We start from the raw sequence: 50,695 nt of genomic DNA, 5'->3' as shown, positions 1-50,695 counted from the left end.
GTGATCAAGAGACAGTCATACGGGAGGCTTTTCTTTGTCTGAAAAAGCGTTTAGAAAAGCGTTCTAGCGACGGATATAGATAGAAGTGGCTTCGTTGGTGTGGCTAGAAGGAATGCGAAAGCCTGCTTTCAGCATGGTGTTATGTAGAACTTTGTTGAACAGCTCCAGCTCGGCAGATTCCACACCTCGATGTGGCTCATACGCTTTGAGCTCTGGAAATCGAGAGAGCGCCTCTACACGAATGTTCGCCAGTTCCTCGGCATTAATGTTCTGTTTACTGCGCAGTTTGGTGCCAATGAAAGCCTCATATGCACGGGCACACTTCATCAGTCGTAAAACAAATTCATTCATTACTGTCGTTCTTTTTAGTCGAAGTGGTGGGAATAGCCAGACGTTATCAACCACAAAAATTGCAGGGGCATAAGATAGCAAACCTTTGCATTCAGACAGGGTCAGAAAAATCTGAATCCTTTAGCAGTAAACGCCGAATTCTGCTCGTTATGCATACAACCCCATAACTCTTCTTTCTTTCCTCCATTGGATTAAATCTTTCAGCCTTTTTGGTCGCCTGTTTTATTTGGGAAATCCCTTTAACCATCAAGGGGAAAGCGGAACCAACAAGGTGGAAAAGTCACTTCCTCCCAACACACAAAATAGACCGTAAGATACTGTTTTATATATGAATAGACATCAGGCACACATCTTGCGATTGAGTATTTATAACTGGCATAGAAAAGCCAAATACAGATGAGAGAGGGAGCTACCTCATGAGTTCGTTAGATCCAATTACCATGGCAACCCAGTTCGCCACGTTAGACGTTCAGCCATTTCAGCAACGTTACCAAATGCAGGCCGATCGATACCAAGCGCAACTTACCGCTCTAGGCAAAGTGGAAAGTGCATTGCGTGACTTCCGAACTGCGGTTAATGAGATGAACAGCAGCACAAGCAGTATCATCAAAAATACCGCTACAACCTCTCAAGACGGCTTTTTCACCGCAAGTGCCGATGCCAACGCATTAGTCGGTAACTACCAGATTTTCGTTGAGCAAGTCGCCACTTCACATCAGATTTCTACGGGTATGCCTGCAGACTTGGAGGCGACTACAGAGGTCCCAACTACCGGTACGTTAGAGTTCACCATCAGTGGTGAAACCATGACGTTAGATATGTCGACGGTGGATACCGACGGCGATGGCAAAGCGACCGTGACAGACCTAGTCAGTGCAATCAACAACGACCCTGATAACCCAGGCGTGAGTGCCACACTTGTTCGCTCAAACGGGCAAACACACTTCATGCTCTCTAGTACCGAGACAGGCGTGGCAAACACCATCAATGTCAGTGCGACGGGAACAGGGCAAGCTTGGTTTGAAAATGCGTTCACCAACACGACAGAAATTAGCAAACCACAAGATGCTGTTATCTGGCTTGGCGCGGAAGGAACTGGTCTTCAACTCACCAACTCAAGCAATACTTTTGAAGGCGTGATTGATGGTGTCGACATTACCGTCACGAAAGCGCAAACCTCAGGTGAAGCACCGATTTCAATGGAAGTAGGAACGGACAGCGAAGGCACGAAAGAACAACTGAACAAGTTTGTCGAAGCCTATAACTCCTTAGTCTCTACACTCGATGAATACACTCAAGTTGGCGGGGAAGATAAAGCCCGTGGCGTTTTGGCCAGCGACCCAACCTTACGCTCTATTGAAAGCCAACTAACTAGCTTAGTTCGTGGCGAACATGGAGGCATGCGTTTAAGCGAAGTCGGTATCACTCTTGATCGAGACGGCAAAATGAAAGTCGATCAGGATAAGTTTGCCGAAGCACAGAAGAACAACAGTGCCGCACTAGAAACCATGTTTAACGGTGATGGCGCCCTGCTCGACTCGCTTGATGACATGGCAGAACCATTCTTGAAGTTCTCTTCAGGCACGTTCAATTCTCGCAAAGATGCGCTGCAAGCCAACTTAGACCGAATTGAAGATAAACAAACCACCTTAGAACGCAAGTACGAAATGTCGTACAACCGCTACCTAAAACAATTCACTCAAATGAACACCTTAATGACGCAAATGAACCAAACCATGTCGATGTTTGGTTAAGGCTTTAGGAGAAGTACTCATGCTAATGGATTCCGGCTACGACTCATACCAACAGGTCGATCTTGATGCTCAAGCAGCATCAGCCAACCCACACCAACTCGTCGTCATGTTGATCGATGGGTTACTCGATGAAATAGAACGTGTTCGTGGCCATCTGGCGGCAAACCGTCTGGCAGAAAAGGGAACGGGTATCAACAAGTGTATGAATATCCTTATTGGCCTGAGCAGCGCGTTAGATGAAGAAAATGGCGGAGAGATCGCGGAAAACTTACGCCAACTCTATGACTTCTGCCAAGTCGAATTGTATTACACCAGCGTACAGAACGATGCGACACGTTTAGACAATGTAGAGCGCGTAATGGGTAACATTCGAGAAGGATGGATGAACTTTGGACAGCAAGCATAAAGTGTCGCCAGAGCGATTTCGCCACTTGTCAAAGCTGATCCAAATCGCGACTAAAACGGCCGATTGGCAAGCACTTAAACGCTACGACTTACAGTTGCGTGAACTGCTGATCAGCCATAAGCCTTTTTTGAAAGATCCGAAACTCGCACCGGAAATCCAGCGAGCAAAAGCGGTGCATGCTACTGCGTTTGCTGCGCTTGAGAAAGCCACCAGCGAACTACAGCAAGAGATGAACATGGTGAACGACCAAAAAGAACGAGCCATGGCATATCAACTTGCGATGACGATGGAGCTAACGCAATGATGGTCACTAACTCAATGCCTGTAAATGCGTCTTCTCAGTCGTCATCGTCGGGCAAAATCTCACAAGCGCGTTCAGAGCAAGGCTTTTCGCAAACCGATACAACCTTGGTAAATCAACAGGGCCAAACGAACGCACCTCAAGTAGTTGCGGGGTTTCGTCTAAATGCGCAAGCCTTACCGGCGGAAGTGATGCGACCTGACGCCAGCTCACCAGAGCTCCACACAGAAGACACCTCTGACGAAACGTTACTAGGTAATGCTTCATCAGAGGTGAATCTGGCCACCCAAGCGCAAGCTCTCATGCAGGGAATCAGTAAGGCGGCCACTAAGCAAGGCGATACCAACCAGCTTGCACAAGTGTCGGCAAATAACACATCGCAAAGTGCAAACATGGGCGCTCAAGCCAACCCTATGCTCACAGCCCCCGCGCAAGAGAACCAACGTGGTGTGCAAGCAAGCGCGGTAAATTCACTTAAAGTTTCTGCTTCTGATTTGCAAACGTTGCTGAATCAACCTGCTCATGGGCAAGTATTCGCAGCCAACACGCAATCGCAGACACCAACAGCGCAACATCCAAATCCAACCTCACCGCTTGCAGCAACTCAAGCTCAAGGTGCAGAGTGGGCGGCGGTTCGCGTGGATACCAACTCTGGTAGATGGGGCGAGCAGATGATGCAAGTGCTGCAAGATCGCGTGACATTACAAGCTCAGCAAAACCTACAAGAAGCCAAAATCCGTCTCGACCCACCAGAGTTAGGCAAGTTGGATTTGTTGGTACGCGTGGAAGGTGACCGTCTGAGCGTGCAGATCAACGCCAATACCGCCGCAACTCGTGAAGCCTTAATGCAGGTATCTGAGCGCCTTCGAACTGAGCTTCAAGAGCAGAACTTCGTTCACGTAGACGTCAACGTCGGCTCAGATCAAGGTCAAGAGCGACATTCTCATGAAGGCTCTCAAGAAGAAGCAACCGTCTTCGCCGCGCGTGAAACCAACGCATTTCAAACACATACAACAACAAACTATTCAGAGCATTGGCTGAACACTCAAGCCTAATGAATCATCGAGGAAAAAGGTTATGACCAAACAACAAATGATCGCCCTGTTTATCACCATGATCATCACCAGTGCCCTCGTTTCCGCTGCCACTGTGGTCGGCGGTATTTGGTACCTCAACAAAAGTTCAGAGTCTTCATCGTCAGAATCCAGCGTTAGCGCCTTCTTGGAGGACTCACCGCTGGCATTCCTAACTTCTGAGCAACCAACAACAAAAGGCCCAAGCTTTCATCCATTAGATAAAGTGGTGCTGACCATCAAAGGCAAGAAGCAAACTCATTTTGTGATGCTGGAACTTGCGGTGGAAACACGCCGCCCAGAGCGCATTAAGGATATTGATGCTTACATGCCGATGGTTCAAAACTCACTGCTAAAACTGTTCAGCGACAAAACCTTTGATGAGCTTCAGCAGGCGGGTGCCATTGATATCCTGCAAAGCGAAGTCAAAGAGACTCTGCTGCTTGCGTTCGCAAAAACCGACATCGTTCGTGATATCGATGATGTTCTGCTAACCAAGTACGTTGTGCAATAACGGAGCACAGCCATGTTGGAGATGAACTTACAGGAAAGTTATACCGCGACGGAGGAAGTGAATACGCCGTCGCGCCTGTTTGATGAAAATGCACTGCTGCAACGTCACCAAGTCATGGTTAAGCGCGTGGTCAACCAACTGCGCGTTCATGCGACCTCGCACTGCAGCATTGAAGACATGCAGCAAATCGGCTTGATTGCACTTGTCGAAGCTGGGCGTCGTTATGGGGATGTGGATGATCCACACTTCCCCGCTTTTGCCGTTTGTCGTGTTCGTGGCGCTATTTTGGACGAGCTTCGTCGTTTGGATTGGCGCTCACGCAAAACCCGCCAACAGGCGCATGAGCTTAACGATGTGACACGAGATCTTACTCGGGCGCTGGGCAGAATGCCCACCGATGCTGAAATCATCAAAGCGCTAGGTACGGATGAGCAAGACTACTATAACCGCCAAAACGCCGCACTCGCGGGCGAAATGCAAAGCCTCGACCAATTGATGGAAACTGGCGGAGACAGCCACTTTGGCGGCCAATATGACGGCATGGAACATGAGCACATTCGCCGCAGCTTAGACACTGCGCTGGGCAAAATGTCGAAACGCGACCAACTGTTGCTCACCTTGTTCTATCAACATGAACTCAACCTCCATGAAATCGCGCTCGTGCTCGATCTGACACCACCTCGCATCTGTCAGTTGCACAAACAAGCGCTTAAACAACTCAACCAATTAATGTCCTCTTAGGAGTCACAAGATGCAAAAGTTTTTTGGAGCCATTACCGTACTGATGTGTGTCTTCGGCGGATACATGTGGGCAGGCGGTAAACTCGGCGCTATCTGGCAGCCAGCCGAGTTCTTGATCATCATCGGTGCGGCAGCAGGTTCACTGATCATTGGCAACCCGCCACAAGTGCTAAAAGAAATGCGCCAACAAGTTCGTGCGACCATCTCTGGCCCACGTGAAGAATATGAGTACTACATGGAGCTGATGGCACTGCTTAATAACCTACTCGAAACCGCACGCAGCCGCGGTTTTAAGTTTCTCGATTCGCACATTGAATCACCAGAGCAGAGCTCTATTTTCCTCGCTTATCCAAAAGTAAGTAACGATCATCGTCTAATTTCTTTCATTACCGACAATTTACGTTTAATGGCAATGGGACAAATGTCGCCTCATGAATTAGAGGGACTGTTAGAACAAGAAATCGAAGCGATTCAAACCGAGATGCTTTTGCCTTCACGCTCCATGCAGCGCACGGCAGAGGCTCTTCCTGGGTTCGGTATTCTTGCGGCAGTCGGTGGCATCATCATTACCATGCAAGCCATTGACGGCTCAATTGCATTGATTGGTTATCACGTTGCCGCCGCCCTCGTTGGTACATTCATTGGTATTTTCGGTTGTTACTGTTGTTTAGATCCACTCAGTAACGCCATGGCTCAACGAGTTAGACGAAACATGACGGCTTTCGAGTGTGTACGCGCCACTTTGGTTGCTTACGTAGCGAAGAAACCAACATTGCTCGCTATCGACGCTGGCCGTAAACACATTCAGTTAGACATCAAACCAACTTTCAACCAAATGGAGAAGTGGCTAGCTGAACAGGAGGGATAATGCAAAAACAAGAGCATGTGGTGTTCAAACGCGCGAAAGCACATAACCATGACGAGTTTCATGGTGGCGCGTGGAAGGTCGCGTTTGCCGACTTCATGATCGCGTTGATGGCGCTGTTTCTTGTCCTTTGGGTCATGCAAGTGGTCGACAAGGAAGAGCGCAAAGCCATTGTGGCGCACCTTCATAGTTCGAGCGTTTTTGATAAGAGCTACGGTAACCCTTTCGATACCTCACAAAGTATCTCTCCTATCGACTTGGCACAGGACTCTTCTGTGCCAAGTAAGCACAACTCTAACCACGTCGTCAGCTCTTTCTTCCAAGGTGACGGCGATGGCCCAGAGATTGACTCGCTTATCCCGGGCAATTTCGACACCCAAGAGCAACTCGCTCTGCTGGCCAAAGTGATTGACGAAGTCGTCGGGCAAATCAGCGCGAAGGGTAACGTTAATGTCACCATTACCCCGCAAGGTCTGCGCATTGTGCTGCAAGATGATTACAAGCAACACATGTTCAGCCGTGGAGGCGCAGAATTAACCCCTTTCTTTGAGGATTTGTTACTTGCGCTTGCCCCCGTGTTCGAACGCATCAGCAATCCATTGATCATCAGTGGCCATACTGACTCGACACCGTTCAAAAAGCGTTTTGGTCGACAATCAAACTGGGCGCTATCCGCCTCCCGTGCCGATGTGGCAAGAAATACCTTAGTGGAAGGCGGCATGCCAGACGATCGCGTCATGCAAGTGACTGGAATGTCAGATCGTGCCTTGCTTAACCCAGAAGAACCCGATTCTAGCGAGAACCGCCGAATTGAGTTATTCATACTGACCACACCAGCAGCACAAGTTTTGGAAACCTTTTTCGGCAATCAAGAGGGCAGTGAGCTACAAAAAGCCAAACAGCAAGCAGAGTTTAACCAGCCAGTGATTAGACAAGAAGTGATTCGTTACTCAGTCGAACCTGACGATACCAAACCTCAGATTCAAGACCTATAACCCCCTAAAAGGTCACCAGTTTCTACCCTCTGCGTGACCTTTTCCCCAACGATAATATTGCTGAAATTTGTGTAGTTGAGTTCGATATGTCCGTACCTGCGCCCAATAAATCAAAAAATGACTCGCTCAAAAAAGCCTTTCTCTGGCTGATCATTTTCGACTACCTGTTACTGACATTTTTTCTCACTCAACTATCAAGTCTCAACCTCAACAGCGGCACCATGATCAGTCTGCTGCTCGTGGTTTATAATATCTTGCTGGTTTCTTTCTGCTACCAGCGCACCAGCAACGATGATTCTTACATCATCTATCCTGTACTTTCAGCGACGCTACTGGCGTTCGTCTGCTTCCTGTATTTTTTCTTTCTGGTGTAACTCGTTAGCCATACTACTCTCTTAATCGCGCTGATGCATATATCACTAACGTACCAGAGCTGAGTTTCGCGACTTGGAAAAAGCCGCCTTTTGAGGAAAGTTGACTAGCATTGAGGTTATCTACATCCAACTTCTTAAACCAATAGGGAGCGAGTGAGCACTGTGCTGACCCTGTTGCGATATCCTCATTGATGCCGATTTTTGGCGCAAAGTAACGCAAAACATAATCGTTAGGCCCACTTTGAGCGGTGACCATCACAGCATGAAAGTCTCGGATTTGGCAGAGGCGCTCAAAATCCGGCTGGTACTGTTTCACTTGCTGCTCAGACGCTAACACCACCACAAGTTCTCGGGTAGTGACAACATCTAACACTTGCACACCAGATTGCTCTAAGTTTAATAACTGTAAATCTAAACTGGCAGGAACAGGACTGGCATCCCATGCAGGCAAAGCCATTTGGTACTGAGTACCATGCTTAGCAATGGTGATGTCCCCATAATTACTGTGCAACTTAACAGAGCGTTGGTTTAGATGAGCAATCAACGCCGCGCCAGCGCCCATACTGCCATGACCACACAAGTTGATTTCACTGGCCAAAGAAAACCAACGAATCCACCAACGCCCATCCACACAACAAAGGAATGAGGTGATAGGTTGGGCGATACTTTGAGTTATCTCCAACATCTCTGAGTCACTCAACCACTCAGACAAAAACACTACGCCACAAGGATTACCTTGCGCATCCTCAGAGCAGAATACATCATAAATTTGGGTATCGATAACTCACCTCATATCGCCATTCAAACATCAAATTGCTCGGTGATAGCAAACATCCCTAAACGATGGAAATGCTACTTTTACCTAACAGAAGGTGAAAATATCGTGCGACAAATCATTACGCAAGCACGCTCATATCATTAAGTGACCTTAAGCGACGATTTCTCTCTGTAGAGGTATAAACCAAATGAAGGGAATGAAAAAGGAAGCCGTGAGGGCTCCCTTTGAAGGTGGTGATTGAATTCTGAAGCGTTAAGTATCAAAGCTCAGATTAACGAATCATCAGATAAAAGATCACACCGGCCGTAAATCCCAATATAGCCAGAAGATGTTGAGTCGGTGTTGAATTCCCTTCACTCTTCTTCTCTTTCAAATCACTTCGCACTGCCATACTGCCTCCTTGTCTTTGGTCTGTCTTTAGTCCCTGCGAGAATGCCTAGGCGAGAACATGCTCACTGATCATTTTGTTGAAAGAAACCAAGTCGAATGAACCTCTGATCTCAAAGCGCACTCGCCCTACTTCACTGAGGAATAGTTCAATCTCACAATCCAGATCAAGCGTACCAGATGTTTCAATCGAGAACGCATTGATCTTGCTGTATGGCAAAGAAGTGTAGTCGACTTTTGATCCCGTAATCCCTTGCACATTGGCCGCAATAACGCGCTTGTTGGTGAACACGACTTGGTCACGCACCGTTTTGAAACCTGCAAAAATGCTCTCCCCATCAATTAAGAATTTATGGAAGTCCTCTCGTACCTTTGAAGTTTCAATCGGCTTGAGTTTGAATATCGATGAGTTTTCGAAATCGATCATGGCGTTCCCTTAGAACATAAATAAAACCTTCATCAATTAATAGCAAAGTCTCTACCGCGAGCCTATTGATTTTGGTGACTTTTCTAACGCCATCTCGTTTTTGGTCTTCGCGCCAAGGCTACTTCCACCCTTGACGCCATTTTTGTGAGTCTTTTAAGTCGTGCCAATCCACTTCTCTTTCTCGCTTCGTCATGACCGCTTCAATAACGCACCTCACTACGTTGCCTTCTTCATCAAACTCCATTTCTGAAATGATGAAATGCTTTTCTTTGTTTACTGGCTCTGCTGCTGTCCATTTGCTTTGCAGTAGCTTTTTAGGGTGAACTCGATTCATAACACTCTGCCATTCATCAGAAAAAGTTTGCTTTTCATACGTATAAACTCGCAAATGCAATCACATTTAATGTTGGAAAGTTTTTCTTCAATATCGTGTTTTTTCCAATTGGTTTGATCTGTTTTACTGACACTTCCTGTTACTTTGAGTCATGCACACAAACACAACACATCAAAAGAATGATTATGAATAAAACAACTCTTTTACTTGCTTCCGTAGCACTGGCGCTTTCCGGCGTGGCTCAAGCCGATAAGCTGGAAAATATTCAAAAATCAGGCACGTTACGTCTCGGAACCACGGGCGACTACAAGCCGTTTTCTTACTACGATGGTAAGGCGAATAGAAACAACAAAGGGGATATCACCATCCCCTTTTTCATCGGTTTGATTCGCCGAGAGCGATTACATCACGCACTCTTTTGCGGCTTGTGCTTTCTCAATGCCCTCTTCAATCAGAGATTTGGTTTCCTCGCTGCCAATGGATGACATTACTTTGTCCATCACCTTATCCACTGTCGATTCAGAAGACGCCTCCACCAAACAAGCGTACGCATTGGCAATGTGTTCTTTGGCTTCAATTAAGGCCTGCGGATCACTGAAATCCACATTCATTGCTTCTTCAACCGATGCCGCTAACTCCTCTGCTGATTCAGCAGCGTCACCAAATTGATCAAGGTTGAATGCGTCTTCTACCGATTCCATCTGCTCTTGAACTGTATCAATCGCTTTGTTTGCGGCTTCTTGTGCTTGATCAATGGCTTTGCTTGCGTCATCACAGCCGGCCAACGCCATTGCCAAAACCATTGTTGAGATTGTTTTTTTCATATTTGTTCTTCTAACAAGTGAATCGCTAATCATCACAATACGTGATTAGCCGAGAGATTTTAATTTAAGAGTTGTAAGAAGAGGAAACAGAATCGCTTTACAGCCCTAAAAAACAAAGCCGCTCTAGAAAGCGGCTTTGGTGTTTAATAAGACGTTATACGTATCAGGCAATCCTACCGTGGCTGATTGCCATCATGTCATCGTAGGTGCGCTGTAGAGCTTCAAATGTCCATTCGAAGTAAACACGACGCTCCATAAGTGGTGCAATTTGGTTAGCATCAAACGATTCGATGGTGAGATCGGAATATTCCACTTGAAGGCTATTGCCATCTGTTCCCCAATCTTCGTATTCGCGATTGCCAATGAGATCATAAAGGTTGTTGCTCAAGAAGCTGTAGACCACTAGGAATGATTGTACAGTGTCTTCGGAGAAGTTAAGCATGCTCGCAATCTGCGCCACGTCATACGACTGCTCCTTATCACCTTGGTCAATATCAAGCCTTACTAACTGTGTTTCCCACGTTGCCATTTCACCGAAGGAATCAAAGACATGTTGATTCAAAGCTTCAAAGACCTGAAAAAACTCCTGGATCATTGAGATATATTTATCAGACATAATGTCCCTTATTGTATTTAGTTAACGGACGATCTTCGCCGCCGTGTTATTGCTCACCTAGCCAGTGATGGTTAAAAGTTAGACTAAAAGTTGCAGCATTACATACTGTACGTGTCATTTTGTTGTAATTTTTGAGTGATTAGTCAACTATTAGCGTTGGTTCGTCGATTCCCATATAGTCACAAAGCTCTCGCTTAATTCGATGAAACTCTTGAATTGAGACAAAGTAATCGGCGTAATCTGTCTTACCTTTTATACCAATATGAATCGACGTAAACGCTTGAATGGTCGAGGTAACTTCAATGGTTTCATTCGCTAATGAGAACGTCACTACATGATCCATATTTAAGTAACGACCTGATTCGATTTTTAATGCTTTCGCCATCGTTGGGTCCTAATTTATCGAGATAAATTGATGTTGGGAGCAGCACTTTTAAATGAAGAGAGAAAAAGGTGCTTCATAGCAATGAATATGCTGCTCAATTGACGTGAGCCTATCATAAGCACTCGCCTTCAAAATTAGATGTAAGACGCACTTTCACTCGGATTTACTTACAGATAAAACAGTTACAAAAAATCTGACTGCAAATTAACCAACAAAGAGAGACAAGATGTTGTTGGCCTTAAAAAAAGAAAAGAGCCACTCTCTTGAATGGCTCTATCTCTCTACGTTAAAGGCTTTTTAATTTAGCGCAGCGCTCGGCCTTAAACCAACTTATAGCTTAGGCGCAGCTTCAAATTGCTTAAGGTCATCAGTAATCTCATTCCACGGTGCTTTAGAGCCCACAAAAATATGAAAGCTGGGTTTGTCACAAGGGGGATCATCAAGGATGCCTAGATGAATATTCACTAAACCGTTGTTCTTCTTCGAGTAAAGGCTAGAGCCGCAGTGACGGCAGAATGAGAGTTCGGTATTGGCGCTCTTCTGATAGGTTTGGATGTGTTCCGCGCCCTCAATCACAATCAGTTTATCCAATGCAATGCCACCCGCTGACGAGTAATCGGATCCGGTAAATTTGCGGCATTCAGAGCAATGACAATTGCCCATGTATTTGAATTCATCCGCCACTTCGAGTTTTACCTTGCCACATAGACATGAGCCTTTGAGTACTTCCATTTTTTAGTCCTCTCTTATTGGAATGACGACAACCATGCCAGTCCAATAAGACGAAATAAAGATAAGCAAATCAGGTTTGCAAAAATGGAACGAAAAATTGAGAGTCAACAGACAGATACAAGAAAGCCGAGGCTAATGCTCGGCTTTCTCTTTTTTGTTCGATCAATCTAGAACACGCAGTGCTTAGCAAAACCTGTTGCTTCGTTTGCCGTCCATTCACCTTTTGGTTTTTCTTTTAGGTCTTCACACCACTGTTCGCTACCGATGCCATCTTGCAGAACACAATGCTTCGCGAAATCAACTGCGTTGTCTGTTGTCCATTCTGTCTTTGGCTTTTCACGCATGTCTTTACACCAAGCTTCTGTACCTACTTCGTCAGAACATGCTGTTAGCGCTGTTGCCGCTAGCAGTAGCATTACCAGTTTTTTCATAAATTCAGGTTCCACTTTCAATTGATGAATGAACTATACCCAAAATATCACTGCTCGTGTTAAACCAACGACAATTTATCGACTCTCGCTCCGTAAAGGAGGCAAGATTCAACAAATACAATCTAACCACATCGATAAGTCAATGAACGTGAGTAATGAAGTTTAAAGACGACGAGCTTGAGTCAGTGCTCGAAGATTCGCAGAACCTGTACCAAAGCACGCTAAACGCAGCTCTAATGCCATTTGTTCAAAGTGCTCGACGATAGACTCTGTGCTGATGGTTGCTGCTTTTAACACCGCTCCGGCTTGTCCAACAAGGTTGGCGCCAAGATGTACCGCTTTCGCAGCTTCTAAGCCGTTATACACGCCACCGGAAGCAATTAAAGGTAAGTCTGGGTATTGGGTGCGAATTTGCTCTAGGCACTGAGCCGTTGGAATACCCCAATCACGGAACAATTCGGCTGCGCGCTGCATTTTGTTGTCTGTCTGACAGTAACCCTCAACTGCAGACCAACTTGTGCCACCAGCACCGGCAACATCAATCGCATCCACGCCAGCTTCGACAAGTTGTTTTGCTACCGTGCCACTGATGCCAAAGCCGACCTCTTTGATGATCATCGGTACATCGACGCGCTGTTTTAGTTGCTCAATCGACTTAAGCACACCAATCCAATCATGATCCCCATTCTGCTGAAAGGCTTCTTGCATAGGGTTGAGATGCACAAATAAAGCGTCCGCTTGGATAAAGTCCACCGCACGTTGGGCGTTGTCGAGACGTTGTTGGTCTCTCAGTTGGGCAGCACCTAAGTTGGAATACAAAGGCACGCCTTTAGCGAGATCACGAATGGTTTTGCCCAAACCTGAGTGAAGACTGTCTTCTAGGCTCACTCGCTGCGAGCCAACACCCATCGCAATGCCCATTTCACTCGCGGCTTCTGCCAAACGGCAGTTGATGATCTCTGCATCTTTTGCGCCGCCAGTCATTGAACTGATCAAAAATGGCAGTGCCAATGAGTGGCCAAGGAACTCACTCGAAAGATCGATGGCGTTAAAGTCACATTCAGGCAAAGCGCAATGCTCAAACTCGACATACTCAAAGCCCGCCGTTTTGTTTTTCATGTTCATGTCATGATGTAAAACAGCATCAAGATGTAAGTCTTTGCGATTAGATTGCGGAGCCATAATGTCACCCTAAAGTAAAACAGTCGCGCAGTATTGCGATCCTTGTCATTGCCGTCAATGCGAAAATTCGGAAATTGAACAATTTATTTTCCGAATCGAGCCTTGTGCGCTCTCGCTTTATGACTAAGAGAGCATATCGAGTCGCTGCGTTTAAAACACTGCGCTTCACTGCTCCATTAAGCTTGGGTAACGATTAACAATGTTGCCACTCCGATGTGCCAAGAGTGGCAGTTCTCTATGTCATTTAGGCTATTGAGTCTCGACCGATTGAATAAGCGCCACCACCGTGCTGGTTATAGGTGGCGTGAACTGGTCTGGATCATCACAGAATTGAATTCTGCCTTTCTCTTCAACATGGAAAAGCGGAATCACCAGATTGTCTTTGTGGTGCTCAAGGTAATCTTGGTAGGTAAAACTCTCACTTAGTTTGGTGTGTTTGATTTCTGCACCTTGGCTCAACAAACTGGCCATTTGGGCGTAACTAACATTGCCACCCATCAGCAGTTTGCCGTGATACTCTTCCGCAACCGAGTGTTTTTCACTGCCGTTGGTTTTGTTTTTCTGCAGACAATGTACTTTATCTTCGCCAAACTCGCTGACAAATTGCATACAAGCCATGATGTTGAAATGTTGGTCTGGCGTCAGTGCCACCACTTGACCGATACCAATTAGGTTCAAGTTGTCATCGGCGTGGCTGGAAATCGGATTGCCGTAGTAATGGTCTAGGCCCAACATGCGAACTTGGCTAATGTAGTCCCAGTTCGAATCGGTGAGCAAAACTTTGCGATCGTATCTCGCCAGCGCTTTACCTATCTCTTGCGCCACTCGGTTTGCGCCAATCAATAGGAAGCCTCTTGGCGCAGGCTCAGCCACACCCAACGCTTTAGCCATAGGACGCGCCGTCGCACTTTGCAACACTACCGTACCGATGATCACCATGAAGGTCATTGGTACTAACAGCATGGCTTCTGAAATGCCATATTCTGTTAGCTTGATGGCAAACAGAGACGAAATGGATGCTGCAACAATACCGCGCGGCGCAACCCAAGAGAGGAACAGCTTATCTTTGAAGGTTAGGTTACTACGAATGGTTGAAACGAAAATCGAAAGTGGACGTGACACCAACTGCATGAAAACAAACAGCAACACCGCACCGCTACCAAGCGCCGCGAAATCATCCAGACTGATGCGTGCCGCTAGGAAGATGAACAATCCTGTTATCAACAAGATGGTTAAGTGCTCTTTGAAGTGGAGGATCTGCTGAATGTTGATGCCCTTAGCGTTTGCTAACCACATCCCCATCACGGTGACCGTCAGTAGGCCCGCTTCCGATTCCATCTGATTAGAGATCGAGAACACACCGAGTACCACCATCAATACCGCAAACGGCTGAAGGTACTCCGGCAACCAAGCTCTACGCAAAATGGTTGCCACAGCAGCACCAGACAAAGCACCAATAATCAAACCTATCGCAATGATAGTAGCAAACACCTCAACGCTATTCACCGCATTGTGCGAAACAATAAATTCGTACACCATCACCACAAACAGCGCACCTAACGGGTCAATGAGTATGCCTTCCCAACGCAGAATATTGGCCAGTTTTGAGGTTGGCCGCACGGTTCGCAGCAACGGTACAATCACCGTTGGACCAGTAACCACGGTTAAACTGGCGAACAAGATTGAAAGCTCCCAAGTAAAATTAAGAAAGTAGTGCGTTGCCACACTGGTGGCCACCCAAGAAATGATTGCACCGACAGAGACGATGCTCCAAACGGAGCCACTAACGCCGCGAATCTCTTTAAAATTCAGGGTTAGACTGCCCTCAAACAAAATCACTGCCACCGCGAGGGAAACTAAGGGGAAAAGCAAATCCCCAAGAATCTCGTCTGGGTTGAGCCATTGCAGGAGCGGGCCAACAATGATGCCCGCTAACAGTAAGAAGAGAATGGCAGGCAAACGCATTCGCCACGCTAACCACTGACAACCTAAACCTATTACCCCAACCGCCGACAGCACCAGCGCTTCGTTGCCCACTTGCATTTATCATCACCTAATTTGTTATTGTTCTGGTGAGCTTTCACCCAAAACCGATTAACTCTATAAAAAAGATTAGTTTAGTGTGGATGCTCCGCCAGTTTTCGTTCAAATATGCGACTTCCTCTCAAATTTCTTGTTCAGTGTTGTATATCCCGTTAGCTTGTCACACAGTGAACTAAGCTTAGCTAAGTTGCTCAAAGTTAAGGATTCTCAAACAACGGATAGGGAGTGCAGCAGTTGTTTATCTCATTAGCGGTTATCTTGGCGATTTTCGCCATGCTCATCACGTTGAAAGCTGTCAGTCGAATATCGAGGCTAGAGGACGAAGTGTCTCAGCTTCATAAAGAGCTGGCAGAGCTTCATGCGCGTTGGTTTGAGAAAGGCGCATCGCCGACTTTTAAACCTGAGCAACACGATGCGCCTCAGGCACAGCATGTTCCAACGCCAACTGAAAACGCTACACAACCCAATAAACCAACGCCAGCAACGGAGTCTGAGTCGAAAGTTACACCTCTAGCAGCGAAACAAGCGCCACAGCCAATTGTTGAACCGAGCCTCCCTTCAGCCGATGAAGTTCATATCGGTGAGCTGGCGCAGAGCAGTGAATCCGTGTTCGAGAAACAAGCCAATAAACTGCTGACCAACATCCAAGAAAACTGGTTGGTTTGGGTTGGTGCGCTCGCCATGTTGATTGGTGGCGGTTACCTCGTACAAGTGATTGGCAGTCACATTGAGTTCTCTCCAATCATGCGCGTGACCATCGCATTCTCCATCTCTCTTGCTACCGTGATAGCAGGTGAATGGTTCCACCACCGTGAACAAAAATCCCCAGACCGAGCAAAACGAGCAAAAGGCTTTACCTACGTTCCTGCCGCCATTAACGGAACAGGGTTAACTGGCATCTACTGCACGGTGATCTTTGCGTTTGTCTTCTATCAGCTCTTATCACCAGGTGCATCACTGGTAATTTTAGCGGGCGCGGCATTTTCGAGCTTAGCGCTTTCTCTGCGCCAAGGGCCTTTGATGGCCGTGCTCGGCTTAATCGGTGGCTATTCAGCACCACTTTGGATTGGGGGTGCAGAGCCTAACTATTACTTACTCGCTGGTTACATCACTGCGATTTCAGTTGCCGCAACGCTACTGATGCAAAAGATCCGACACGCTTGGATTTCACCATCGATTACCGTGCCGCATATTTTGTGGATGCTGTTGCTGATTGAGAGCATGCCAATAGAACAACTTTTCTCATGGCTTGCGATCTTCCTTTCTCTGAGTTTGTACCTGCTGTTTGCGGTGCCAAGAATGGGTTGGATGCTCAAACCGCGTTACCGTCATTGCCAAGGCAAATGGACACATCCACCGACAGGTATTGCTCTCGCGATTACCTTGTTAGTGCTGTCGGCACTGGCTCGAATGTCTAGCGTTGATACCGCTGAGATGATTTACTTCTATGCCTTCTTTACTGCAATGATTTGGCTACCAGCCGTTCGCAAAACTTGGTCATTAAGAGTTTATTTACCATCGATGTTGGTGCCTTCTACCGCGGTCATGCTGCTTTCTATTGCGCTTGAATCTATCTATATGGCTGAAAGACAAACGCCAGTACTAGTCGCGATCGGCATTAGTATCCTGTTGATTGCACTGAGAACATTATTCCAGACACTCGCAGGTGACCGATCTCAACTAACGGGTATCCTCTTCCTTGTGCTCGCCCCTGGGATGACCTTGATTACCCTGCTGTACACCTACGAGTTTATGAGCCGTCATGTTTTAGGTTGGACACTCTTCACCGCTTCAATTGCGGTTTACTACGCCTTACTTGGACACAGGTTCAAAGCGCTGGCGTTGGAGTGCTCAGCCATCATGCATGCCATCATTGCCGGAACGGCTTTCGTTTGGCTGAATGACACATGGCTCACGACTGCTATTTCGATTCAAGTGGCGGTTATGGCGTTGCAAACTCAAGCCAATGTTTTCCGCCCAGCGAAGTGGGCAGTGAAAGTCGCAATGGGCATCTTAGTCGCACGTCTTACGCTGTTACCGCTTATTCCAGAGTGGCAACCTGTCAATGCGGGGCACTGGGCTTGGGTGCTGATCAGTTACCTGCCGTCGTTAGCGATTCTTGCTTACGCTCGCACTGTTTTACATCGCTCAGATACGGAACTCGCCAATTGGTTTGAAGGAGCGCTCTTACACGTCTTCTTGATGGCGGTGTTCACCCAAACCAACTACTGGCTCACAGGACAATACGGTTATCTGGGCTACATCGATTTCACTTCGGCAATTGTGTTTGCTAACCAAGCATTGGTGATGGGGTTGGTTTATAGCTATCGCAGCCAGTTCGCGCAGCAACTAGAACGCGTTTATCAAGCTTATAGCTATCTACTTTGGGGCGCTTTTGTTGTGCTGATGATGCTGCTCAATAGCCTTGAATCGCCGTTGGTGGTCAATAATGTTTCCGCTGAATCCATGCCTGTGTTCAACATGCTGTCTCTTGGCTGGCTGCTGCCTGCGGTTGTCTTGCTAGTAACCACTTATAAGCGTTGGAACACATTGCAGATCCCACGTCCTGTTGTTGCCAGCTTTGGTCTTATCTTAGCGGCCGTTTGGCTAGGTATGTCGATTCGCCAGTTCTGGCAACCTATCTCTATGACGCTAGCTCAGCCAACTGGCATGGCAGAGCTGTTTACTTACTCGATTGCTGGTTTGATTGTCGGAGGCTTGCTGACTTGGGTTGGCGCAACACGCAAAGCAATGACGATTCAACGCATTGGCTTAGCCGTACTGGCGTGCGTCGCGCTTAAGGTGTTCTTGTGGGATGTTCGCTCATTGGATGGCTTCTGGCGTGCGATCAGCTTCTTGGGTCTAGGCGCATCACTGATTGGATTAGGATGGTTATTCCAAAAACTCCACAGCTCGGTCGCAGAGCCTGTCGAGCACGCGGAATAGGGTTTGAGCTTAGAAAGAGATTCCCGACGTCGCTCCTTCGTCGCTCTCGAGAATGACCCAGAAGAGTATTGAGCGGTGGACGAATTCTAAGGCGGAATGCGTGACTGACGAAGTTCATAGAACTCAATATCCAAAGATCGTCATTCCAGAACTGAGGAACGAAGTGTCTGGAATCTCTCTTTTAATCGCGAACTAGAAAGGTGATTCCCAACTCTTTTCTGGGTTACGCAACCACCGATGAATTGAGAAGGGAATCTTGGAGTGTTCTTAAAGCGCTATTCCAACTGGGTCTATTTCAAATAAAGAGCTATTTCAACAGCGCCACAACCGTATGACGACGAACATTTGCTTGTGCATTCAGCGCTTGGAATGTCGAGCTAAACTGACCGGAAGTGGCCATAAAACCATCGAGTTTCGCATTGACATCAGCAGCACTTAACTGCTTGGATTGGCTCTGCACCGTACGCATTTGCGAGTTCAACTCACCGTGAAACGCTTTGGCTTCTTCCAAGCTGGTTTGCACTTGTCTTATGTGCTGATTCACTTTGGCGATGGTTTGCTTGATTCCATCACGAGAGCCTAAATCAAAGCTCAACTCAGCGATGCCATCCGGTTCTGATTTTAGGTTCAGAACATTCGCTTGTCCTGCAGGAAAACGATGACCTTCCCCCGTCACTAGCACCTTTTGCTGCATTTGTTGATATGCCGTATCGCGCGCTTCAAACAAAATGGTGCCGTCTTCTGCCAGTGAAGCTCGCATGCCCATCGCAATCAAACTGCGGTCGAGCATTTTCACAGTGCGCGCACCATCGGCTTGACCATCAAATTGGATCATAACCGATTGACCTTGCGGAAAGTCTAAGCGGATTTGCTCGGCTTTCTCACTCAAACGATGCACGTTCAAACCGGGGATGGAGAAACGGCGAATATCCTCTTTATCCAGTTTGAGGTGCAGTTCGTTATCAATCACTTTCTGCCCGTCAAAGCGCGCCTGTTCAACCACCTGTTTAATCGACGCTTTAGAACGTACTAACCCTTCTTGCAGACCGGGAACATTCTGCACGCCTTGGTTGACAGCTTGGGTCAAACCTCGCTTGATTTGAGTCAGCTCTTTACCGATCACTTGCAACGATTTAGAAGCGATTTGCACTACAGTTGCTTGTTGCTGACCTCGAGTAAGCTGAATGCCAGAAACGGAATAGGCTGACGCGGTGTCAGCCTGAACTTGCGTAGGACGCGGCTTGATCGCACTGCTCGAATCCGCTGAGCGGGTTGGCATGATAGAGGCTTGTTCTTGCCCACCTAAGCGTATGCTATGGGGTCTTACCTCTACTGTGCTCATCACCATACAAAACTTCCTTAAATACGATCAAACAGGTTGAGATCGTTGATCTTCACGTAGCTAGCTTGCGTTGCTTGTAACGCCGCCATGTAGTTGCTCAAACGTACTGACGCCTCACCGTAATCCAATGCCGATAAGTCACTGGTCACTTTGTCAACGAACAGCTTGTTTTCGCCGTGTGCGCTATCCATTAGGTCGAGGTTGTTATGGCGACCACCGATTTCTGTCATCGCCCCCAGTACGTTCGCCAAGGTATCATCAATGGCAGATAAGCTAGCGTCTACTTCCGCTTGAAAATGCGGACTCGGGCTCTCAAATTCTGCAATCAAAGCATCGATTTGGTTCAATACGTTATCGCCACCACCAAGCTCCAGAATCTCTTTCGCCGTCATATTGGAATCCATGGTCACGCCCTTTGCGACAGTTACCACGCGCTTGTCGCTGTTGCCATCAACTTGGTACGCACCGCCTGCATTACTCACCGCTGGCGTGTCCGTCTGAGTACCAGAAAACAGGTAGTGGCCTTCTTCGTCTTGCGCGTTGAATGAGGATTCAATCGAATCACGGTAGCTTTTTAGTTCGATGATCATGCCGCTACGGTCTTCATCGGTTAATGTGCCGTTCGCGCCCCAAAGCACCAAATCACGCACACTCTTCAAGCTCTCGTTGACCGAATCCAAATGGGTTTCTTGAGCAGAAAGTGTGGTTTTCAGATTGGCGATATTACTCTGGTACTGGCCGATCGCGCTGTTTTCACGTTCAAGGTTCAGTAGCTTTATCGACGCCATAGGATCGTCAGAAAGCTTGGTTAGTCGGTCACCCGTGGCCATTTGTTGAAGAACATGCCCCAAACCTGCGTTGTTGGTTTGCAAGCTTTGCAGCATCATTTGGCTAAATTGACTGTCACTGATTCGCATCTCGGGTTCCTTTTAGAATAACTGCAATACAGAGTCGAAAAGCTGGTTAGCGGTGCTAATGACTTTCATGTTGGCGTTATGTGCGTTAGCAAATGTCATCAGATTCGCCGCTTCTTCATCGCTGTTCACCGCACTGACGTTGTCGCGCGCGGCATGCGCTTGTTTGTTCATTGCCGCTTTAGCTTCATAATCCGCTTCTGCTTGGCGTGCTTTGATCGCCGTTTCACCGACCATTGCGGTGAACGCATCGTTTAAGCTCAGCGAGCCATAGCCAGTGACTGAAACTGGCTTATTGCTCAGTTGAATTAGGTCATTCAACACATCTGCATTACCCGGAGTGCCATCACTGGAGAACGCTAATTCTTCCGCGCTGATATCAGTAATGGTGAGGCTTTCTGCTGGGTTTGCTGGATCGTAGCTAAACAATGGCTTGCCGGGATTGCCGTTGAGATCTTGCCCTGTTGCCAGCACAGCGTTGTATTCATCCGCCAATGCTTTTGCCATGTCATCCAAAGCGACTTGGTTTGGCTTAAGCACTTCGGTTTGATAATCGTTAATCGCGCCCAACTTGCCGCCTACCGAATGGTCAATGACAAAGCTTTGCGAGGCGAAATCGACACTCAAATCCGCAAGGTATGGGTCGCTTGGATCTGGCTTCGCTGTCAGCTGACCATAATCCGATCCCATTACCAAAGGCTGACCAGAAGCGAGCGTCACTTGCATGCTGTCGTCTGGTTGGTCGGTAGTTTTGATTTCAACGATTTGAGAAAGCTCACCAATCAACGCATCGCGAGTGTCCATCAACTGCGCTGGGTTACCACCTGTGCCTTGCATTTCGACAATCTGCTTGTTTACCTGAGCAATGTTCGCCATCAAACTATTGGCATGGCTCAACGCGGCATTACGCTGCTCACTCATGTCCTTGTGCTGATTGTGAAGCGACTCGGTTAAAGTATTGAATCGGCGTGCTAACGCTTCCGATTCATTAATGATTTGCTGACGGTATGGGATTGATTCTGGTTTTACTGTGGCATCATTCAGCGCAGCATTAAGGGAATCTAACCCCGCAGAAACGCTAAAACCATCCGCACCAAGCGTGTTTTCAAGCTGGCTCATGGCGGTGGTATAACCCGCTGAATACGCCGCTAAACTGTTGGTCGACCACGTTTGCTTCACCAAGAATTGGTCTGTGACACGGCGAATGCTCGTCACTTCAACACCCATTCCAGGGCTGAGCTTGTTGTACTTACCGTCACCAACAGACGCGGTTAGCGCTTGTTGGCGGCTGTATCCGGGCGTATTGATGTTTGCCACGTTTTGCGCGGTCACATCCAACGCCACACGGTTCGCGTTTAAGCCTGAAAGGGCGATATTAACAAGGTTCATTTACAGCTCCATTTTCCTGATCAGCGGCTGAGTAAACGCGGTCGTCATTCCGGCTTCACCGAGCACTTGTTTAACAGAGGCGACCGCTTGCAGCGTGGGATTAACTGCGTCGGTCTTCATCGCGATTTCATCGCTTTCAAGTTGTGATGTACGTTCAAGGCTGACCACTTTTCCATCGTTCGCCGGAGAGACATTACGTGACTGGTCGAACGCCACTTCGCGCATTGAAGGGCTAAGTTGTTGGATCAGCATATTGGCGATACCAGAGTTCTGTTTTTTCGCCAGCTCCATCGCTAACTGCCCATCGTACATATCGCGAAACACACCTTGTTGTTGGCTAGCAAACGGGCTGTCTTTGTCGGCCAATACATCACTGCTGCTGCGCATTTGACGTAGCACCATTTGTAGAAACATCGCCTCGAATTGACCCGCAACCACTTCAAGAGCACCTTCTTGATCGCGGCTTTTCTTGATGCTCGCTAGGGCGCTGTTGTCGTGATACAGCATGGTATTGAGTTGTGCTTGATCGCCGCTCGTGTCTAACTTCATCGCTAACTCCTTAAATCACCACAAGCTCAGCATTCAGCGCGCCCGCTTCGTTCAATGCTTGCAGAATCGACATCAGATCCGTTGGCGTTGCACCTAAGCTGTTTACAGCGTTGACGATGGTGTTCAGTTCCGTGCCCGGAGGCCAAATCACCATTTGCGCTTGTTCTTCGTTTACTTCGATTTGGGTTTGATCCACGACTTTGGTTTCACCATCAGCAAACGCGTTCGGTTGACTGACTTGTTGAGATTCGGAGATTCGAACAGTCAAGTTGCCGTGGCTTACTGCCGCTTCACCAACCTTAACGTTCTTACCAATCACCACCGTACCCGTACGTGAGTTGAAGACGATTCGAGCTGGTTTACGGCCCTCTTCCACGCTCATCTCTTCTAGCATCGACATCATGGTGACACGCTGTTGAGTGTCCATTGGTGCTCGCATTTCGACGCGCGCTTTGTTGATCGCTTTCGCTACGTTTGGACCAAAGTTATTGTTGATTTCACGGGCGATGTTCTTCGCCGTTGTGAAGCTTGGTTTGCGCAGATTCAACGTGATTTCGTCACGCTGGTTAAAATCAGTTTCGATTTCTCGCTCCAACGTTGCTCCATTAGGAATTCGGCCAGCGGTTGGTGTGTTTACTTCTACTTTAGAGCCGCTTTTACCCTCGGCGGATAAGCCCCCCACCACCACACTACCTTGAGCGATGGCATACACTTCGCCATCGATACCGCGCAGTGGCGTCAGCAGTAACGTGCCGCCACGTAAGCTTTTCGCATCGCCGATAGAAGAAACTACTACGTCCAGTGTTTGACCCGGTCCCGCCATTGGGTCAACGGATGCGGTAACACTTACGGACGCCACGTTACGTAATTTAGGGTTCATGCTGTCATCAATCTGGACCCCAAATTGGCGCAGCATGTTGGTAATCGATTGAGCGGTGAATTTCACTTGGTTACGGTCGCCTTGACCGGCCAAGCCCACGACTAAACCGTAACCGACCAATTGGTTTTCTCGGATGCCCTGCACATCCACCAAGTCCATGATCGGAATTTCCACTTCGGCTTGTGAAGTGGCAGGAAGTCCCAAGGTCAGAGCCAATAGGAAAGAGGTAAAGAATGCATTAATTGGCTTCATTAGAATGGTACCCATGGGCTGTTGAAGAACTGAGTCAGCCACCCGGCTGCGTTGCTGTCGGCTAATGCGCCACGACCAGCGTAGGTAATGCGAGCATCCGCGATACGTTGAGAAGACACTTGGTTGCTGCGGTTGATATCATCCACGCGCACAATGCCTGTTAGGCGAATAAACTCGTCGCCTTGGTTAAGTCGAAGCCACTTTTCACCGCTAATGCGAAGCACGCCATTTGGTAGTACCTCATGTACCGTCACGGTGATCGCACCTTGTAATTTGTTACCTTGCGAGCTGGATGCGCTGCCATCAAAGCTGCGACTGCCATCGACACTCACACCTAGCTCATCAATGGTTTTGGTGCCAATGGTTGGCGCGGCAAAGTCTACCGTTGAGCTTTTGCCAAACTGTGTGCCCGCTTTCTTGCTTGAAGAGGTTTCTTCAGAGAGCTGCACGGTCAAAACATCACCGACTCGGTAGGCTCGGCGATCTTGAAATAACGTCATGGTGTATTGGTGACGATAAAGGCTGCCGGACTTGGTCTCTGGCAAGGTGTAATCCAACACTGGTGGCGCGTATTCCTCTGTGTTTGGTTCAGGCGGAATAAACTCATCACGACCTGCACATCCCACCAGCAACACGACGGCAACTGCCCAACTCTTCGAAAGCCATTTCATTGCTTTATCCTTCATCATCACCAATTTCTTACTTACATCGATTGCGCGACAAACTTCAGCATGTCGTCTGCGGCAGAAACCACTTTGGCGTTCATCTCGTACGCGCGTTGAGTGGTGATCATGTCGACCATCTCTTCAACTACCTGCACGTTTGAACCTTCTAAAGCGCCCTGTTTGATGCTGCCCGCACCGTCTTCGCCCGCAATTAACTCATCAGCAGGACCACTTGCTTCTGTCTCACGGAACAAGTTACCGCCAACGGCTTCTAGACCGGCTGGGTTGATGAACTTCGCCAGCGTGATTTGACCCAGTTGCTGCGGCGTTGGATCGTCAGCCGATGTGGTTGTTACCGTGCCATCCACACCCACAGAGAACGAAATCGCGTTGTCCGGGATTTGAATTTGTGGCTCTAGTGGCAAACCTTGGCTGTTAACCATCAAACCCTCTGAGTTGATGTGGAACTGACCATTACGCGTGTACATGATCTGACCGTCAGAGTTTTCGATTTGGAAGAAGCCTTGCCCCATCACCGCTAAATCCAACTCTTGAGTGGTGTTTTGTGTGTTGCCTTGGGTGAAGACTTTCTGCGTACCGACTACGCGAACACCAGAACCAAGCTGAACACCGCTTGGCAGTTCATTCACTTGGTCGACTTGCGCGCCCGGCTGACGCTGAATGCTGTAAAACAAGTCTTCAAACACCACGCGGTCACGCTTAAAGCCGACCGTGTTAACGTTCGCTAGGTTGTTAGAGATGGCAGTCATTTTGGTATCTTGAGCTGCCATGCCCGTTTTACTTACCCATAATGCTGAATGCATTGGTTATCTCCTTTGGACGAGAATCCCTTGCTGAGAGGCTTATATCGCCGCCATCAATTTGTTTCCGGCTTGCGCCAAGGTTTCTGCGGTTTTCATCATGCGAACTTGCATTTCGAAATTACGTGTCAGCGACATTACGCTCAGCAGTTCATCAATGGCAGACACGTTACTGCCCTCAATGTGCTCTGGAGAGAGCTGCACGGTTTCATCCGCTGGGAAAGGCACACCATCTACGCTATGCAGCAAGCTGTCGCTCTCTTTTTGCAGCTGGTTGATTGGTGGTTTCACCATCTTCAAGGTGCCCACTTCCACTTCTGCACCACCACCCGGAGGAATCACAGAAACGCGGCCACGTTCACTGATTTCAATCTTCTGAAAATCAGGCACAACGATTGGTCCGTTTTCACCGACAACAGGGAAGCCATTGATGCTCATTGCACCAAAGGTATCGACTTTGATGTTGCCCGCTCGGGTGTATGCTTCATTGCCAATTGGCGTTTCAACGGTAAGGTAGCCCTCGCCCATGATCGCCACATCGAGAGGACGACCGGTTTTCATGATGTCGCCAGAATCAAAACGCGTTGCGGCTGAGTTGGTCACCACCATGGTACGGCCATCAAAGCCCGCACCTTGTAACTCAACGCTGCGCACGCGTTCCATATCGGCACGGAAACCTGCGGTGTCAGCGTTCGATAAGTTGTTCGAACGTACGTGCTGAGCCTTAAGAACTCGACTCGCACCCGACGTGGCAGTAAATAACAAGCTATCCATGCGACTCTCCCATTACACCGCGTTGAACAGAGCTTGAGTCAGCTTGTCGTTGGTCGAAATGGTTTTCGCATTCGCTTGGTAGTTACGCTGCGCCGTCATAAGCGCAACCAGCTCGCTGGTTAAGTCAACGTTAGAGCCTTCTAGCGCACCCGGTGTTAAGTCACCCAATGTGCCTGTACCCGGAACACCCATGATTGGCGCGCCAGAGCTAAAGCTTTGTGTCCAAGCCGTGCCGCTCACTTTCGATAGACCTTGCGTGTTAGCGAAATCCGCAAGCACAACCTGACCTTGCAGCTGAGACTGGCCATTAGTGTAAGTCGCGTAAACCATGCCGTTGTCTTCCACTCGAACGCCCGCAAGCTCACCAGAGGTGTAACCGTTCGGGTTGTTGGTGCTCACGCCAAACGCAGCGCCAAACTGAGTACTGCCGTTCAAGCTGATATCAATGCTCATTGCGTTTGCACCTGCTGCTGGAAATGCAACATTGAAAGACCCCGTTGGAGAAGCTAGCGTGCCGTCAGTATTGAATTGAACCGTTTGAGCCGTTGCTGGCGTCGTTGGTGCACCGTCGACTTCCACGTTCACTTGCCATTCGTTATCTGATGTCTTGGTGAAGTACTGAGTTACGGTGTGCGAGTTGCCAAGTGAGTCGTACACCTTAGTTGTGTAAGAAGAGTTGAATGAGTTTGGATCGGAAGAATCGAATGGGTAAACCGCTTGGTCGACTGCCGTTGCGCTTGCGTCGAAGTTCGCCACAAAGTCCAGATTGTCGGTCGCTTTTGCGTTAAGTGAAGAGGTAGAAACCTTGATGTCGCCAACAGAGCCAGTTTGAAGATTCGCATTGTTGTCTACGCTGTAACCTTGCAACTTGGCACCGTTATTTGCGGTCACAAAGTTGTTCTTATCTGTGCCAAACACACCTGCGCGAGTGTAGAGCATCTGACCCATGTGATCTTTCGTCACGAAAAAACCACTGCCATTGATCGCCAAGTCCATTGCACGGCCCGTGCCTGTCACCGAACCATTCTTATCGAAGTTCTGAGAAATCGACGCCACTTCTACGCCGCCCGGCTGCATGCCATTGTAAACCGCGGCAAATTCTGTGCGACCACCTTTAAAGCCGTACGTTGATGCGTTGGCAATGTTGTGGCTGATGGTGTTTAACTCTGTGTTGGTCGCGTCCAGACCACTAAGTGCGATGTTAAAACTCATAAATAACCTCTGATTTCCTTATTTGGTTAAGCACCAAACTGAGTGATTTGATAGAAAGGAACGTTGCCAACGCCTTGAACATTGACCAGTGCTGCGCCACCTGAGCTAGGAATACGAACCTGCTCAACCGTGCCTGCCAGCAAAACATTTGGGCTCTTTTGCCCTTCTTGAACTTCCACCGCGACGGTGTATTTACCCGGCTTCAAACCGAGCTCTTCGGGATTAATCGAGAACTCAACGTCACCCGCACCATGTGCACCTAAAGGCACTTTGGTTGATTGGCCGAACTCATCTTTAACGACTAACGTCACTTGGTTCGAACCGTGTTCTAGCTCAACCTTGCCGCTTTGTACGCCTTCACCAAGTTCAAATTCGTTTGAAGAGACATACACGGTTTGACCAACCAAACCTGCCGTTGAAAGCACCTGCATGTTGTCGAGCAATACCATGCTGTTTTGCATCAGCATCGACATGTTTTCAGTACTTTGAACTTGCGAAAATTGCGCTAGTTGGCTGACATACTCAGTACCATCGAGCGGGTTAAGTGGATCTTGGTTTTGAATTTGCGCCACCATGAGCGAGATAAACTCGTTTTGCAGTGACGTTGCACTGTTCATATCCGATGGGTTCGCAGAAATGCCGCCGGTATCACCACTAGCGGTCGTTGCGACAGGTGCGTCAGAAGAGAGCGCAGTGTATTGTGCAAGACTCATTAATTACCCTGCCCTAGTCGAAGCAGACCTTGCTGCATGCTTTTCACATTCGTCAGCACTTCCACGTTAGTTTCAAAGCTGCGCGTTGCGGACATCATGTCGGCCATCTCTGACACCACATCAATGTCTGGGTAGTACACGTAGCCTTCGTCGTTCGCTAACGGGTTGTTAGGTTCGAAGCGTTTTTCTGCCTGACCCGCGTTCTGCACCACATCCACAATGCGCACTTCCGCATTCGGATAAACACCGTTTTCCGTCGCCATCTGCGTTTTCTGATACACAGTGGCAAACACAGGTTTCAGTGCTTTGTAGGCATCATCCGGATTGGCAGACACCGCGTCGGCGTTGGCAAGGTTACTGGCTACCGTGTTCAGACGAACGGTTTGCGCCGTCATCGCCGAGCCAGTGATCGAATAGATATCAGTAAATGACATGTTTAACGTCCCTCAATCACTTTCGCCAAGCCACTGAATTTCATGTTGAGAAACGTCAGGCTGGTTTGAAAGTCCATGTTGTTTTGCGTGAACTTGGCTTGTTCAACGCCCAGTTCCACAGTGTTGCCGTCTTTGCTGTTTTGGTAAGGCACCGAATATTGCGCCTCAACCTGAAACTTCGGCACCGGTTTGTTCACACTGCCCGCTGACATTTGATTCATCACGGTGGTGAAACTTAGGTCCTTTGCCAAGTACCCTGGGGTATCAACATTTGCTAGGTTACTGGCGAGGACTTTGGTACGCTGAACGCGAAAATTGAGTGCCTCTGGATGTACACCTAACGCATTTTCGAATGTGATCGCCATGCATCTTTCCTTAAAATCGGCTCGAATACACCGAATAACAAAACAAGATGCATGCCATGAAATTTAGCTATATATATCAATGAATTACAAACAAGGAAGGAAGCCTCGCTTCCGGTTTACGGAAACCATTCAAACCAAGGGGAAAGGTCCATTTCCCTCAATCATGCTGCTTTGTGGTTTGGTTTTGAGTGCAAGCTCACTTAGTGCTTTAGCGAATGAGAAAAACCTCACCGCAGACGAGTTAAAAGCCATCGTCGGCGACCAATTTGAGCGAGAGGTGGCGCAAGTGGCACACTCTCGCCAATGGGGTGCTTACCAACTCGACTATCAAATATGGGTGCCAGGCTCTGCCAATCACCTGCCTTTTTGTGACACACCTTTGGCAATCGCAGGACGCGATAATCGCCCGCTGCCTGTTGGTAATTTAAAACGTGCGGTCAGTTGCGAAGACGTTAGCTCTCCATGGAGAATTAATGTGACCATTAAATCGGCGGTGACACTTCCCGTTCTCGTTGCCACCAGTACGATTGGACGTAACGAATCCATCTCAGCCTCGAACTTAAAAACTGAAACGCGCACAATTTCACGCCAAGACGATTTCTTCACAAAAGCAAACCAAGCCATTGGGCTTGAAACCACCCGCCGCATTCGAGCAGGCCAAATCATTGCCCCTACCAACTTAAGTTCGCCGCCATTGATCGAGAAAGGCAACGAAGTGATCATCATCGCCAGCAAGGATGGGTTTAGTGCCAGCACCAAGGGAGTCGCCTTAGAACAAGGCAAGAAAGGTCAGCAGATTGAAGTAGAAAACATCAGCTCTGGCAAGGTGATACGAGCGGTTGTGACAGGGCTAAACCAAGTGCATACCCAATTTTGATTTTGGACTCAGGTTATCATTTTTCGATTTAGATGCTCGTCAGCGTAGGTGAACTTCGAGTACAAAAATAAATATTTAATGTTCATCACACCCTAGTCGCCTATTCGATTTAGAACATGATGATTGAGGACAACAGCATGAAAATCGACAAGGTCGCGGGCGGTCATGTCCCACAAACTAAATTCCAGCAGGCGAGCAAAAAGCCAGTCGACACCGTCGCACAGAGCAAGATTAACGAGCCTACATTCCAAGCGAATACAGCCGCGATCGATCGCGCTCAAGCTGAAATGAAATCCTTACCAGACGTAGACATGGTGAAGGTTGAACAAATTCGTAATGCGTTAGCTCGTGGTGAACTGAATCTAGATACCCAAGCATTATCCAAAGCAGTAATGCAATTTCACACTGGTCACGAGTAACACAACGCACTAGGAGTCATGCATGGCAACGACGGCATCGCAGCACATTCAGAAGTTTGTTCGCTCTATCGCTGAAGACGTCAAACTCTACCAGCAACTATCGGGGCTGATTCAGCAGCAAAAAGCACTGTATTTGAAGTTCGATGGTGAGGCGCTAAACGAGAATATTCAAAAACAAATGCCGATTTTGAATCAACTTGGTCGTTCTGCAAGTGAAAGAAGCCAGTTAATGCGCAAACTCGGATTGCCTTGTAATGAGACCAGTGTGAATCGTATTTTCAATGCCTTGCCCGCCAAGATTGGTACGCAAGCGAGAAAACAATGGACGCTGTTGGGATCCTTGGTGAAACAATGCCAAAAGGACAATCAGAGCAATGGCCAAAGCTCTGCAGCGTTCCAAGAGTTAGTCAGTCAACTCAAACAACCTGTGCAACACACTTATGAAGAGCGTTCGTTCTAAACAACGATTCTCGCTTTGCCTACAGAGTCTTCCGCCATCCCGGTCGATGACTGTAGGCTTTTTTGTTTTTTGCTGGAGCTTCTTGTCTCCATTGACTTTGGCCAAGCCGCACAACAAAACCATCGAGCAACAATTTCAAGTACTCGCTCCTTACCAAACACAAATTAACCAACGTCTCGATTCCGTTAGCCCGCTACTCGATCATATTTTTAAGCAGCTTAAGCAAAAATCTCTGCCCGCAAACTTTGTACTGGTGCCGATGCTGGAATCCTCCTACAACCCCAAAGCCGTCTCGCACGCCAATGCTGCGGGCCTCTGGCAGTTGATCCCTGCGACGGCAACACGTTTTGGTTTGCAAGTAACGAATAGTCAGGATGAGCGTTTTGATACCAAAGCCAGCACGAAAGCCGCATTGGCGTATTTGGCGTTTTTGTATAACAAATTTGATCAAGATATCGCGCTAACCCTTGCAGCTTATAACGCAGGTGAAGGGCGTGTCGCTAGAGCGATAAAGAAGGCTGGCAGTCGAGATTTCAAAGCACTCACATTGCCGAAAGAGACTCAGCAATACGTCAATCGCTTTTACGCGCTGGAACGTTTGGTCAATATTCAGGAACTGCGCACCGATTCTTTCCAACCACTACTTTTGTTTGCGAACCATTCCTCGACCTACACCGAACCGCTTATAGACCTTAGTCGATTGCCCCCACTCGTGGAATTGTGAAAATTCTCACTAAAAGCTACCAATGTCAGAAGCACGTAAAAACACAAGATCCTATTCCGCCAATTTACAAACTCGTGATCTCGATGCAAACGCGTGCATAAAAGTTACGGTAATGTATCTCAAAGATAAGAAAGAGCAGTGGTTTGCTGATAATTTACCAACTTGCACTTGTATATTGCCTAGATATCCATCACATTACGCGTGCAAACAAAGTGAAAACCGATAGTTAGACCTATTAATTATTTACACAACAAATATAAAACAGCTATTGTTTTCACAGATTGATACAAAAAAAACAGAATATCGAGATGACGCTTCGCTTGCGCGTCTGGAATAAGTCCGGGTTCCGGGGGGGAGCTCGGACTTTTTTATTGACTGATGTTTACAAATTGAAACGTTAAAAAGCCGTTTCGTAAACGAAGACCGGAAATTTGAGAAGAGTGAAGAGTACTGTCGCCCAATAAGTGTGAACTATAGAAGCTCTTTCGAGATTAACTGGAGCAAGAAGGTTTCGCGTTCGATGCTCATGCCTTTCTTCGGGCTTTCTGCCATCGTCTTTTCATTGTGCGCGATCGCGTCGTGTACATTCATCCAAACTGGGCGCATGCCATTTTTCACTTCGTAATCCTCATAAGACGTTTCACCCAACTCACGGTCGATCTTGCACGTGTAGCAGTATGACTTCATGTGCATCACATCCGCATCGTCTTTGTACCATGGACGAAATTCTTCGAAGATACCGAAAGGCTTGATGCTGTGAATGTTCTTCGCACCGGTTTCTTCTTCCAGCTCACGTACCAAACCTGCAATCACATCCTCACCGTCATCGATGCCACCGCCAGGCAGCGTGTAATCGTGATAACGCTCTGTGTAAAGAAGCAGGACATCTTCACCGTCTAATACAATGGCGCGCGCCGCATTGCGTTGGAAGATGATTTTGTCATCGAGATGCTCGATGTCTGGGTGCGTAGTAGTTTTCAAATGTCTCATCGCAGATTCCGCTGTGAATGTTTTGCGCGCATACTACCGAAATTCATGCGCATTCCCAAGTTTCAATTTGAGGTCTATTGAAACAACTTTCACTGAACAGTGAGCGAATTCTAAGATTGCACATAATTCCCTTACAAGCTTCGTGCTTTTAACAAACATAAGACAATATTTTTCTGAAACTCTCCTATAATCAACACACTACTCGTTAATCCCATGCGGAGATCAAGAATGAAAAAGACAACTTTAGTAACGGCAGTGGCAGCAGCGATGGTGTTGGCAGGTTGTTCAACTTATGAAGGTGCAACTCGCTCAAATGAATACACAGCAGCAGCAAACCCAGCAGCGGTATACTGCGTGCAACAAGGCGGCGAGCTAGATACTGTTACAGAAAATGGCGAGCGTGTAACGTACTGCCAATTGTCTGAAAACGAACGTTTTGAGCAATGGGAATACTACCGCAACAATCATAAAGAAGATGGCGAATCGTAAACACCGTTAACATTTGCGCAATCTAAGATTACATTATTATCAATAAAGGAGCTTGGAGCTCCTTTTTGTTTACCGTAAATTCCCATACTTTCTGGTACTTACTCCTTTATCCATCAGCCTTACCGCACAGCGACACGATATTGAACGGCGTTTTACTCCTGACATTCCTCTGACATTACTTTCCAACCGGTCAATAAAATTTCTCGCCCACATCACGAAATTTCACGTTTTTTCCACATTTTTATTGGAGCGGGTGGCCAGGATGAAAACAGATACTGTCAAACAAGCCGAATCGGCACAATCCAACCTTGTTGCTGAAAACTCAAAAGTGACTGAAGAGTCAAAACGCATCATCTACAAATCGATGTTGAGTGCGTTGACCATCGTTGCAATTAGTATTCTAGTGAACTTAAGTATCCGCGTGGATTACGTTTTACTAGGCTCAACCTTGGGTGAAACGTCCGTCACTGAAACATTGCAATTGATCATGCTGGCCGTTGCGTCTTGGTCTTTCTTCCGCGTATCTAGACAAGAAAGCCATGTATCCCATGCTGCCATTCTTATCTCAGGCTTCTTCGCTGTATTGATGATCCGTGAGATGGATTACTGGTTCGACATGATTCACCACGGCTCTTGGGTATTCCCTGCTCTTGCAGTAACAGCGCTGGCTTGTGCGAAAGCTTACCAAGGCGGTAAAGGTACCGTAAATGAAATGGCAACCATCTTACAATCACCATACATGAAGCTGCTTATCGGCTCGGTGATCTTATTATTGGTGTTCTCTCGTCTATACGGAATGGGCAGCTTCTGGCAGCACGTAATGGGTGAGCACTACGTACGCGATGTGAAAAACATCTCGGAAGAAGGTATTGAGCTACTTTGTTACAGCTTAATCGCGCTCAGTGCGGTACGCACACGCCGCGAGCTAAAACGTCAATAAGTTACGCTCGCTGACCTAGGTATTTGCCTCAGGATCAAGTCGCAGGTTCAGCGACGTAAGAATCGGATGGAATACCGCTAGCGCTTGCTCTGCGGCATAAACAGAATCATCAAAGGCTGTCATTTCGATGGCCTTTTTCATATCTGCAATTTGCCTTTGAACATATTGTTCTAACTGCAACACTTGCAGCCTCTCTATAGCTCGACGAGCGATTGCTAATGGCTTTGCTCGTACCTCAGCCAAATCACGCTTAAATACGTCACGCTTTACGCCTTCTAGATACACTCGGTAGGTCGTAAGCTCATCAAACAGCAGAAACGCCTCAGCTAACACGCCTGTATTAGGGTAAGGCACACTAATGTGTTTAGACACTTTGAGGGGAATATTGAGGTGAACCCCCATTTCCTCGCAGCGCGATTTCAACACTCTCAATAGGCCTTGTTCGTCCATCAGCGTTTGAATCTCAATAATCCGTTCCAAGTGGTAGTCATTGGAAAGCAGCGTGACTTCAATGGTTTGGCCTGTTTGACAAAGGCCACTCTGTAATAGTTCTGCGGCGGCATTCTGCATGTTCTGCACCGTGTTAAGTGAACGGTTCTCGATGATCACTTGCTGCTCTGGAAAGTCGACGCCTTTTACCTCCATCAGATGACGAAAGTAACCGTACATTGCATCCGCTTCAGATACTGTCTGACTTTGAGTTATCCCGCCACAGAACACCAATGCCGTAGTATCAAAGCACAGCTCGTTTAAAACATTAGACAATGCTTCAACACGGGAGCAGCCCTCAGCGCTTAGCTTATCGTGTACCAAGCGTTTACCCAGAATGATCACTACTTTGTTTAACTTCATTACCGAGATCTCAATTACTCATACTTTAGAGAACAATTTGTATACAAAATTTTGCTTTGCCAATACCCTCTCAGGCATTAACATCTAATTAACAATGTCATTCTAGAGACCTGAATAAAGGTCCGTAGAGAAAGGAAGTCAATTATGCTGTCGATTTTCGATATTTTTAAAGTCGGTGTCGGTCCATCCAGTTCCCACACCAATGGCCCAATGCTCGCAGGTTACCATTTCACTCAACTACTTAGCGACTCTATGGCGAAAGTGCACAAGGTGCAAGTTGACCTTTATGGTTCTTTATCGCTGACAGGCAAAGGTCACCACACTGACCGTGCTACCGTACTTGGCTTGATGGGCAACAAACCCGATACCATCAAGATGACCAGTGCCAAGAGTGCACTGCAACATACCATTGAACATGGCACGCTCTCTGTCGCTGGCGTGCATGAGATCGTGTTTAGTTATGATCACGATATCGTCTTCCACAGCGACAACCTCCCATTGCATGAAAATGGCATGACCATTACGGCTTTTGATGCTGTTGGCGATCAAGTCGCGTTTGAGACTTATTACTCCATTGGCGGTGGCTTTATTGCAACCGCGGCCGAACTGGAAAACGGCAGCAGCGAAGCGGAAGTGCAAGTGTGTTACCCGTTCAAATCAGCCGATCAAATGCTAGAGAAAGCAGAACAAAACGGCTTGAGCTTGGGCGGAATGATCCTGCAAAACGAACGCGCGTTTCGTGAGCAGGAAGAGATCGATCAAAAAGCTGAGCAGATCTGGAAAGTGATGTCGCTGTGCATGCAACGAGGCTTTGATACCGAAGGCATTCTAGAAGGCGGGTTGAACGTAACTCGCCGAGCGCCAAACCTACTCAAAAAACTCGAAGCCAATGCGGCAGTCGAGAACGATCCAATGGAGATCATGGATTGGATTAACCTGTTTGCTTTCGCAGTGAGTGAAGAGAATGCTGCAGGTGGTCAAGTAGTGACGTCACCAACCAATGGTGCTGCCGGTGTTATTCCTGCGGTACTGATGTACTACCACCGCTTCATCAAAGAGCTGGACAACAAACAGTTGAAGGACTTCTTAGCAGTCGCGGGGGCGATTGGTATTTTATACAAAACCAACGCTTCTATTTCCGGTGCAGAGGTAGGTTGCCAGGGTGAAGTCGGGGTTTCGTCTTCGATGGCAGCAGCAGGCTTAACCGCACTGCGCGGTGGCAGTAATGAACAAATCTGTATTGCCGCAGAAATCGCCATGGAGCATTCGCTTGGCATGACTTGTGACCCAATTGGTGGTCTGGTTCAGGTGCCGTGTATCGAGCGAAACGCGATGGGCGCGATGAAAGCCATTAACGCATCACGCATGGCACTGAAACGCACCAGCAAATGTCTTATTTCATTAGATAAAGTTATCGAGACCATGTACCAGACTGGTAAAGACATGAATAAAAAATACCGTGAAACATCACTTGGTGGTCTGGCAGTGATTCATATGGCGCCACCATGCGAATAGCATACTTTACATCAGCTATTGCTAATTAATAATTCTCATTGTTGGCGGACAAAATTCCGCCAACGTCTTCTTTCTTACGCCCAAATTACACCATCTCCTGCCCCACTCTCTATTGCATATTATTTCAGCGACATTTCAAAACCTTAAAAACCACCTCAGAACAATCATCTTATAAATTGTTACTTTTTGGTCATTTATTCACGTAATTTCTAGTTGATCTAGAACAACACATTAGTAACGCAAACGTTTCGCATTAGAAATTTTGGTGCATTAAATTCGTTTTATGCGACAATTGTTTCAATATGTAACATAGCGTTTAAGTAACATTTAACAGAAATAATAACTACCTTTCTCGCAATAGTTAGTATTTAATTATGTGGAATAAACTAAATAAATCTATGATGTTCTGCCAAATGATGTTTGGCTTATCATTTTATGGCGTGTTGGTCAGTCTAACGCGTTTTTTCTTAGAGGATCTGAATTACAACGAAGCTGATACCATGATGATCGTGGGTGCCTTTTCGGCGATTGGCCCCCTATTTGCGATTGCTGGCGGTTTCATCGCTGATAAATTTTTAGGTGCTTACCGTTCTCTATCGATTGCCTTCCTAGCATTCGCATCTGGTTACGTACTGCTTGTTCTTGGGGCTTCGGTAACCAACGTACCGCTTTCTATGTGTGGTATCGCACTAGCAAGTTACGGCCGTGGTTTAATGTCACCTTCTTACCCTAGCCTGTACAAACGTACCTTTAAGTCTCAAGAAGATTTCGAGAAAGGTTATCCAATCAACTACTCAGTGAACAACGTGGGCGCTTTCCTAGGTCAATACTTGTTCCCAATGATTGTGCTGATCATCGGCTTTAATGGTGGTTTCACTATTTCAGCAGTGATGGCTGGCGCAGCATTGATTATGCTACTTGTGTTCCGCAAAGGGTTGGTTGGCGTTGCTTCTGATCTGGATCGTCAAAGCGTAAGCATGAGGAACTGGATTTTCTTCGCGATCATCTCAGCGGCAATGATTGCACTGGTATTCTTCATGTTCTCTAACATGGATATCGGTCAAAACATCGTTTACGCCATCGGCGGTGCTGCGATTCTTTACTTTGTTTCTTTGATGTTGAAAGCAAGCAAAGCGGAATCATTGAAGATGGGTACCATCCTTATCGTTACCTTCCTAACCACGTGTTTCTTCGTTTACTACGGTCAAATGATGACTTCAATGAACATGGTAGCGATCAACACACTAAAAGGCTCTCTGTTTGGCTTCATTCCACTAGAGCCTGAAGCTGCAATGGCAATGAACCCGCTATGGTGTATGGTTGGTGGCCCTATTGTTGCTGGCTTCTTTGGCATGCTAGAAAAACGCGACATTCACCTGTCAACAGCAACTAAGATTGCATTGGCATTCGTGCTAACCGCTATCGCATTCGGCATCCTAACCTTCGCGGTAACGACCGTTGGCGAAGACGTCATTATCATGCCTGAGATCTTCCTAGCGATTCACTTCTTCCAAGCGATCGCAGAAGTTATCGTAGGTTCAATGGTCGTAGCATTCATCCTATCGGTTGCACCTAAGCACATTGAGAACTTCTCTGTAAGCTTGTTCTCTGTAGCTATCGCGCTAAGTGGTATCGTTGGTGCCGCGTTCTCGACTTCTATCGCACTAGAAAAAGGTCAAGAGATCACCCAAGAGATCGTACAACACGTTTACGGCGAATACTTCCAACTGCTGACTATCCTAGCGGTTGTGATGGTTGCGATTGCCTTGGGCGCATCATTCATCATTCGTAAGATGCTTGAAGCGGCAAAACAAAGCGAAGCTGAATTGGAAATGGTTGAGCAAAACTAATTACCCATTTCACTTAAACACAAAAACGGAAGCCCAGTAGCTTCCGTTTTTTTATCGACAGAGTTTGTTATCAAAGCGCAATTGCTACGCTATAAGCGTTACCATTAAGTAAGCGTTTAATGCCAATACCAAAGAAACAATCACCACACCAGCATAAGACACCCATTTGTTGTTTTTGAACTCCCCCATCAAGCGTTCACTGTTGGTAAAGATAAGCAATGGGATAATCGCCAGCGCAATACCGAAGCTCAACACCACTTGGCTCATCACCAAGATATCTGTGGTGTTCATACCCAAACCAATCACCACAAACGAAGGTGCCATAGTAATAAAGCGTCTAACCCACATTGGGATAGAGAAGCGCACAAAGCCTTGCATCACCACCTGACCTGCCATTGTACCAACGACGGTAGAAGACGAGCCTGAAGCAATCAACGAAACACCAAACAACACAGAAGCAGCTTTACCTACCAATGGCGTTAGCGTCATATATGCTGTTTCAATTTCCGCCACATGTTGGTTGCCTGAGTAATGGCGTTAGCGTCATATATGCTGTTTCAATTTCCGCCACATGTTGGTTGCCTGAGTAATGGAAGACCGCAGCTGCCATCGCCACAATTGCGATATTCACAAAGCCTGCAATCACCATCGCAATCAACACATCAAAGCGAGTGGTACGAAGGCGAGTTTTTGTGCTTTCACCGTAACTGTTTTTGAACAATGCTGAATGAAGATAAATCACATGAGGCATCACTGTTGCGCCAAGAATACCGGCAGCCAGGTAGATTTGGTGCGAATCAGTAAAAGTTGGAGTTAGCAGACCTTTGACCATTTCACCGCCCGCAGGGTGCGCAAAAAATAGTTCAGCAATGTAGATAACCGCCACCAACATCAAAAGTGAACCAATCACCACCTCTAGTGGTTTTTGACCTTTCTGGTTAAGCATCAGAATCATCACAGTAGCAACTGCAGTGATCATCGCTCCTTCCATCAAGCTGATGCCAAACACCAACTGAAAGCCCACGGCCGCACCGATAAACTCGGCAAGATCTGTCGCGATCGCAATGATTTCCGCTTGGATCCAGTAGAGGCCTACTGCCCACTTATTCGGTAGGTGGTCACGTAAATGCTCTGCGAGATTTTTGCCTGTGACAATACCTAGCTTGGCGGATAAATACTGAATCAACATCGCCATTAGGTTCGCCCATAACACTACCCAAAGTAGCTGGTAACCAAATGAAGATCCCGATTCAATATTCGTCGCAAAATTGCCTGGATCGATGTAGCCAATCGCCGCAATAAATGCAGGACCAAGCATCATTAATTTACGTTTGACTTTGATAAAAGCCGGAACATTTGATACTGCCGCGTCCTCTAACTGTATGGATGCATAATTTATCGATACATTACTCATAGCGGTATTCCTCTCTATTGATAATAGAACCACACCCAAAACTAAATGATAATCAATATCATTTAGTTTTCTAAAAACGGTAAATAATATTTCAGCAATTATTTATTAGTTCTCGAGAAACAAAAGCTATCAAAAAATTTTTATTCGGTAGAAACAACAATGCCGCGTTAGACGCGGCATTGAGGCTGAGCTTGATTCTATGTTTTGTCGTTTAATCGCGGCGGCCACGTAATTGAATCGGTTGATTAGAGGCGTCGGTTTGAATGACCACACCACCGTTAGTATTTTCATTTCGGCCCTGAAGTGCTAATTCAGAACCCACACGTCTAACTTCAATTCGGTTTTCTTGACTCATTGTCATATCAATTGCCCCTGTAAAGGATCCATCACTAGCGAATGCCACATTTACACAACAAACCATTAGGCCTAGTGCGATTAGTTTTTTCATACTCCACCTCGATATCTAATTACATCATTTCGATGGAGAGACTTTAGCAACGTACGTTTTGTAGCACGAGGAAAACCCAGATTTACCAAATGGAAATTCTCATTAAAAAGCGCTTTTTACCAGAAACTTAGAATTGACTATCACCTGTCTTTTATTACGAAAGGCGGAGTTATGATGCCATAGCAACATTGGCTGGAGTAGAAAAATGACAATCAATCTGGATATGCAAAACGTCTTGGTGTTAAAGCGTATGTATGAGTTACGTAACATGCGTTTAGTGGCAGAATCCCTAGGAAAAACATCTGGCGCCATCAGTAAAAATCTCACCAAAATGAAAGTGAAACTGGATGACCCCCTTTTCATTCAAACCAAAAATGGTTTTGAGCCGACCTCCTTTGTTGAAGCCAATATGCTGCACTTCGAGCAGATATTAACGAGTCTCGATGCAATTCAGCCCCAAGAATTTTCACCAGACCTTTACACCGGAGAAATTATCGTCTTCTCAAATACACTCTTTTGGGACCGATACGGTGATAAGCTCTATCTCAAACTACTCGAGCACGCTAAAAATGCGAGCTATAAATTTTTAAGATGGGGAGCAGATACAAAGAACCGCATCATAGATGGAGAGAACGCAGTTGCGATTCATTACTTCGATGAAGACCTTCCCCAGTCTATTGCTCAGCAAGAGTTAGGCAAGGGCAAAGCAGTATTCTTCGTTAGAGAAGGTCATCCAGCTCAAGACTTCCAGTCCCTAGAAAGTTACCCATTTTTGCTATTTAACACACCTGGCTGGAACGATCACAAATACCCATTATTGGATCGTCTGAAGAACATAGGCTTTGATGTGCAGCCCAAAATCGAGGTAGAGCACCCTGCAATGATCCACAGTATCATCATGAAAACTGATCACTTCGGTATCACCATGAGCGGTCATGTTCCCGAATGTTGTCGAAGTATTGATCTACCAAATGGACTCGAACTTGGCGTAAGTTTTGTGATGAGTTGTCGTCGCTCACAACAATATTCCCCTAAAACCAAGTGGCTTTTTAACGTAATTCAATCGATCATCAACCAATATTCCAGACAAGATTAGAACTTGATTTCACCGAGCACACCAAGTGTGATGGCTTGTTGGTGTTTGTTGATGTATTCAATATCCTGCAAATACGCTCGGTGATGACCTTCTTCCAAATTAGCTTGGAACTGAGTATCACCGCTGGCGGCCATTGCGCGCATGTGATCAACTAAAGCCGTCAAACGTAATGTCATCATTCCTACTAATTCTTCACGCTCTAATCGGCTGCAACCATAGGCATCGCAAAAGATCTTCGCTCGACGAATTTGCTCTTCCAGTGTACCCATTTTGTCATTTTTATCGGTTTTGAAGGGTGCCCAACCGTAAATCGAAAAAGCAATATCCCAGATACGTGGGGCTGGGTGCGCCGTATCAAAATCAAATACCCCCACTACAACATCGTCTTCTAACGCCACGTTATAAGGCATGAAATCACCATGACAGATCACCTCTTGCGGCGAGCGGGCGGGTAGCATCCAATGATGCACATCTTGTGTATTTTTCTTGAGGAAACTTTCTGATGCATCATGAAAACGACGAAGCAACTTTGCTGCAGATTTCAATGCGGTCAGTGAGGCAATTTCACCTTCGAGCGGGTAATTGTAGGTTTCTCCTTCCACGAAAGTCAGTAGCTCTTTTCCACCCTCAATTGCAATCGCCTTTGGGCATGCCGTAAAGCCATGACTATGTAGGTGTTGGAGTAATTGATGAATTGTCATTGTCCAATGACTGGCAGGTCGACTGACTCGATCGCCCTTGCGATAAATGGCATTCTCCCTGCCCCCTTCTAACGCTTCCATAACAGCTCCTTGATAGCTAGAGCACGAGCTCCGTGAGTGATGACGACATGAAACGTACTCGATCATCTTAGCACTCGAATTCTACTCATGAAGGCTGATAATGTTTCAGATTGTTAGCTTAATCGCAGTCATTATTTGTCTTGTGATTGAGCCCTAAAATTGCGCTTATAAACTTTGCATAACCCAATCAACAAAAGCTTTCACATGAGGCTTTTCTTCATCTCGAATGATCATGTGATGAGCTCCTCGACTTGGCATCGACCACTCACCGACTTTCACTAATGTGCCTTGCTGCAAGTGATCTTCAACGAGCAAATCACGCACCAACAACACGCCAAGCTGATTCACAGCAGCTTCAATGGCGAGCAAAGAGTGCTCGAATTCCCCCGTTAGTTTTATGCTTGTGCCTTGATATCCTTGCTGTTCCAGCCAACATTGCCAAGTTTCCTGATAGCCACCCGTCGCGAGCTTTGGTAAGCGAATCAAATCGGCCAAATCACGGACAGGATTGAGATGCAAAAAGCCTGGGCTTGCCACAACGATCCAGTTTTCTCGCGTCAGTTGAATCGCTTGTTGGCTTTGCCACTCTCCATAACCATTGATGATCTCCACATCCGCAATATCGCTGTTACTTGGCATCGCGTTAGCCGTAGTAGAGACTTTGAAGCTGATTTTAGGATGTTGACGGTGAAAGTCTGCCAAGCGCGGCATGAGCCATTGAGAACAGAAGCTGTGTGCCACATGTAACGTCAGTAGTGCTTGTTGTTGTCTAGAGAACAGGTGCTGAGTTGCCGCAGATAAGCTTTGGAAAACATGACTTACCACAGGTAAATATCCATGAGCAGCTTGAGTCAGATTGAGCTGGGCGCCATTACGTTCAAATAAGGTAGCATCCAAATACACTTCGAGGGATTTAACTTGCTGACTCACCGCCGCACGAGTGACATTGAGCTCCTCTGCCGCCTTGGTGAAGCTTTGCAATCGAGCGGTCGCTTCAAACGCTTTCAGAGAATTTAATGGCGGTAGGTTTTGCATATCAGGCTCCAGACAAACTAGTAGAAGATACTATGACGGAGCTGTGACAAATTAATGAAGGGAAACAAAAAAGCCAGCGTCAAACGCTGGCTTTCAAAGTCACTGATTCAATAACGAATTATTGAGCAGCTTCTTCAGTTTGGTATTGGAAAGCTGGAACAACAACTTCTACACGACGGTTCTCTTCACGACCTTCGCGAGTTTCGTTGCTAGCTACTGGGTTAGCTTCACCCATACCTTTAACAGTCATGCGGTCTGCAGCGATACCTTCAGCTTGGAAGTGCTCAGCAACTGCTTGTGCACGCTTCTCTGTTAGCTGTTGGTTGTAAGCTTCAGAACCAGTTGTGTCACTGTAGCCGTTGATTTCAACTTGAGCTTGTGGGTAAGTGTTCATTAGCTCAACAGTACCGTTGAACGCAGAAGCGTCTTGTAGTTCAGCGCTTTCTAGGCCGAATTGTACTGTTGTAGATTGAGCTGGGTACTCGTTCTCAACGATGCGAGTCGCTGGACGAGTTTCAACTACTTCTTCTTGAACTACTGGCTCAGAACCGAACTTGTAGTTGAAGCCAATACCGAAGAAGTCAGCATCCATGTCGTCGATGATGTCATCAGACATGTCTTGGTAACGTTGGTACTCAGCGCGTAGGCTCCAGTTGTAGTTGATTTGGTATTCAGCACCTAGAGAGCCAGTTGGTACGAAATCTTTCTCGTCACCAGCCATCATGTACGCAGCACCTACTTTAGCGAATAGGTTCCAAGAATCATTTAGTGGTAGGTTGAACTTAGGAGCAAGAGTCAGTGCCCATAGGTCACCATCAACTGTGTTTAGGCCAGCTTTGTTGAAGTTAGCAGTGAAGTTACCTAGGTAATCTACGCCGTATTCAGCAGCTACGTATTCGTTGAAGTTGTAACCGATGTGCATGCCAGCAGCAAAGCTGTCGTCATCACATGGCGCGTCTAGGTGGCATGCGTCGTTAAGAGCGTTGTAACCTAGCTTACCGCCGATGTAAGTGTCAGCAAGAGCAACATTCGACATTACGCCACCAGCTAGAACAGTAGCCACTACAAGAGCGATTTTTTTCATTATTTTTACCTTTAATGCGAAGGTGACCCGACTACTCTCTTACCACCTTAAAGCGGTCATCACGACAGTCAGTACCTACACTGTTTCAAGTGATTACAAATTACGTCAACAATCTGAACTAATTCACCTTAACGATGTCTTAACTTGAGATTATCCATTAAACCATTGATTAAGATGCTCATCCGAAGATTTCCAAGTTTTGAGCACACTGCTTTACCAGCGCATGAACAAATTGAGTCAATCTCTTAAAGCACTAAATTCCGAAGCAAGGATTATCCAACTTAATTTGCATACATACATAGCAGCTAAAAGAAACTTTTAGTTGCAGTGCCTACATACAGACCGGATACATATGATTTGTAAATGGTTGAGATTAGATAACTTTTGTGACGTAAATCTCAAAAGCGACTTTAACAGAACAATTCTCTTTATCATAAATTAGATTTATTGTCGTAACGATTAGTTTTTCTAATCAATGGCCACGTAAGCACCAGAAACTGAAGTATTTTTGTTTTAGGTGACGAAAAAATTGACACAATCCACACATAAGGCAAGGAAAAAACCTACAAAGAACACAGCTCGCGAAGTGCGAGCTGTGAACTAAATGGCTTAAATCTTGTCCGAAACCGCCAATGTTGCAGCCAAAACATCCTGTCCAAACAACACACTACGTTCTGGTGACCAACCGTAAAGTGGGTCTGGATGGTTGTTATTATCTTTGAATGGCATCTCGATTGTGTAAGACAAACACTTGAACTGCTCCGCCACCCAATTAGAGCCAACCGTCAGATTCGCTTTACCCGGCTCATCTTTGTCGTAGCCGATCTCGTCTTGGAACTCTGGTGTAATCGTCAGAAGTGCTTGTTTAAACGCGTTTTCCAACTCTGCCATACCTTCATCATAAGAAGGAATACCTTCAGAGCCCGCCACAAAGTTGTAAGGGATAGCTTCATCACCATGAATATCTAGGAACATATCCACGCCAGTTTCTAGCATGCGCTCACGAACCAAGAAGACTTCTGGGCTCTTTTCCATTGATGGCGTTTGCCATTCACGGTTTAGGTTTACGCCAACCGCGTTAGTACGTAGGTGACCACGCACACCGCCATCTGGGTTCATGTTTGGTACTACGTAAAGTACTGCTTTTTCAAGCAATGCACGCGCAACCGTGTCGTTCTCATCGAGCAGACGTTGGATCATGCCTTCCATGAACCATTCTGCCATCGTCTCACCTGGGTGCTGACGTGCAATCATCCAGATTTTCTTTTTGCCTTCTTCTGGCTCACCGAAAGTAAGCAAGCTCATGTCATTGCCATCTAGCGTATGACCAAGCGTCTCTAGTTGGCAGTGGTGCGCGCTTTGTGCCATGTGTAACAGGTCTAGGTGACGGTCGTACGTGTAAGGTGCAAAGTACGCGAAGTAAATTGAGCTGCGCTCAGGGATCACAGTGAAAGTCAGCGTATCGCCATCAAAATCTGCCGGAACTCGGAACCACTCTTCACGATCGTAAGACGCAACCACGTCGTAACCTTGCCAACCTTCCGGGTAAGCTGATTTCGCAAGATCAAGAAGTTTGATGGTGTGTGATTGCTCGGCTTCTGTCTCTAGACGGAAGTGGAACCACTGGTAGAATTCCGACATGTTGTCGTTAGGAATTTTGAGTTGAATGTCGTTTTTGTCGTCCGCTTTCACTACGTGAATGCTGCCGCTGTCAAAATTGCTGAATACTTTCATTTTATTACTCACCTTTTGCATCTGAGCTTGAAAGACTGAGGCTAACACAAAGGCAAGAGGTGTCTCTAACACTTTCACCTCTTCCCCATCTGTTTGCGATCAAAATATTCAGTTTAGTCGAGCTTATCCGCTTTGCCTGCTGGCCCCGCGAGTTTGGCTAGCCACTTATCCCAGATAAATGGTGTTTTATCGTTATCTTCTGCTTCCTCTTTGCGACGAACCGCGTTGCGCACCATCATTGCGCCCGTCCAACGAAATGGCTCTGGTGGGAAGTGCCCTAGAGGCCCTTTGGCTAAACCGCTTTTCGTCCATTCGTTTTCTAGCCCTAATACCAATGAAGATAATATCTTTCCGCCCATTCGCGTCTGCGCAACCCCGTTACCCGAATAACCAAAGCCATAAAAGATATTGCTTTGGTTATCTAGCTCACCGAAGAATGGAAAACCGGTAGCGGAACGATCCGACCCGCCTGTCCATGAATAAGCGAACTCAGCCCCTTTCAAGCGCGGAAACAACTTATCGAACGACTTACGCAGTAGATCTTGATAGCTCGTTGGCTTGTTGAACATCGCATCAACGCGGTTGTTGAAAGAGAACTGATTACCACCTTTCCCTAACATCAAACGGCCATCTGGCGTATCTCGGTAATAGTGCACAAAAATGCGAGAATCTAAAACGCTAGAGCCGGCCTGCCAACCAGATTGAGATAGTGCGTCGCCAAGCGGTTTAGTGATCACCATATCGGAAGAGACAACGGCAATACTATTTTTGAATTGCTTAAATTGCTCAACCATCCAAGCATTTAATGCCAGCACGACTTGCTTAGCCTGAATACTCCCTTTAGGCGTAGAAACAGTGGCCGGTTGCCCATAATCTAAACGGGTCATTGGCGTATTCTCATAGACCTCAACCCCCAATTCGATTGCAACACGTCTTAATCCTCTCGCTAATAAGGCGGGTTGAACACTGGCTGCGACTGGAGAATGAAAGCCCTCCACATTGCGCGGCGATCCCGTACTAGCACGCAACTCCTCAAATTGGCAACGACGCCAACTGTTCACATCCAAACGCTTTAGCTCATCCACAACAGGCTGCATTCCCCCCATCTGAGCTTGGTTGGTTGCGGTGTAATAAACCCCTTTCAACGATAATTGCGCATCGATCTTGTGCTGCTGACAAAAACCGTCGATCTCTAGCACTGCTTGCTCCGACTCTTTTACCAACCAAGCGGCGTGTTCTTCACCGAATAAGCGTTTCAAGGTCGGAAATTTTGTCGACCAAGTCAGCATGCAACCGCCATTTGCGCCGGATGCACCACTGCCACACAAGCCTTTTTCAATCACAACTACCTGTTTTTCTGGCGATTGCTGCTTAATCATGATCGCAGTCCAAAGGCCTGTGTAACCACCGCCGACAATAGCGACATCTGCTTGGATATTTTGTTGAAGTGGTATTGCGGTTTCCGGCGGCTCAATTTCAAGTGCTTGCTTAAACCAATATGAAGGGTGAGTCATTCGATATCCTTTGTAAAAGTGACGCACACAACTGTGCTTTATCACCACTTTACAAACCTAGCGAATATCCAACGAGCAAGAAAAACTTACGCTGAGCGTTAGAAAATATTTATTAAATATTATATTCACAAACACATTCACCAAGAATATATATTTTAATAAAAAAAGGGGGAGCAAGTGCTCCCCAAAAATAATAGAACGAATATACAACAAGGATTAAACAGGCAATAGAGTTATAAATGCTAGCGAATAAATAAATTAACGGTTGCCAGGTTCACGCATACGGTATTCGTATTTCACATTTAATATTGGTTGATATGCGATTTGACCATTGTCTTGTAGAAACTCATCAACCGTTACTTTCGCATTGGTAATAGAGAAAGACTGGCGGTCTACGATATCAAATGAGCTTTTGAATTCGTCTCTGAGCTGCGCCGAGGACTTACTTTGATAGTCCTTAATCATTTCAAACCCCATGTCGTAAGCCGCTTGCTTACTATCAACAACCTCACCTTGGATAGTTTTAATGTTATTGGTCCATTGGTAACCACCAGCAATCGCAGCGAGTGGTGTAGCAGTGAGTGCGATAAGACTTGCTAGAGTAATTGAACGTTTCATAGTGTGCTCCTTTACTTACCTTTTAAATATCGAGTTCCAAATGCTCAACGAATGTAGAGTACCTATAGAGACCTAACGCCAATCATATTAATTTCAGAATTTTTTAATTAATTTAAATTTAAGTATAAACGTGTTTCAGGCTCGATTTTTGCTAATAATTTAATATAAGAAAAACAAATAAAAACCAGACATTAGGATTTTCTCAATTCCAGTGATGCGGGTTTTCGTTTTTACTCACCTGTTTTAATATACCTAAACGCTATAAATAGCTTATTGCGAGAATAAGCACCTTTACTCCGACGATTTGCTTGCCTTAACTCTCTTACGCAGTGTCATCCTGACACTCTCATACTAAGCCTTACAATATCTCTTCTGATTTTTCTCATAGAATCTCACCCAAAAGAACACTGTTCAAAACTTATACCTGTCATCGCCTGAGCAAAACGAGTAACCATTTTGATTGCCCTCCTTTCGCGCTCCTCAACCAGCGTTCATAGCCACTTTGACAGAGCCAACACTTTTGGAAATGAGACTGGAGTGAAATGACCATGAACAAATCTATCCTTGATCACTGTAGAACCATTTATTCCGATGAATACGCTGACATTTATCGTCCAATTTGGACCTACCGCGTAAAATTCATCGCACGTGCTTTATTCTACAGAAAGTCGTTTAAGTACCTCGCGGACAACATTGAAGCATCACTGCTTGAACTACTTTGCACTCGTACACATCGATTCTTAGAGAAGCCATTTCGTCCTTACATTATTAAGAATGGACCAGCTTTCGATCGTTCAACGCTTGTGGTTGATCACTACAACACAGTGTCGAAACTCGTCTCGCCTGAACTGATTCATGAGATCTACACCGATACTGAAGGTCTAACTCTGACTTCATTTGAAATTGACAACATCTTGTACTCAGTTCGCTTGGTTTACGAAGCGCGTTACCAAAAGGAAGGCGATATGAGCTTGGTGCTTCATAGCCAAGAAGATGGCAACTTCTACACCCTTTCTTTCTGCTTGGGTCATGAGAATGGCAAACGATTCATCATGATTGGTGGTTTACAAGGGCCACGTAGCTGTGAAGAAAACAACGCAAAAATCAAAAAGCTGACGCGTAAGTTATACGGTCAACGCCCAAAAAGCTTGATGGTTGGCTTGCTATCGATCGTTGCGCAGGTTTGGGGCATAGAAACATTGTTGGCAGTGAAGACTCAATCGCACACTTACGCAGCTAGACGCTACAGCAAAGGACGAATCAAAACCGACTACGACGCATTATGGATTGAATTAGGCGGCACCGAATACGACCGTCACTTCTACTCTATCGACGTGAATGCACCGCGTCGCGACATCGAAGGTATGTCTCGTTCTAAACGTTCTATGTATCGTCGTCGTTATGAATGGCTAGACAACACTAAAGCAACATTCGAAGAAGTATTAAAAAGCTAACACGCTAAAAGACTCAGGAGAAACGTCCCATGCGTTATTCATTCGTGACTGCTTTGGTGTTGTCGACCTTTTCGTTGTCAACCTACGCAGCAACCAGTACACATGTCATTGGCACCAACCTAGGTTACGGTATGGTCAACTACGACGCGCCTACCAGCGAAGAGTCTGGAGACATGTTCTTAGGTGAGATTTATTATCGCTACATGCCAACGCATAACTTTGGTATCGAAGCAGGCTATAAAGGGGCGTTTGATGGTATCGGCTCGATACTCGTTAGCCCAATTTCGGAAGTCACCAACACCAGCTTCTCTGGCCCTCGTTTGAGTGGTTACGCCAGTTACCCGCTTGGTGCTGGATTCGAGGTATACGGAAAAGCAGGCATGACTTACTACACGCTGGCGTACACCTATTCAGTTAACGATCAAAGCCGTGATATTGAGAAATCGAGCCTATGCGGTGAAGCTGCCGCTGGCTTAGGTTGGAGCTACAAGCATTTTGGATTGAATGCTGAGTATGTGTACTCGAAAAACAGCGATTTTGATTCTGGTGGCGTGATGTTCGGCGCACAATTGCGTTTCTGACGTCAGCTATACCTACCCCTTCCCCCAAAAACTAAAAAAGAAAAAGGCAGCGGTTGCCTGAGTCGTTGCCCTTTTCTTTTATCAATATGGGTCAGTTCGTCAGCGCAAGAATGATCCCCGCCACGATAGAAGTAACCCCAAGCCCTCGGGTGAGATACCATTTCTCAGACAGAAACCAAATCCCCATAAAAAATCCAAACACGATGCTGATTTGCCTTAGTGCCACCACCAAACTCACGTTGTCTGTCATGGTCATCGCAAACAGCACCAAGCCGTAGGTGGATGCCATCATTACCCCTGCCATGCTGGCGGTTTTGCGGATCTGCCACGCGGTCTTAATCTCATCTGGCTTGCCCGTAACCAAGCACCAAACAAGGGTTGGAATACCTATCGCCCAAAACTGCACACCCAAGTAGAAGATCGCACTGTACTGATCATTCAAGATCTCTGACGCTTGTTCTGTAAGTAAGCTCAGTGCCTCTTTGTCGACCACTGAGTAACCCGTTGTGCCTATTGCGGCAATCAATGCCCAGAACACACCGACATTCCAATAAGAGCTCAACGTCATTTGACGAAAGTTCGTCAGTGGTACCAGCATACAGCCAAGGGTTATCAGCAAGAATCCAAGCCACTGCTGACTGGATAATTCATGCCCCAATGCAACACTGATTGCGCCGACCATCATCACAGGCAGCGCCCGAGCAATCGGATAAACCACACCCATATCTGCGTGCTTATAAGCGACAATCAAACCGACCAGATAAACCATTTGTGAAATGCCGCTAATGAACAGCAATCCCCAAAATTCACTCGGTAATGATGCCCAACAAATGGTTACCAAATACCAAATCAAATAAGGGGTAAGAATGAAACATGCAGAAAAGCTGGCCGCCATGGTAAACGCGAGTCCAGAGCCTGAGTTACTTTTACCAAGGATATTCCAGCCCGCATGGAGAACAGCAGAAAAAACAACGAGACCAATCGCCAACAAATCCATTTCAATGTTCCTGTCTGAATAAAATAAAGGCCCCGAGATGGCTGTCTCTTGAT

54 protein-coding genes and 2 pseudogenes are annotated in these 50,695 nt (G+C 46.7%); 22 read left to right on the top strand and 34 right to left on the bottom strand.

Annotated elements, in window-relative coordinates; translation table 11 throughout:
• Positions 1-63: 63 nt before the first annotated feature.
• Positions 64-351, bottom strand: coding sequence for a hypothetical protein (locus KIV40_RS12885; protein ID WP_134976208.1), 288 nt, complete (start codon positions 349-351; stop codon positions 64-66).
• A 416-nt stretch (positions 352-767) separates the two neighbouring features.
• On the opposite strand from KIV40_RS12885, the gene fliD reads away from it, so the two are divergent.
• The 9 genes from fliD to KIV40_RS12840 all read left to right on the top strand — a co-directional run bounded on the left by fliD (position 768) and on the right by KIV40_RS12840 (position 7,374).
• Positions 768-2,105 carry a flagellar filament capping protein FliD gene (fliD, locus tag KIV40_RS12880; RefSeq protein ID WP_134976210.1) on the top strand — a complete coding sequence of 446 codons (1,338 nt, stop codon included), beginning with the start codon at positions 768-770 and terminating at the stop codon, positions 2,103-2,105.
• Positions 2,106-2,124: 19 nt separating this feature from the next.
• Positions 2,125-2,511, top strand: a complete 387-nt coding sequence (fliS, locus tag KIV40_RS12875; protein WP_134976212.1) for a flagellar export chaperone FliS — start codon at positions 2,125-2,127, stop codon at positions 2,509-2,511.
• Positions 2,495-2,815, top strand: coding sequence for a LafD (locus tag KIV40_RS12870; protein WP_285349556.1), 321 nt, complete (start codon positions 2,495-2,497; stop codon positions 2,813-2,815). The genes fliS and KIV40_RS12870 overlap by 17 nt, the downstream gene beginning before the upstream one ends.
• The gene (locus KIV40_RS12865; protein ID WP_285349554.1) at positions 2,812-3,867 is read left to right on the top strand and encodes a flagellar hook-length control protein FliK; all 1,056 of its coding nucleotides are present in this window, start codon (positions 2,812-2,814) and stop codon (positions 3,865-3,867) included. The genes KIV40_RS12870 and KIV40_RS12865 overlap by 4 nt, the downstream gene beginning before the upstream one ends.
• A gap of 22 nt (positions 3,868-3,889) precedes the next feature.
• Complete coding sequence (fliL, locus tag KIV40_RS12860) at positions 3,890-4,399, top strand: flagellar basal body-associated protein FliL (protein WP_005432357.1); 510 nt, start codon at positions 3,890-3,892, stop codon at positions 4,397-4,399.
• 12 nt (positions 4,400-4,411) lie between these two features.
• Positions 4,412-5,140: a FliA/WhiG family RNA polymerase sigma factor gene (locus KIV40_RS12855; RefSeq protein ID WP_285349552.1), complete on the top strand. Its 729-nt coding sequence runs from the start codon at positions 4,412-4,414 to the stop codon at positions 5,138-5,140.
• Positions 5,141-5,150: 10 nt separating this feature from the next.
• Positions 5,151-6,008: a flagellar motor stator protein MotA gene (gene motA / locus KIV40_RS12850; protein ID WP_228174789.1), complete on the top strand. Its 858-nt coding sequence runs from the start codon at positions 5,151-5,153 to the stop codon at positions 6,006-6,008.
• Positions 6,008-7,000 (top strand): flagellar motor protein MotB, encoded by a 993-nt coding sequence (locus KIV40_RS12845; protein WP_285349549.1) that lies wholly within the window; start codon positions 6,008-6,010, stop codon positions 6,998-7,000. The genes motA and KIV40_RS12845 overlap by 1 nt, the downstream gene beginning before the upstream one ends.
• An 86-nt stretch (positions 7,001-7,086) precedes the next feature.
• Positions 7,087-7,374, top strand: coding sequence for a hypothetical protein (locus KIV40_RS12840; protein WP_005432364.1), 288 nt, complete (start codon positions 7,087-7,089; stop codon positions 7,372-7,374).
• Between the two features lie 13 nt (positions 7,375-7,387).
• On the opposite strand, the gene KIV40_RS12835 is transcribed toward KIV40_RS12840, so the two are convergent.
• The 3 genes from KIV40_RS12835 to KIV40_RS12825 form a co-directional block, all read right to left on the bottom strand.
• Positions 7,388-8,143, bottom strand: coding sequence for a PhzF family phenazine biosynthesis protein (locus KIV40_RS12835; RefSeq protein ID WP_285349563.1), 756 nt, complete (start codon positions 8,141-8,143; stop codon positions 7,388-7,390).
• 445 nt (positions 8,144-8,588) lie between these two features.
• Complete coding sequence (locus KIV40_RS12830; RefSeq protein WP_005432371.1) at positions 8,589-8,966, bottom strand: PH domain-containing protein; 378 nt, start codon at positions 8,964-8,966, stop codon at positions 8,589-8,591.
• Positions 8,967-9,084: 118 nt separating this feature from the next.
• Entirely contained in the window at positions 9,085-9,300 is a 216-nt protein-coding gene (locus KIV40_RS12825) for a TIGR02450 family Trp-rich protein (RefSeq protein ID WP_134976218.1), read from the bottom strand.
• A gap of 185 nt (positions 9,301-9,485) precedes the next feature.
• Here KIV40_RS12825 and KIV40_RS12820 point away from each other — a divergent pair.
• Positions 9,486-9,635, top strand: a pseudogene (locus tag KIV40_RS12820) (cyclohexadienyl dehydratase); the annotation flags it as partial.
• A 66-nt stretch (positions 9,636-9,701) separates the two neighbouring features.
• Here KIV40_RS12820 and KIV40_RS12815 read toward each other — a convergent pair.
• From KIV40_RS12815 to KIV40_RS12785, 7 genes are all read right to left on the bottom strand, one after another.
• The gene (locus tag KIV40_RS12815; protein ID WP_005432381.1) at positions 9,702-10,124 is read right to left on the bottom strand and encodes a hypothetical protein; all 423 of its coding nucleotides are present in this window, start codon (positions 10,122-10,124) and stop codon (positions 9,702-9,704) included.
• A 163-nt stretch (positions 10,125-10,287) separates the two neighbouring features.
• A complete protein-coding gene (locus KIV40_RS12810) occupies positions 10,288-10,740 on the bottom strand; it encodes a hypothetical protein (RefSeq protein WP_005432382.1) in 453 nt (150 codons plus the stop codon).
• Between the two features lie 139 nt (positions 10,741-10,879).
• A complete protein-coding gene (locus tag KIV40_RS12805) occupies positions 10,880-11,125 on the bottom strand; it encodes a hypothetical protein (protein WP_005432384.1) in 246 nt (81 codons plus the stop codon).
• Positions 11,126-11,455: 330 nt separating this feature from the next.
• Entirely contained in the window at positions 11,456-11,857 is a 402-nt protein-coding gene (locus KIV40_RS12800) for a GFA family protein (RefSeq protein WP_285349544.1), read from the bottom strand.
• A 167-nt stretch (positions 11,858-12,024) separates the two neighbouring features.
• A complete protein-coding gene (locus KIV40_RS12795) occupies positions 12,025-12,288 on the bottom strand; it encodes a DUF3012 domain-containing protein (RefSeq protein ID WP_005432388.1) in 264 nt (87 codons plus the stop codon).
• Positions 12,289-12,450: 162 nt separating this feature from the next.
• On the bottom strand, positions 12,451-13,470 hold the full coding sequence (gene fni, locus KIV40_RS12790) for a type 2 isopentenyl-diphosphate Delta-isomerase (protein ID WP_285349542.1): 1,020 nt from the start codon (positions 13,468-13,470) through the stop codon (positions 12,451-12,453).
• A 249-nt stretch (positions 13,471-13,719) separates the two neighbouring features.
• The gene (locus KIV40_RS12785) at positions 13,720-15,513 is read right to left on the bottom strand and encodes a sodium:proton antiporter (RefSeq protein ID WP_285349540.1); all 1,794 of its coding nucleotides are present in this window, start codon (positions 15,511-15,513) and stop codon (positions 13,720-13,722) included.
• 225 nt (positions 15,514-15,738) lie between these two features.
• On the opposite strand from KIV40_RS12785, the gene KIV40_RS12780 reads away from it, so the two are divergent.
• A complete protein-coding gene (locus tag KIV40_RS12780) occupies positions 15,739-18,459 on the top strand; it encodes a DUF2339 domain-containing protein (RefSeq protein WP_285349538.1) in 2,721 nt (906 codons plus the stop codon).
• 307 nt (positions 18,460-18,766) lie between these two features.
• Here the strand turns inward: KIV40_RS12780 and KIV40_RS12775 are convergent, their stop codons facing one another.
• The 12 genes from KIV40_RS12775 to flgB are packed head-to-tail and all read right to left on the bottom strand — an operon-like array spanning position 18,767 to position 28,769.
• Positions 18,767-19,807 carry a flagellin gene (locus tag KIV40_RS12775; protein WP_285349536.1) on the bottom strand — a complete coding sequence of 347 codons (1,041 nt, stop codon included), beginning with the start codon at positions 19,805-19,807 and terminating at the stop codon, positions 18,767-18,769.
• A gap of 11 nt (positions 19,808-19,818) precedes the next feature.
• Positions 19,819-20,718, bottom strand: coding sequence for a flagellar hook-associated protein FlgL (gene flgL, locus KIV40_RS12770; protein ID WP_285349534.1), 900 nt, complete (start codon positions 20,716-20,718; stop codon positions 19,819-19,821).
• Positions 20,719-20,730: 12 nt separating this feature from the next.
• A complete protein-coding gene (gene flgK, locus KIV40_RS12765; protein WP_285349532.1) occupies positions 20,731-22,104 on the bottom strand; it encodes a flagellar hook-associated protein FlgK in 1,374 nt (457 codons plus the stop codon).
• Complete coding sequence (locus KIV40_RS12760) at positions 22,105-22,653, bottom strand: rod-binding protein (RefSeq protein WP_104026033.1); 549 nt, start codon at positions 22,651-22,653, stop codon at positions 22,105-22,107.
• 10 nt (positions 22,654-22,663) lie between these two features.
• Positions 22,664-23,785 carry a flagellar basal body P-ring protein FlgI gene (locus KIV40_RS12755; protein ID WP_285349528.1) on the bottom strand — a complete coding sequence of 374 codons (1,122 nt, stop codon included), beginning with the start codon at positions 23,783-23,785 and terminating at the stop codon, positions 22,664-22,666.
• Positions 23,785-24,456, bottom strand: a complete 672-nt coding sequence (gene flgH / locus KIV40_RS12750; protein WP_050910658.1) for a flagellar basal body L-ring protein FlgH — start codon at positions 24,454-24,456, stop codon at positions 23,785-23,787. Before flgH ends, KIV40_RS12755 begins: the two co-directional genes overlap by 1 nt.
• Positions 24,457-24,488: 32 nt before the next feature.
• Positions 24,489-25,274, bottom strand: coding sequence for a flagellar basal-body rod protein FlgG (gene flgG, locus KIV40_RS12745; protein ID WP_005432423.1), 786 nt, complete (start codon positions 25,272-25,274; stop codon positions 24,489-24,491).
• Positions 25,275-25,313: 39 nt separating this feature from the next.
• Entirely contained in the window at positions 25,314-26,045 is a 732-nt protein-coding gene (gene flgF / locus KIV40_RS12740; RefSeq protein WP_285349525.1) for a flagellar basal-body rod protein FlgF, read from the bottom strand.
• A 12-nt stretch (positions 26,046-26,057) separates the two neighbouring features.
• Entirely contained in the window at positions 26,058-27,257 is a 1,200-nt protein-coding gene (gene flgE / locus KIV40_RS12735) for a flagellar hook protein FlgE (protein WP_005432427.1), read from the bottom strand.
• A gap of 26 nt (positions 27,258-27,283) precedes the next feature.
• Positions 27,284-27,970, bottom strand: coding sequence for a flagellar hook assembly protein FlgD (gene flgD / locus KIV40_RS12730; RefSeq protein WP_005535962.1), 687 nt, complete (start codon positions 27,968-27,970; stop codon positions 27,284-27,286).
• Positions 27,970-28,404 (bottom strand): flagellar basal body rod protein FlgC, encoded by a 435-nt coding sequence (gene flgC, locus KIV40_RS12725; protein WP_005432431.1) that lies wholly within the window; start codon positions 28,402-28,404, stop codon positions 27,970-27,972. The genes flgD and flgC overlap by 1 nt, the downstream gene beginning before the upstream one ends.
• A gap of 2 nt (positions 28,405-28,406) precedes the next feature.
• Complete coding sequence (gene flgB / locus KIV40_RS12720; RefSeq protein WP_005432433.1) at positions 28,407-28,769, bottom strand: flagellar basal body rod protein FlgB; 363 nt, start codon at positions 28,767-28,769, stop codon at positions 28,407-28,409.
• A 79-nt stretch (positions 28,770-28,848) separates the two neighbouring features.
• Here flgB and flgA point away from each other — a divergent pair, with 79 nt between their 5' ends.
• The 4 genes from flgA to KIV40_RS12700 all read left to right on the top strand — a co-directional run bounded on the left by flgA (position 28,849) and on the right by KIV40_RS12700 (position 31,249).
• On the top strand, positions 28,849-29,646 hold the full coding sequence (gene flgA / locus KIV40_RS12715; protein WP_285349521.1) for a flagellar basal body P-ring formation chaperone FlgA: 798 nt from the start codon (positions 28,849-28,851) through the stop codon (positions 29,644-29,646).
• 137 nt (positions 29,647-29,783) lie between these two features.
• Positions 29,784-30,065 carry a flagellar biosynthesis anti-sigma factor FlgM gene (gene flgM, locus KIV40_RS12710; RefSeq protein WP_010645334.1) on the top strand — a complete coding sequence of 94 codons (282 nt, stop codon included), beginning with the start codon at positions 29,784-29,786 and terminating at the stop codon, positions 30,063-30,065.
• A 22-nt stretch (positions 30,066-30,087) separates the two neighbouring features.
• Positions 30,088-30,525: a flagellar protein FlgN gene (locus tag KIV40_RS12705; protein WP_285349519.1), complete on the top strand. Its 438-nt coding sequence runs from the start codon at positions 30,088-30,090 to the stop codon at positions 30,523-30,525.
• Positions 30,526-30,571: 46 nt separating this feature from the next.
• The gene (locus KIV40_RS12700; RefSeq protein WP_051117070.1) at positions 30,572-31,249 is read left to right on the top strand and encodes a lytic transglycosylase domain-containing protein; all 678 of its coding nucleotides are present in this window, start codon (positions 30,572-30,574) and stop codon (positions 31,247-31,249) included.
• Positions 31,250-31,720: 471 nt separating this feature from the next.
• Here the strand turns inward: KIV40_RS12700 and KIV40_RS12695 are convergent, their stop codons facing one another.
• Complete coding sequence (locus tag KIV40_RS12695; RefSeq protein ID WP_051117069.1) at positions 31,721-32,239, bottom strand: NUDIX hydrolase; 519 nt, start codon at positions 32,237-32,239, stop codon at positions 31,721-31,723.
• Between the two features lie 228 nt (positions 32,240-32,467).
• On the opposite strand from KIV40_RS12695, the gene KIV40_RS12690 reads away from it, so the two are divergent.
• A complete protein-coding gene (locus KIV40_RS12690; protein WP_005535975.1) occupies positions 32,468-32,728 on the top strand; it encodes a DUF333 domain-containing protein in 261 nt (86 codons plus the stop codon).
• Between the two features lie 262 nt (positions 32,729-32,990).
• Positions 32,991-33,668 carry a hypothetical protein gene (locus tag KIV40_RS12685; RefSeq protein WP_038890647.1) on the top strand — a complete coding sequence of 226 codons (678 nt, stop codon included), beginning with the start codon at positions 32,991-32,993 and terminating at the stop codon, positions 33,666-33,668.
• 15 nt (positions 33,669-33,683) lie between these two features.
• On the opposite strand, the gene KIV40_RS12680 is transcribed toward KIV40_RS12685, so the two are convergent.
• The gene (locus KIV40_RS12680) at positions 33,684-34,520 is read right to left on the bottom strand and encodes a YdcF family protein (RefSeq protein ID WP_285349515.1); all 837 of its coding nucleotides are present in this window, start codon (positions 34,518-34,520) and stop codon (positions 33,684-33,686) included.
• A gap of 144 nt (positions 34,521-34,664) precedes the next feature.
• On the opposite strand from KIV40_RS12680, the gene KIV40_RS12675 reads away from it, so the two are divergent.
• Together KIV40_RS12675 and KIV40_RS12670 are read left to right on the top strand one after the other, a co-directional pair.
• A complete protein-coding gene (locus KIV40_RS12675; protein WP_285349513.1) occupies positions 34,665-36,035 on the top strand; it encodes an L-serine ammonia-lyase in 1,371 nt (456 codons plus the stop codon).
• 374 nt (positions 36,036-36,409) lie between these two features.
• Positions 36,410-37,885, top strand: coding sequence for a peptide MFS transporter (locus KIV40_RS12670; protein WP_285349511.1), 1,476 nt, complete (start codon positions 36,410-36,412; stop codon positions 37,883-37,885).
• Between the two features lie 84 nt (positions 37,886-37,969).
• Here the strand turns inward: KIV40_RS12670 and KIV40_RS12665 are convergent.
• Both KIV40_RS12665 and KIV40_RS12660 read right to left on the bottom strand, forming a co-directional pair.
• Positions 37,970-39,299 (bottom strand): annotated as a pseudogene (locus KIV40_RS12665) (Nramp family divalent metal transporter).
• A gap of 211 nt (positions 39,300-39,510) precedes the next feature.
• Positions 39,511-39,747: a hypothetical protein gene (locus KIV40_RS12660; RefSeq protein ID WP_005535020.1), complete on the bottom strand. Its 237-nt coding sequence runs from the start codon at positions 39,745-39,747 to the stop codon at positions 39,511-39,513.
• A gap of 205 nt (positions 39,748-39,952) precedes the next feature.
• Here KIV40_RS12660 and KIV40_RS12655 point away from each other — a divergent pair, with 205 nt between their 5' ends.
• Complete coding sequence (locus KIV40_RS12655) at positions 39,953-40,843, top strand: LysR family transcriptional regulator (protein ID WP_285349508.1); 891 nt, start codon at positions 39,953-39,955, stop codon at positions 40,841-40,843.
• On the opposite strand, the gene KIV40_RS12650 is transcribed toward KIV40_RS12655, so the two are convergent.
• The 6 genes from KIV40_RS12650 to KIV40_RS12625 all read right to left on the bottom strand — a co-directional run bounded on the left by KIV40_RS12650 (position 40,840) and on the right by KIV40_RS12625 (position 47,610).
• Complete coding sequence (locus KIV40_RS12650) at positions 40,840-41,625, bottom strand: phosphotransferase (RefSeq protein WP_285349506.1); 786 nt, start codon at positions 41,623-41,625, stop codon at positions 40,840-40,842. The genes KIV40_RS12655 and KIV40_RS12650 overlap by 4 nt on opposite strands.
• A 165-nt stretch (positions 41,626-41,790) precedes the next feature.
• On the bottom strand, positions 41,791-42,660 hold the full coding sequence (locus tag KIV40_RS12645) for a LysR substrate-binding domain-containing protein (protein ID WP_285349504.1): 870 nt from the start codon (positions 42,658-42,660) through the stop codon (positions 41,791-41,793).
• Positions 42,661-42,778: 118 nt separating this feature from the next.
• Positions 42,779-43,744, bottom strand: a complete 966-nt coding sequence (locus KIV40_RS12640; RefSeq protein ID WP_285349502.1) for an OmpA family protein — start codon at positions 43,742-43,744, stop codon at positions 42,779-42,781.
• Between the two features lie 609 nt (positions 43,745-44,353).
• Complete coding sequence (locus tag KIV40_RS12635) at positions 44,354-45,478, bottom strand: M14-type cytosolic carboxypeptidase (RefSeq protein WP_255943243.1); 1,125 nt, start codon at positions 45,476-45,478, stop codon at positions 44,354-44,356.
• Positions 45,479-45,591: 113 nt separating this feature from the next.
• Complete coding sequence (locus KIV40_RS12630) at positions 45,592-46,992, bottom strand: FAD-dependent oxidoreductase (RefSeq protein ID WP_285349499.1); 1,401 nt, start codon at positions 46,990-46,992, stop codon at positions 45,592-45,594.
• Positions 46,993-47,250: 258 nt separating this feature from the next.
• Positions 47,251-47,610, bottom strand: coding sequence for a DUF3316 domain-containing protein (locus KIV40_RS12625; RefSeq protein WP_285349497.1), 360 nt, complete (start codon positions 47,608-47,610; stop codon positions 47,251-47,253).
• A 542-nt stretch (positions 47,611-48,152) separates the two neighbouring features.
• On the opposite strand from KIV40_RS12625, the gene KIV40_RS12620 reads away from it, so the two are divergent.
• Both KIV40_RS12620 and KIV40_RS12615 read left to right on the top strand, forming a co-directional pair.
• A complete protein-coding gene (locus KIV40_RS12620; protein WP_134976246.1) occupies positions 48,153-49,064 on the top strand; it encodes a VirK/YbjX family protein in 912 nt (303 codons plus the stop codon).
• 29 nt (positions 49,065-49,093) lie between these two features.
• A complete protein-coding gene (locus tag KIV40_RS12615) occupies positions 49,094-49,645 on the top strand; it encodes an outer membrane beta-barrel protein (RefSeq protein WP_285349494.1) in 552 nt (183 codons plus the stop codon).
• 91 nt (positions 49,646-49,736) lie between these two features.
• Here the strand turns inward: KIV40_RS12615 and KIV40_RS12610 are convergent, their stop codons facing one another.
• The gene (locus tag KIV40_RS12610; RefSeq protein ID WP_285349561.1) at positions 49,737-50,642 is read right to left on the bottom strand and encodes an EamA family transporter; all 906 of its coding nucleotides are present in this window, start codon (positions 50,640-50,642) and stop codon (positions 49,737-49,739) included.
• Between the last annotated feature and the right edge of the window lie 53 nt (positions 50,643-50,695).

The organism is Vibrio sp. D173a, from assembly GCF_030248475.1.
Note: the sequence above shows the minus strand (reverse complement) of the source record. Positions and strands in the feature narration are given on the sequence as shown.

Bases quoted from the DNA above. Each gene is read 5' to 3' on its own strand.
- KIV40_RS12755 (WP_285349528.1), bottom strand. From the start codon at position 23,785: ATGAAGCCAATTAATGCATTCTTTACCTCTTTCCTATTGGCTCTGACC.
- KIV40_RS12695 (WP_051117069.1), bottom strand. From the start codon at position 32,239: ATGAGACATTTGAAAACTACTACGCACCCAGACATCGAGCATCTCGAT.
- KIV40_RS12845 (WP_285349549.1), top strand. From the start codon at position 6,008: ATGCAAAAACAAGAGCATGTGGTGTTCAAACGCGCGAAAGCACATAAC.
- flgH (WP_050910658.1), bottom strand. From the start codon at position 24,456: ATGAAATGGCTTTCGAAGAGTTGGGCAGTTGCCGTCGTGTTGCTGGTG.
- KIV40_RS12680 (WP_285349515.1), bottom strand. From the start codon at position 34,520: ATGAAGTTAAACAAAGTAGTGATCATTCTGGGTAAACGCTTGGTACAC.
- KIV40_RS12825 (WP_134976218.1), bottom strand. From the start codon at position 9,300: ATGAATCGAGTTCACCCTAAAAAGCTACTGCAAAGCAAATGGACAGCA.
- flgC (WP_005432431.1), bottom strand. From the start codon at position 28,404: ATGTCATTTACTGATATCTATTCGATCACTGGCTCGGCGATGACGGCG.
- KIV40_RS12630 (WP_285349499.1), bottom strand. From the start codon at position 46,992: ATGACTCACCCTTCATATTGGTTTAAGCAAGCACTTGAAATTGAGCCG.
- flgB (WP_005432433.1), bottom strand. From the start codon at position 28,769: ATGGCGATCACATTCGAAAATGCGTTAGGTGTACATCCAGAGGCACTC.
- flgF (WP_285349525.1), bottom strand. From the start codon at position 26,045: ATGGATAGCTTGTTATTTACTGCCACGTCGGGTGCGAGTCGAGTTCTT.
- KIV40_RS12810 (WP_005432382.1), bottom strand. From the start codon at position 10,740: ATGTCTGATAAATATATCTCAATGATCCAGGAGTTTTTTCAGGTCTTT.
- KIV40_RS12700 (WP_051117070.1), top strand. From the start codon at position 30,572: ATGACTGTAGGCTTTTTTGTTTTTTGCTGGAGCTTCTTGTCTCCATTG.
- KIV40_RS12800 (WP_285349544.1), bottom strand. From the start codon at position 11,857: ATGGAAGTACTCAAAGGCTCATGTCTATGTGGCAAGGTAAAACTCGAA.
- KIV40_RS12610 (WP_285349561.1), bottom strand. From the start codon at position 50,642: ATGGATTTGTTGGCGATTGGTCTCGTTGTTTTTTCTGCTGTTCTCCAT.
- KIV40_RS12660 (WP_005535020.1), bottom strand. From the start codon at position 39,747: ATGAAAAAACTAATCGCACTAGGCCTAATGGTTTGTTGTGTAAATGTG.
- flgM (WP_010645334.1), top strand. From the start codon at position 29,784: ATGAAAATCGACAAGGTCGCGGGCGGTCATGTCCCACAAACTAAATTC.
- KIV40_RS12785 (WP_285349540.1), bottom strand. From the start codon at position 15,513: ATGCAAGTGGGCAACGAAGCGCTGGTGCTGTCGGCGGTTGGGGTAATA.
- fliS (WP_134976212.1), top strand. From the start codon at position 2,125: ATGCTAATGGATTCCGGCTACGACTCATACCAACAGGTCGATCTTGAT.
- KIV40_RS12760 (WP_104026033.1), bottom strand. From the start codon at position 22,653: ATGAAGTTAGACACGAGCGGCGATCAAGCACAACTCAATACCATGCTG.
- KIV40_RS12840 (WP_005432364.1), top strand. From the start codon at position 7,087: ATGTCCGTACCTGCGCCCAATAAATCAAAAAATGACTCGCTCAAAAAA.
- KIV40_RS12885 (WP_134976208.1), bottom strand. From the start codon at position 351: ATGAATGAATTTGTTTTACGACTGATGAAGTGTGCCCGTGCATATGAG.
- KIV40_RS12655 (WP_285349508.1), top strand. From the start codon at position 39,953: ATGACAATCAATCTGGATATGCAAAACGTCTTGGTGTTAAAGCGTATG.
- KIV40_RS12865 (WP_285349554.1), top strand. From the start codon at position 2,812: ATGATGGTCACTAACTCAATGCCTGTAAATGCGTCTTCTCAGTCGTCA.
- KIV40_RS12690 (WP_005535975.1), top strand. From the start codon at position 32,468: ATGAAAAAGACAACTTTAGTAACGGCAGTGGCAGCAGCGATGGTGTTG.
- fliD (WP_134976210.1), top strand. From the start codon at position 768: ATGAGTTCGTTAGATCCAATTACCATGGCAACCCAGTTCGCCACGTTA.
- flgE (WP_005432427.1), bottom strand. From the start codon at position 27,257: ATGAGTTTTAACATCGCACTTAGTGGTCTGGACGCGACCAACACAGAG.
- flgK (WP_285349532.1), bottom strand. From the start codon at position 22,104: ATGAACCTTGTTAATATCGCCCTTTCAGGCTTAAACGCGAACCGTGTG.
- KIV40_RS12685 (WP_038890647.1), top strand. From the start codon at position 32,991: ATGAAAACAGATACTGTCAAACAAGCCGAATCGGCACAATCCAACCTT.
- fliL (WP_005432357.1), top strand. From the start codon at position 3,890: ATGACCAAACAACAAATGATCGCCCTGTTTATCACCATGATCATCACC.
- KIV40_RS12650 (WP_285349506.1), bottom strand. From the start codon at position 41,625: ATGGAAGCGTTAGAAGGGGGCAGGGAGAATGCCATTTATCGCAAGGGC.
- motA (WP_228174789.1), top strand. From the start codon at position 5,151: ATGCAAAAGTTTTTTGGAGCCATTACCGTACTGATGTGTGTCTTCGGC.
- KIV40_RS12670 (WP_285349511.1), top strand. From the start codon at position 36,410: ATGTGGAATAAACTAAATAAATCTATGATGTTCTGCCAAATGATGTTT.
- KIV40_RS12675 (WP_285349513.1), top strand. From the start codon at position 34,665: ATGCTGTCGATTTTCGATATTTTTAAAGTCGGTGTCGGTCCATCCAGT.
- KIV40_RS12815 (WP_005432381.1), bottom strand. From the start codon at position 10,124: ATGAAAAAAACAATCTCAACAATGGTTTTGGCAATGGCGTTGGCCGGC.
- KIV40_RS12640 (WP_285349502.1), bottom strand. From the start codon at position 43,744: ATGAAAAAAATCGCTCTTGTAGTGGCTACTGTTCTAGCTGGTGGCGTA.
- flgA (WP_285349521.1), top strand. From the start codon at position 28,849: ATGAATTACAAACAAGGAAGGAAGCCTCGCTTCCGGTTTACGGAAACC.
- KIV40_RS12645 (WP_285349504.1), bottom strand. From the start codon at position 42,660: ATGCAAAACCTACCGCCATTAAATTCTCTGAAAGCGTTTGAAGCGACC.
- flgL (WP_285349534.1), bottom strand. From the start codon at position 20,718: ATGCGAATCAGTGACAGTCAATTTAGCCAAATGATGCTGCAAAGCTTG.
- fni (WP_285349542.1), bottom strand. From the start codon at position 13,470: ATGGCTCCGCAATCTAATCGCAAAGACTTACATCTTGATGCTGTTTTA.
- KIV40_RS12615 (WP_285349494.1), top strand. From the start codon at position 49,094: ATGCGTTATTCATTCGTGACTGCTTTGGTGTTGTCGACCTTTTCGTTG.
- KIV40_RS12625 (WP_285349497.1), bottom strand. From the start codon at position 47,610: ATGAAACGTTCAATTACTCTAGCAAGTCTTATCGCACTCACTGCTACA.
- KIV40_RS12635 (WP_255943243.1), bottom strand. From the start codon at position 45,478: ATGAAAGTATTCAGCAATTTTGACAGCGGCAGCATTCACGTAGTGAAA.
- KIV40_RS12775 (WP_285349536.1), bottom strand. From the start codon at position 19,807: ATGGTGATGAGCACAGTAGAGGTAAGACCCCATAGCATACGCTTAGGT.
- flgG (WP_005432423.1), bottom strand. From the start codon at position 25,274: ATGCATTCAGCATTATGGGTAAGTAAAACGGGCATGGCAGCTCAAGAT.
- KIV40_RS12830 (WP_005432371.1), bottom strand. From the start codon at position 8,966: ATGATCGATTTCGAAAACTCATCGATATTCAAACTCAAGCCGATTGAA.
- KIV40_RS12805 (WP_005432384.1), bottom strand. From the start codon at position 11,125: ATGGCGAAAGCATTAAAAATCGAATCAGGTCGTTACTTAAATATGGAT.
- flgD (WP_005535962.1), bottom strand. From the start codon at position 27,970: ATGAGTCTTGCACAATACACTGCGCTCTCTTCTGACGCACCTGTCGCA.
- KIV40_RS12795 (WP_005432388.1), bottom strand. From the start codon at position 12,288: ATGAAAAAACTGGTAATGCTACTGCTAGCGGCAACAGCGCTAACAGCA.
- KIV40_RS12620 (WP_134976246.1), top strand. From the start codon at position 48,153: ATGACCATGAACAAATCTATCCTTGATCACTGTAGAACCATTTATTCC.
- KIV40_RS12855 (WP_285349552.1), top strand. From the start codon at position 4,412: ATGTTGGAGATGAACTTACAGGAAAGTTATACCGCGACGGAGGAAGTG.
- KIV40_RS12705 (WP_285349519.1), top strand. From the start codon at position 30,088: ATGGCAACGACGGCATCGCAGCACATTCAGAAGTTTGTTCGCTCTATC.